Raw genomic sequence first — 57,671 nt, 5'->3', positions numbered from 1 at the left:
CACATTTTTGGTAAACTCGTAAATTGGATAGAAACTGACTTTAATATTTAGTTTAGATGACTCTGGAAGGGCTGTGGCTTCTGCGGCTCCAGAAGCATTCGTAGTAGTAGAAGAATTACTGGCATTATTATTACCGCAACCTGCGGCAATAAGTAACGCGGACAGGGACAAAATGGCTAAATGATGGATTCTAAATTTCATTGAGAGTTGTAACTCCTTTTCTGGAAATAGATTTATGAATTCGCCGACGATTTCTAAGTCGGATCAGCTTCTGTACCAAAATTGCGATTAATAAGAACGATAGCAGTATAAGAGCAATCGTCCCACCAGGCGGTGTATTGATGTAATACGAGGCACTTAGGCCACTAAAAACGCCGAGTAACCCTACGCCAATTGATATCAATATAGCTGTCGTGAAACCAGACGCTATACGCAAGGCAATCGAAGCTGGCAAAACAATAAGCGCTGAGACTAACAGCACTCCAACAACTGGCATCGCAGCAGCTACTGTCATTCCAGTTAGTACAGCAAACGAAAATGATAACCAGCCCACATGAACTCCACTGATACTAGCGGTCTCTTCATCAAAGGTCAGATTATATAAAGATCTGCGTAACACAATAAAATAGACCAGACCGATTACAGCAACCACAGCGATAATCTTTAGTTGAGTGTCGCTGACCGCAACGATGGAACCAAACAGATAGGAACTGAAGCTTTTACTTAAATTCTGCTTTAAGCTCATAAGTACAACTGCCAATGCTAATCCAGAGGTCATAATAATAGCTACCGGAAGCTCGCTATATGTACGATAAGAACGTCGAAGCTGTTCGATGACAATACCACCGAGAATCGCCACCATGAAACCACTTAGTGCCGGATTAAGCTGAAGTATTGAGCCTAGTGCTACTCCTGCAAGCGAAACATGAGAGAGGGTATCCGCCATTAGGACCTGACGGCGAAGCATGAGATATACCCCGAGCAGCGGACCAATAATGCCAATTAAACCACCGGCCCAAAATGCACGTTGCATGAATTCGTAACTAAACATTGCCAACCCTCATTCTCCTTTCGTTCCAGGCTGATCAACGTATCCAGATAGGAACTGGTCTCTTCCAGGCCATGCGTCACCATGATTACGGTCCGGCCGTGTTCACTGACATCATGGCGCATCAGCTTATAGAACCCAATGCGACTGTCCAGATCCATTCCCGTAGTAGGTTCATCGAGAACCAATATCTGCGGCTGTTGTGCCAATGCTCGAGCGATGCAAATCCGCTGCTTCTGGCCGCCTGACAGTTCTCCTATCTTCCGGTCTCGCAAATGCCACATATCCACCTGCTTTAAACTTCGCTCGACGATCTCGTCCTGCTCAGGTGTAAAGCGTCTAAATAATCCCAGCCTTGGATAACAACCCGAGCGAACCAGTTCGATCACCTTACTTGGGAATCCTGCGTTAAAAGAAGCTACCTGCTGTGGAACATAGCCGATAACCATCTTTCCGTTATCTGATAACTCTTTATTCAACTGAACCGTTCCACTCCATGGACAAAGCAGGCCGAGCATTAGCTTCAGCAGGGTGGTCTTAGCAGCTCCATTGGGTCCCGTTATACCAATAAACTGTCCGGTATGAATATCTAATGAAATGTTATCAAGGACAGCTTCATCCCCATACCCGAACACTACATTCCGCATGGATGATAGGATCATCGTGCCTCGCCTCCCTTCTGACTGATGTTATGTCCATCTCGGATTAAATCGTAAGTATTACGATTTAACAAATTTGATAATATCGTAATCATTACGATTTGTAAACCCAAAATTAAAAATTAATCGTAATAATAACTATTAGACCTCTTTTTCATACAGCAAAAATCCGGAATCCCACCTTCTGGATTCCGGATTTCCATCGCTAATTTACTAAGTATCTATTCCTCAGCAGCCGCAAGGAGTTCTTCAACAGGCCACGGAAGTGGATTGTTGAACTTTGTCCAATCCTGCTTCAGCTCCTCCACCGTCAGCAAACATCTGTCCAATCTGGCTTCGAGTTGTGCCTGATCTATATTTACACCGATAAATACGATTTCATTTATTCTATCGCCCCACTGCTCGTCCCATTTCGCCTGCAGCTCAGGTTCGCTTTCCAGTACCTCCAGCTGCTGATCCTTAGGCATTGTAGCCAACCAGTAGCCAGCAGGTCCGAACTGAATGGAAGGTCCTGCCTGACTTATAGTAGCTGCAAGATCACCTTTTGCAGCTACCCATGCCACACCTTTTGCCCGAACGACCTCTTCCGGCCAGTTGCTAAAGAAAAAACTTAATCTTTGCGGGTGGAAAGGTGTTCTCCGGCGATAAACAAAAGAAGAAATTCCGTATTCCTCCGTTTCAGGGGTATGGGTCTCTTTATTCAGCTCCGCGATCCAACCAGAGGATAAGCTTGTTTTCTCAAAATCAAACAATCCGGTATTCAGAATTTCCTTCGGATCTACTACGCCGTTAATCGTGCGGATCAGCTTGGCAGACGGTTGAAGCTTACGGAGCACAGCTTCAAGCTTGTTGAGTTCATCTTCTTTCAACAGATCACACTTATTAAGCAGCAAGACATCACAAGTTTCGATCTGATCAATAAGCAGATCCACAATATCGCGGAAATCTCCTTCGCCAGCCGTTTGGTTGCGGTCCATCAGACTATCACCAGAAGAGAAGTCATGCCAGAAACGCCCAGCATCCACAACAGTCACCATCGTGTCTAATTGAGCAAGCGAAGTCAAATCAATATCCAACTCGGGATTGGCATAGGTAAAGGTCTGTGCCACTGGTACAGGTTCGCTAATGCCTGAGGATTCAATCAGGATGTAATCAAATCGCCCTTCCGCAGCCAGCTTTTGTACTTCGACAATCAAATCATCACGAAGCGTACAACAGATGCAACCATTAGACATCTCAACTAATTTCTCTTCTGTTCTAGAAAGCGTATTTCCGGACTTCACCAGATTCGCATCCACATTGACTTCACTCATGTCATTTACAATAACAGCTACTTTAAGCCCGTCACGGTTGTGCAGAATATGATTCAGCAGCGTTGTTTTCCCAGAGCCCAAATATCCACTGAGCACGGTAACAGGGAGCTTTTTCATCTATATCACTCCTATCGTTTATAAAATCAAGATTAAAAGCCTCCGCCCTTAACGGGTTTCGCGATGTAAGGTTACTCTCTTTAGGCGTGGACAATATTTTTTCATTTCCATACGCCCTGGATGATTTCGCTTATTCTTGGTAGTGGTATAGTTGCGATCTCCTGTCTCCGTACATGCCAAAGTAATGATTACTCTCATCGTTTCCATCTCCTTTTGGTTAAATCGTAATAATTACGATTAACACATCGTACACGGTTTATTCACAATCTGTCAACTATGATCTTGTAAAAATTTCAACTCTCTTAATTTTGTGGTCTTTCTGGTGGACAAATTACGTATAGATGGAATTATAAAAAATATGATTCTTGTAATTCCTAGAGAATCAGGCAGGAGTGGAGATCATGAAGATACCAGTAATTATTTTGAGCGGGTTTCTGGGGAGCGGGAAGACAACTCTGCTGTTGTCCCTGCTGAAAGAAAGCAAGGTAAGAGGGCTGAATCCAGGAGTAGTAATGAATGAACTGGGCAAACGGGATGTGGACGGGTATATTCTGCAGGAGCATACCGGTACAGCTGTAACTAAACTGCTGGACGGATGCGTATGTTGTAGCCGTAAAGAGGATTTGGCAGATAGCCTGATGGTGCTGCTGAGAGGACGTCCAGATGCCATTTACATGGAGTTGACCGGCGTCGCCGATCCTGAAGAAATCGCCAAAACGTTACAGGAAACCCCTCTACAGGATCTGGTGGAGCTGCACTATACCATCACTCTGTTAGATGCGGAAAATGCTCTGGAATATAACAGCAGACTCTCCTCTGACAAACAGCTCGTTCGGACCCTGCGTAAGCAGCTCTCCACAGCTGATCTTATTGTCGTTAATAAAAGCGATCTTGTAGAGCCGGAAACCTTATGGAGAATTGAAAAGGGAGTTCGTAAACAAAATACGGAGGCTGAAATTGTATACACCCATTACAGTGAAATCAACCTGTCTCCGATATTGTCAGGAATAATCCCACGTAAAATTATAGCTCCGGCTCCACAGCGAGCGCCTCAAACCTTCAAAGGAGCATCACTGAAACAAATGCATTCAGAGCATGGGGGAACCGCTGTAAAAGAGCTGCATGAGGAGCAGCACGCTTCTTTCTCGCAGGTAACAGCCATCACGTTAACCATTCCGCAGGTAAGGACAACTATGCCTTCTAAAGAACGCCTAGAGGCCTTCTTCCAAGAATGGGGTGACAATCTATTACGTGCCAAGGGGCATATTCTTTTGTCCGAACAGGAGCCGGTTCAGCTTGTTCAATATGCGGGGATGCGTACTACCTGGGAAGCCTCTCGTTATCCTGGTATGCCTTATGTGGTGTTCATCGGGATGAATATAGATGAAGAACAGCTGGCAGATCGGTGGTCCGCCTTATTCGAGTTTTGACTACCTTTTCACCATTAAAAATACTGCCGTTGCTCCTCCCGATCTCGTTCCTGATTATCATTGGCTTTGTATGGCTGCCGAATCATCTGGAACTGCTGGATAATGCATACATCGACACCTTCAAAACCGCTTTTATCGGCATATTGCTGGAAGCCTTGCCGTTTGTATTAGCAGGAGCATTGTTATCTTCACTGCTTCGCGTCTTTATCCCGGATGAAATGATTTCCCGGTGGATTCCGCGGCGACCTCTTCCGGCCATTCTGTTCGCATGTCTGCTCGGAATTATTTTTCCGGTCTGCGAATGTGGAATGATCCCGCTCGTCCGCCGACTTATCCATAAAGGTATGCCTGTTTACGTGGCTATCGTGTTTATTTTGTCCGGACCGATCCTAAATCCTGTCGTCTATGGGGCGACCATGACAGCATTTCGCAGCCACTCGGAGCTGGCCTATGCCCGTATGGGTCTGGCTTTTGTTGTAGCCTGTCTAATAGGTTTGATAATCTACGCAACGGTTAAAAAATCTTCCATCCGCCTAAATGTTCAGCGTGAAACGGGGGAAGCTCATCACAATAATTCTCGTGGGGGAAAAATAGCCGCTGTCTTCGTCCATACCTCAGATGAGTTTTTTGAGATGGGAAAATATTTAATTATCGGTTGCTTATTAACCGCTGGCATTCAGACATTTATGGTTCAAGACAGTCTGGCTGCGATCGGAGCTAAGCCGCTGGGTTCATATTTTTTCATGATGGGACTGGCATTTGTGCTCTCACTTTGTTCCACCTCAGATGCCTTTGTAGCTTCCACCTTCGTACATTCTTTTCCATCTGGTGCTCTGCTCGCTTTTATGGTATTCGGACCGATGCTGGATTTCAAAAATTCATTGATGTTGCTCTCACTGTTTAAGACCAAATTCGCTCTTTATTTGTTCTTTCTGATCTTCGCAAGCGTGTTTATTGGGGCGGTATTCATGTCCTTGTGGCTGTAATTCATAGAGGTGGTAAGCTGTTGCTTACAACATGGGTAGGAGGATAGAGCATGAATGACTCTCGAAGCATCCGGTTTCACTATTTGTTAAGGGCGGTCATTCTGCTCGCTTTCGCCCTCTATATCGGGCATCTGGTACAGCAGGACGCTTTGCATTATTATGTAGCGCCCAAGCTGGCACGCTGGGTTCAATTATGTCCAATCCCGCTGACACTTATGGCGCTCAGTCTGGCCGTACAGGCTTTATTTGGCAAGGGTAGTGTTCTCTGTGACTGCGAGCATCGGCTTCCACATTCTTTTTTCAAAAGTACAGCGCTATATGGATTATTCCTTTTTCCACTGCTGCTCGGATTTCTCCTTCCGGATCGCGCTTTGGGAAGTATGGCCGCTGCTAAAAAAGGAATCTCCCTATCCTCCTTGCCCACTGAAGCTAAAAATTCCGCGAGATTCGAGTCCATTGATCCTTACCATGAGGAGCTTACCGAGCTGGCCAAGATCCTTTATGCACAACCTGTGGTCCCAGTTTATTCAGCGATTTTCTCCGAAACCTTAGGTGCCCTTGAGATGTACAAACAACAATTTGCAGGCAAAGAAATTACTATTTCCGGCTTTTTATATCGTGATCAAGGTGAACATTCAGAGAATTCTTTTGCCATAGGTAGATTTCTGGTCCAATGCTGCACTGCCGATGCTACACCCTTTGGGATATTAGTGGATTCCGGCAAACTAAAAAGCCTGCCTACCGATACCTGGATAGAGGTCCGGGGCAAACTTCAAGTTGTTTCCTATAAAGGTCAAGAAATTATGCAAATTAGTGCTGAGTCTATTACACCTATCAAACAACCCGCAACACCTTACATTTACACCAGTCCTGACTCTATCACCGCATGGAAAGAGTTAGAAGGTTCAACTAAGATTACTAAATAATCGCATCTAGCTCATCCTCATCATTCTCAGACTTATTAGGATTAAATACTTCTACCATAATACGAGCTGGAATACAGATAATTTGCTGTTTGGGTCTTGAGATGAACCCCATTTCTAAAGCGATTCTCAAGGGAGCATCAGAATAGGTCATTTGGATTCCATAATCAAACACCTTTAGTGTATTGTGGCCGAATTTCGTTTGAATATCTATAATTTGTTCTTCTTTAGTCAAAGAAACGGTTTTGTACTCTTTACCATCCACCGTAATTATAGCTTTCAAATCCCCTTGCTGATACTGCTCATTGCTGCTGTCCCACCACTTCATGCCATAAATCAAGCCCGCAGCTAACAAGGCTATCACAATAATTAAAATATCCCCGCGCTTCATTGTTAACAAGGTAAGAGTCCTTTCATGACAAATAATATACGTAATGATTACGATTAATATCAATATATTAATCATAACCCTATTTGTCAATGATGCTCACCTAAACGAATTTGGGCAGACCATTCTCTTAATACCCGGTCGAGCTCTTTTATCGAGATGGGTTTAGAAATGAAATCCTGCATTCCAGCACTAAGACACATCATCTTATCTTCATCTCTTGCAAAAGCTGTAGCCGCAATGATAATTGGAGTCAGCCCAAGCTTCTCACGTATGATTCCCGTTGCTTCAATTCCATCCATAATAGGCATCTGAATATCCATAAATACCAGATCATAATGATTGGAAAGCACAGCCCGAACCGCTTCCTCACCATTTAAAGCGATGTCAGGAACATATCCCCTCTTTTTCAGATAAGCCTGCATAAGCTGCTGATTCACAGGATGATCTTCAGCAATAAGAATGGACATCGGTCCATACTCACCGGTAGTTAACTCTTTAACAGCAGATTTATCATTTCTGACCACATCTGTTGAGGCGTTGACGGTCACTTTCTGATCCCATTCCTCTTTGGGTAGAGAGACCTCCACTGTAAAATAAAACTCCGAGCCTTCATCCTCACAGCTATTGACACCGATAGATCCGCCAAGAAGCTCGGCCAGCTTTTTACTTATGGCAAGTCCAAGCCCAGTTCCACCATATTTACGATTGATCGACGGATGCAATTGCGAGAAGGATTGAAATAATAAACCTTGGCTGGAAACTGGAATCCCCAATCCTGTATCTTTTACGATAAATTTCACGATAAGATTTCCGGATGCCTCTGAAGCTTCTAACATAACAGAGATACTGATTTCACCTGTCTCCGTAAATTTCACTGCGTTCCCAACCAGATTTACGAGAATTTGACGCAATCTCGCCCCATCAGTCATGATGACGGCTGGAAGCTCAGGAGATAACTCGCTAGTAAGTAAAAGTCCTTTCTCCTTAACCTTCGGATAAAACAGTTCACAAACGTTCTGTATCACTTCATGCAAATCCACCATTTGCAGTTCAAGCGTCATCATGCCTGCTTCAATTTTGCTGAAATCCAGCACTTCATTCAGAATGTGAAGCAATGCCTCACCGCTTTTGTTAATGATCTGTGTGTAGTAGCTTTGCTCTTCATCCAGCTCCGTCCCAGATAAAAGATCAGCCATCCCAATAATGCCGTTCATAGGCGTGCGCAGCTCATGGCTCATGATCGCTAGGAACTCCGATTTTGCCCGGTCCGCTTCCTCGGCAGACTCCTTCGCCCGCACAATCTCCTTCTCCTCCGTAATGTCTCGAAAGACGACAACCGCCCCAATCCGTTCATCACCATCAAACAGTGGGGTCATTCGATATCTGACTAAAAAGCTTGAACCATCCTGCCTCCAAAACACACCCTCCCTATCTTCAATAGTGAGATTACTGGAGCGTGAAGGAAGCAGCGTCTTCTGAATTCCTGTAAAAGACTCGTTATCCAGCCAGGTTTGGTGAATCGCATGAAATTTGCTGTTTCCCCACTCAGTAGGATCGAATCCCAACATAGTAATGGCTGCTGGATTAATGAACATCGTGTTGCCTTCAAGGTTCATCCCAAATATGCCTTCAGAGACCGAATTCAAGATCAGCGCATACTCGTTACTTAATTTCTGTATTTCTTCAAAATGACGCGTACGTTCCCCAATGTCGCGGGTTACACAGACAAGCTCCTGATTCCCGCAGGTCTCAGAGTAAATATACCGCAGTGTCGTTTCTGTCCAAATAAAGGTTCCGTCTTTGCAAAAAAACCGGAGAATAACAGGCTCAAGCTTCTTCCCTTCCATACAATTACTGAGATATGAAGTTAATTTGATTCTGTCCTCCGGATGTATGTAATCAATCCCTCTAGTTCCGCACATTTCTTCTGGTGCATAGCCAAACATAGTCTGGCAGATGGGTGAGGCATACAGATAGGTAAAGCTCCCGTCCGCTGCATTACGTGAAATGAAGTCCATAGAATTTTCTGAGATCAGACGATAGTTCTGCTCACTTTCCCGCAGTTGTTCTTCCATTCGTTGACGTTCGGTCACATTCTGGGCTATCCCGCTGATCTGCAGCAGTCTTCCTTCTTCATCTGTAATCACTTCCCAGTGCACATCCAGAAACTTCAGCTCTCCATCCGCACTATGAATACGGACCGTTGCTTCGCCATTAGTCCCATTCTCCATGGATTGATGTACTAACTGTTCAAGTCTGATGAAATCGTCAGGATCAATGCAAGCAAAAACACGTCTGTAATCAAAATAAGAATGATTGCTCTCATCTTCCAAAAAGCCAAAAATATTACGCATCTCTCTGGAAACCGTCAGCCGTGATTTTGTCATATCCCATTCCCAGGATCCCATCTTCGCAAGGTGTTGAGCTTTAGCCAGCATATCCTCGTATTTCTTGCGCTGAGTAATATCGCGACCAATGGTTAATATCTGTTTAATGTTCCCCTGCTCATCACGTACCACTTGGGAAGAACTCTCGATCCACAAATAATGTCCATCTTTATGACGGGCTCTACGAGTAAATACGTCCGTATCCGAATATAGCTTGCCTTGTTCAATCATCTCAAGAGCATCATCTACGTGATAATACTCGGGTCTTTTGGTACCTATCATTTCTTGTGCAGAATAACCTAACAGCAGCTCCACTGAGGGAGATACGTAGTGCAGTGTTCCGTCAGGATCGCCAAAAGAAATCATATCCGGTGTATTTTGCGTGATCAAATTATATAAATGCTCATCTTCCTGAATCTTCTGTTCAGCAAGTTTTCGGTCAGTGATATCCGTTAACTCAGAAATCAGGACATAGGGTTCACTGGAATTCTCCTGATAGATTAAAAATATATGTTGGGCTACCCAGATGATTTCGCCATCCTTACGCAAAAACCGCCGTTCTTTCTCCAATGCAGTCCCAGGCTCAGCTAGCAGATCGTTCAGGATAACGGAATGATCGTTATTAGTTTTATCTTCCGGATACACAAGATCCAGATAATTTATATTCAAAAGATCTTCTTCTGCATAACCAAACATTTGGCATAGCGCAGGATTCGATTGTAATAACGTCCCATCCTTCGGAGAGACTACCGCAATCCCGATAGAAGACCGTAAGTATAGCTGCTTAAAAAGAAAATCAGACACCTGTAAGCCTCCTCTTTTGAAAATGGGGGACTATATTAACAAACTTGTAATAATTTCAGTATACCTTTTTTTCGGTAAATAAGCTTGATAGTTGAGTCCTAAATGATAGACTGGTAAATTTCGCAGTAAAACTGCGCAAAAATAAACAGCAAGTCTCCCTTTGAAAAGGAAACTTGCCGTGTGTGCATGTTACAACTCTAAAGTCCTATTCTATTATCAAATTTTCCAGCTGAAGCTTCTTAATTTTCTTACGGATAGGTGCACCAATAATTAAAAAAACAAGACCTAACAAAATCAACATTCCGCCCATTATTACGTTTACCATACTGAGATTCTGTGATGAAAAAGAATAATTTATTACACCAATCATCACATTAAATAGACCTAAAATCAACTCTAGCCACATTACAGATTTCCATAACCTGTTGATTCGCTTATAGTGTTTTATTCTGGATTCCAGATCTGTGTAAATATCAAACGGACCTTCTACTGACTTCTTTCTAAGATAAACCCAGCGCATGTAAGTGCTAACACAATCTATACCGTTTTCCTCTAAAAACTTGAGATATTTGATGCTATCCGGATGATCAGGCATGTTATCTAAAAGCTCAATTCTATACGTGTACTCATTATTGGGGGTCTCTGTAAACACATATTTGCACCAAGATAATTCTGATAGAGCCATCCCCTTCGCAGACATTTCATTAAGCCACTTTTCTTCCTTCTCATAATCCCAAATCAGCTTGCGAACCACATGTTTCATTTGGACTCACCTCCAGCTATTCTCTTCCCATTCGCTATCAATTCTTCCAGACGGATAATCTCTCCCTGAATCACTGACTTTCCTAAGTCGGTAATTTCGTATTCTTTTCGACGGGAACCTTGCTCCCCTTCCACTGCTTTTATCCAGCCTTTTTCCAGTAAAGTGTTAAGTGCTCCGTATAAAGTGCCCGCGCCCAGATCAACCCGACCGTTACTTAAGTCCTTCACATTCTGCATAATTGCGTATCCGTGCATTGCTGTATATAGAGACAATAAGATATAAAATACAGCTTCAGTTAATGCGCCTCTTTCAGTGCTTTCAGGCATCATTTCATCTCCAATCTATTACTGTTGTCGATATATCGGCTTCCGTAATACCATTATTACGGAAGCCGATATAATTGTCAATACAAAAACACCCATTTTTTTCAATCGCAGCGATTATGAGCGCAACAAAAAAACCGCCCAGCACTTAGCTAAGGACGGATTTTGGGGCGATGCTATTTGACGGATGGATGGTCTCCGCATGAATGCTGCTGATTAGATGGACGCTGTTTATTTGCACGAAAACTAATTTATTTGCATGCAAGACTGATTCATCTACTTGACTGCCGCTCATCTGGATGACCGCTACTCAGCAGCTAGATACTCCCACCGTGCCAACTATTCCTTCCTCATTATGATGTATGAGACTGAGATGCCGCTATTTCTGAAAAATAGCGAGTTTCAGCTTACATTCGGACTCAGATGCAGTATTCGTCTCCAAACACTCGCTTTTCACACGATTCCTTAGCAATAAGAGCTATGCAGTCCGAAACCCCTGTAAAATGTGCCAAATATCAATAATAACGACCATACGGTCCGTTAGTTTAACACCGTTCACCTAGGTTCCGTTTATGGACCTAAAGAACACCATGCGCTCTGGCGGTGACTGTATTTAGAGATAGTTTCGTTAATTTGTTTGAGAACGCTGAGATTCATCAGTTGGATGCTATTGATCTACATGACTGCTGCTCAGCTACATAATTGCTAATTTAGCTATATGATAATTGCAAATAAAAAAGCCCCCAAATCACCATAGGAGCGAATTTAGGGGCTTTCTATTAAGCTATGATGCGGTCAAGAGGACTCGAACCTCCACGATATTGCTACCACTGGCACCTGAAGCCAGCGCGTCTGCCAATTCCGCCATGACCGCGTATTATGTAACTGGCGACCAAAACCGCCTGTACATAATACTATACTCCCTTTGCATATAAAACGCAAGGTTTTTGTATTATTGAATTGGGCTATATATAGACCTCATAGGCACAACCAATCAATATTATTCAGTTTATATATTTCTATTATAAGATCTCATATGGTACAACATAGATAAAGTATGGCGTTATGACGGAGATGTCTGAATAATCTATCAATAGAAAGGATGAATACTTATGAACCAGCAGTGGAATACCCAAACCTATGATACTGATATGGCCTTTGTGTCTCAGTTTGGAGAGTCTTTGATTGAGCTGCTTCGCCCACAGCCTGGCGAACAGATTATCGATTGGGGCTGTGGAACCGGAGATTTGGCGGCAGCCATTGCTGCTAGAGGCGCCACTGTGACAGGTATTGATGCCTCTGCCGAAATGATTCAGACAGCCCGTGACAAACATCCCCATCTAAGCTTTGTCTTAGCTGATGGGCAAACTTATGTCGCGGAACAGCCAGTCGATGCTGTGTTCAGCAACGCTGCCCTTCACTGGCTAACAGACGCAAACGGAGCGGCGGCGTCCATCGTTGCCAGCTTGCGGGTAGGCGGCCGTTTCGTGGCCGAGTTCGGTGGACTGGGCAATATTGCTTCCATCGTCGCTACACTTCCACAAGCTTTTGCAGCCATTGGCTGTAGTCATAAGCTGCATTTGCCCTGGTACTTCCCCAGCATTGGCGAGTACGCAACTCTACTAAAGAAGCACGGACTGACCGTGGACCTCGCTCTTTGTTTTGACCGACCAACACCACTGGAAGGCTTGGAGCAAGGATTTCAGCGGTGGTTGAATACTTTTGCCGATGGAATCTTAAGTGTGCTCACACCCATTGAACGCGCAGAAGTTCTCTCTTCTATGGAACAGAAACTGAAACCCACGCTATATCAGGACGGCCGCTGGGTAATGGACTATCGCAGAATCCGGGTTGTTGCTTACAAACGAAGCTAATATAGATGAGAATTACTGCCCATGTTCAATAATCAAAAAAAGAGTGCACTGGCGCTTAGTACGCGTTAGTACACTCTTTTTACACGGGATCCTATTTTCTATCTCCAACGTACCGATCACTGCCAGCACCAAGTCCGACAACCATCAACAGCACACTTGCACCCAGCAGTAAAATCAATGGCACCGTCCAGCTGTTCGTTACATCATGCAGCCAGCCGAATAATGCCGGTCCCATTGCTGCCAGTACATAACCCACAGATTGGGCCATTCCTGACAGCTCCGCCGCTTCTTGCGTACTTCTTGTTCTTAGACTGAAGAACATCATCGCAAGACCGAAGGCAAATCCTCCGGCAATACCAAAGCATATCGCCCAGACAGCCATTAAAGCGCCGCTGCCTTGCCAGATGCCACCTAATGCGATGAAATAAAGAACAGCAGTGATTATAACTAGAATACGTTGGTTCTTCATCCGGCCTGCCCACAGCGGTACGAAGAAAGTAAAGGGTAGCTGTGCCAATTGCATGAGCGAGAGAAACCAACCCGCATTACTCGACGACATTCCCCGTTCACCAAGGAGAACCGAAAACCAGGCAATAAAGACGTAATAAAGCAGTGACTGTAAGCCCATAAAGATCGTGACTTTCCAAGCAAGAGATGAACGCCACATATTTTTGCTTGAGGCTGCACTCTTAGAGCCGGTTCCTTGATTAAGCTTACGCATTTGCGGAATCCAGAACACTGTTGCTAGAGCTGCGATCATAAACCAGATGGCCAAGGTCCCTCTCCAACCGAATCCAGCATTCGTTGCCAGCGGTACACTAATTCCTGAGGCAATAGCTGCGCATAAATTCATAGAAACCGTGTAGATACCTGTCATTAGCCCGATTTTGTGAGGAAACTTCCCCTTAATAAGACCTGGAAGCAGTACATTACACACGGCAATAGATAATCCAAGTATAGCAGTACCTGTGAACAACAGACCTGCTCCAGATCCCGAGCGAATTAGAATTCCCATAGCAAGCATGACCATGGCAACTAATAACACATTAGCCAAACCAAAACGGCGGGCCAGCTTTGGAGCAAACGGGGACAAGATGGCAAAAGCTAATAATGGTAAAGTAGTAATAGCTCCTGCTAGAGTATTGGATAAGCCGAGGTCATCCTGAATCAATTGTATTAATGGACCCACAGAAGTAAATGGAGCCCGCAGCGCTGCAGCGATAAAAATAATTCCCAGCACAAGCAGCCAGCGATCATATTTGCTATCCATTAAGCTATTATTCTGAATCTGTCCTTCGCGTTGTGATGCTTTCATCGTGTATCCTCCTAAATTACAAACAAATAACCCCGCCAAGCAGAAAGCTTGTCAAGGATTTGAAATATTTTAAACACTATGAACCATCATCTACTATTCTATTAGAAGTTACAACCCTTAAGTAATTTTATACCCGAATTATTGACAAAACCGCTGGCCATCTTTAGTATCCATATCATCGGGTAGTTGAGAATCAATTTCATTTGAACTCATATTTAAACCACAGAAAAGAGTGAACAGAATGCTTCGAAGGTTTTTTTCCTACTATCGTCCGTATAGAAAACTATTTATATTGGATTTCTCCTGCGCTGTTTTTGCGGGACTGCTAGAACTGGCTTTTCCGGTAGCCGTCAATAAATTTATTGATGATTTGCTTCCTGGTCAAGATTGGCCGCTTATTCTTATCGCTTGTGTTGCGCTGCTGGCGATCTACGCCTTAAATACGGTGATGCAGTATATTGTCACCTACTGGGGTCACATGCTGGGCATAAATATCGAAACTGATATGCGCAAAAAAATGTTTGACCATATTCAGAAACTCTCGTTCCGATTCTTTGATAATAATAAAACAGGCCATCTAATCGGACGAATCACCAATGACTTAAATGATATCGGCGAAGTTGCGCATCACGGTCCTGAGGATGTATTTATTGCAATCATGACCCTTGTCGGAGCCTTTCTCCTAATGGCTGATATTAATCTGAAGCTGGCGATCATTACTTTTATTATCGTTCCAATTATGGCTTGGGTAATCATCTACTTCGGGCGCAATATGACTTCCACTTATCGTCAGCTATTTGGAAATGTAGGCAGTTTCAATGCCCGTATCGAAGACAATGTCGGTGGGATTCGGGTCGTGCAATCTTTTGCCAATGAGCAGCATGAACAAGAACTATTCGCAGTAGATAATCAAATGTTCCGCAAAACAAAACTTCTGGCTTATAAAATCATGGCTAGAAGCTTGTCCGTCAGCTATATGATGACCCGCCTCATTACCATCCTGGTGATGATCTGCGGCGCATGGTTCTTCATCAATGGCGAGCTGCAAATCGGTGAATTTGTGGCGTTTATCTTGTTGTCGAATATCTTCTTCCGCCCTATCGAGAAAATCAATGCAGTGATCGAAAGTTATCCTAAAGGAATTGCCGGTTTCAGACGTTATCTGGAGATCATTGACACGGAACCTGACATCAGTGACAAACCGGATGCCGTGGAGATCAACGCTTTGCGCGGTGACATTACATTCCAGGATGTATCTTTTGGATACGAAGAGAATCGTCCGGTTCTGCAAAATATAAGCCTTAACGTAAAGGCTGGCGAAACCATTGCCTTTGTTGGGCCGTCCGGCGCAGGCAAAACAACAATCTGCAGCCTGCTTCCGCGCTTCTATGATGTCACAGCCGGGGCCATCACGATTGATGGCATCGATATCCGTGACATGAAGCTGGAATCGCTGCGCAAACAAATCGGGATCGTGCAGCAGGATGTTTTCCTGTTCTCCGGGACAATTCGCGAGAATATCGCCTATGGGAAACTGGATGCAAAGCTGCCTGAAATCTGGGAAGCTGCGCGACGTGCTCATCTGGAGGAGCTCATTCAGAATCTGCCAGATGGAATGGAGACAGTCATCGGGGAGCGCGGTGTGAAATTGTCCGGTGGACAAAAGCAGCGCCTGGCTATCGCTCGCATGTTCCTCAAGAATCCGCCGATTCTGATTCTGGATGAAGCTACTTCCGCGCTGGACACAGAGACCGAAGCCGCGATTCAGCAATCCCTGGCTGATCTGTCCGTAGGCAGAACCACACTCGTCATCGCTCACCGTTTGACGACGATCAAAAATGCCGACCGGATTATGGTCGTGAATGAAGAAGGAATCGCTGAACAAGGCAGACATGAGGAATTAGTCCATGCTGGTGGAATTTACAGCCGTCTGCATCAGGCGCAATATAACTTTTAAAAAGTAATTTGCCACAGCTGGGCAAAAATGAAGCAAGCCTAGTCACCATGTTTTTGGCGACTAGGCTTGCTTTTTCGCGTAACTCCTCTATTTGCAGCAAACGTGATGCTTGATTAAGGAATTCCTCCCTGATTTTCTTTGGTTTATTGCTCTAATCCTTGCAATCAGGGAAAACCTCCCGCAGATTCACCCCAATTTGCTCATAATAGTGGAATTCAGGCGATATTTAGGGAGGATTTCCCTGAAAAGCTAAGTAACCAGCATAAATCAGCTATTTTCAGGGAGGTTTTGCCTAAAAATTTAAAAACAGCACAATTAAAGCTCAGTTCCCCTACTTTCGCTATTGCGGCTCTGTTCCCCATACCAGCACTCCGTTCCGATAAAGGGTCACCTTGTTCCAATCCGCATAAGCGGTCTGAAGTGAATTAAACGAATAATCATTGGCCTCGTTAAAATTGCTCCAATCTGTCTTGTGTATCCGGGTCTGAATATCCCCGGAAGCACCTCCAGCTGCAAGCATGCCCGCACCTGCGTTGAATTGTACTTCCAAGTAGTAATCTGCTCCCGTTCGAGGCGTGTCCAGCTTTACAAAACTGCCTGCTACCTTGCTGTTGCCGATCTGGGCATAATCGCAGAAAAAGGATTGCGGCTTGTCTCCATCGATCGTATACCAGTAACGGATGCTCAGCTCGCTAAGATCGACTGCAGTTGTGCCGTTATTTTTAATATTAAAATAGGGCTTCATCTGGTTGTCATTTGGGTTAGTATCCGCTGTCCGATACGCCACTGCAAGCCCGGTGACCGGTTCGACAGGCCCCGAGCCTTGCGGTGTAGCCATCGCTTGTACAGAATTGCTGCTCGTACCCGCACTATTGACAGCATTCACAACATAATAATAAGTCGTTCCGTTGCTAACGGCCGCATCGCTATAGCTCGTCCCGTTAGCCGTAGTCAGAGTGGTATAAGGGCCACCACTCGTAAGTGACCGTTTCACCGTATAGGAAGTTGCGCCCGCCGAGGTGCTCCAGCTAAGATTCACGAGCCCATTGCCTGCAGCTGCATTCAAGTTAACAGGAGCTGCTGGAACTACGGGAGCTGCCACTGTCTCCAATACAGACCAATAAGCTGGCTTGGACTGTAGGCGCTCATCGAACAATAAAGGCCAATTGTTACGGGCTACCGGATAGGTGCGCAGCCAAGTATTACTGTCATCCTTCCCCCAGAGAGTGACATTCGTGACCGTATCCGTGTGCCTCAGGAAGATCTCAAATAATGATTTGTATAAAGCCGCTTGGCGCTGCTTCAAATGATCAGGGAAGGTCTCATAGGCTTGAGAATTATCAGAATACACACTAATATCCAGCTCAGTAATATGAGTTTCCAGCCCTAAAGCCTTGAACTTGATAATCGAATTTTCGATTTCAGAGAGCGAAGGATAATACAAGCTGATGTGCGTTTGATGCCCTACTCCGTCAATAGGAACCCCTTTAGCCTGAAGTCGTACAATCAGATTGTATAGTGCTTGGCTTTTGGCTGGCTCATGCGTATTGTAGTCATTGATGAACAGTTTTGCGTTAGGATCAGCTTCATGAGCGAACTGGAACGCCTTCTCAATGTACTCTTCACCCGCGATCTGGTACCACAGGCTGCGGCGCATGCCATCAGATTGCGAAGTGTCAATCACTTCGTTGACGACATCCCAAGCATAGATTTCACCTTTATAACGTTCCATAACGGTCTTAATATGACTCTTCATCCGCTCATATAACACCGTTTTGGAGACCAAATTACCACTGGCGTCACGGAACACCCAATCCGGTGTCTGCGAATGCCAGACCAGGGTATGTCCACGTACCTGCTGCCCATTTGCGGTAGCAAAAGCTACTGCCGTGTCAGCGTCAGCGAAATTAAACACACCTTCCTGCGGCTCCGTGCTGTCCCATTTCAGAACATTTCCTGGCGTTACACTATCAAAATGCTTGGATAACAATTGCCGATCCGGAGCTGTCAGCAGCTCACTATTCGTAAAAGCCGAGCCGATCAGAAATTTGTTTGCAAACACATCCTTCAGCGAAGGAATCGCATCCTCGATGACAATTGGACCGAGATCCGGTAGCTTTTCCAATCGAAAATCATCCAAATAAAAAGAAGTTGTCGCGCTACCCGGCACTTCAAAATAAATAGAAAGTTGATCTGCCGGCTCCAATAGCTTGTACTGCGCCTGAAGCTTCACCCAACCGTTCGCTGTCACTGCACCAAAGGTCAAATTATCATAATGAATGGTAGAAGGTAATGTCCGCTGCAATGACATATAGATATTCGCGTTAGATGATCCGGCCGGCAGCTTCACCCATCCAATAAACACATAAGTTTGTCCCACTTCTAGCTGGCTAGTCACATCCAGTGAAGGTCCATGCCACGTTTTTGTTCGGCCGCTTACCTCCAGGCCATATGTGCCGCTGCGTGCCGCATCTGTTTTGGCCGTAAGCACCTCAACTTCCCCACGTCCACTCCAGCCCTGAACAGTACCATCTTCAAAATCGCTTTGCTGAATAAGCGTGTTCTCCGCATGTGCGGGTGCAGCCCAATACGCAGGTACAAGCAAACATAAAACCAAAACAAAATTAAGCGCTTTCAAAAAAGTTCCTTTTTTCATCGCTTCGATTCTCCCTTCTGAATTAGGTTCGAACCTTATTGCTTCGTTTCTTCCTGTCCCCGATACCGCTCGGGCCACACCACCTTCCTCATAAAAAAATCAGAGCCTATCCTCAGGAGGAACCAAGCTAGGCAGGTCATCCGTGAAGTATGGGCTCTATATCGCCATAATATCACATTTGTTTCCATTTATGGAACTAAAATTAATTATTTTCGATCTTATTTTACTTAAGCTGAACGGATCTGCGTTATCAGATCCGTTTAGCGTCGAAAAAACCCAAGAGACGACACCATTATGGTGTTGTATCTTGGGTTACATAATATGCTGGCTGAATGTACGGGATTTCTACCGTTCATTTCGCCACTTCCAGCTGGATCAGCTCATTATACGGGAGTTCTACCGTATATTTCGCCACTTTCAGCTGGATCAGCACTTTGTACGGGAATTCTACCGTTCATTTTGGCGTTTCCAGCTGGATCAGCTCATTGTACGGGAATTCTACCGTTCATTTTGGCGTTTCCAGCTGGATCAGCACTTTGTACGGGAGTTCTACCGTTCATTTCAGCGTTTCCAGCTGGATCAGCACTTTGTACGGGAGTTATACCGTACATTTCGGCATTTCCAGCTGGATCAGCTCATTGTACGGGAGTTATACCGTTCATTTCGCCACTTCCAGCTGGATCAGCTCATTGTACGGGAGTTATACCGTTCATTTCGCCACTTCCAGCTGGATCAGCGCATTGTACGGGAGTTTTACCGTTCATTTCGGCATTCCTAGTGCGTACAAGAAAATTATGCTAGTCAGCTATTGATTTTTCTTTCGTTACTATCATGATCAATAGTAAAAAAATCAAAACTAGTTGAATACCTAAATATATTATAGGGAAAAAATAGATAAGACTTATCTGATCAAAGTCAGGCTTCATATCAAAAAGCCTTAAATCAACAACCCCTGAACCCCTAGACTCTTTTCCTTGTAATTCTTTTAAATAAAATAGAATTCTCGTGCTAGGAACAATACTAATAACTAACCAAGAAATGTTGTACCTAAGCTTTTGCGTCTTTAAAGCTATCTTGCAAGACACATTCAGAAGAATTATTGGTGCTGCATACATTATAAACATTTGTTTTACTACTTCTACTTCCAACTTCCCCGTTTTCATTCCCAAAAGGTAGATAATTATTAAATGTAAGAAAATAACAATGGTAACTTGTAGGATTGCTTTCATCCTTGTGCTTCTAGATTCAGCTCAATCTATCACCTCTCACAAGTTACATTCTAATTTCAATAATTTCACAACGAAAACATAGAGATGCTGAGATAAAACAACAAATTAAAGAAGGAGCCGTGTAGTGAACACGGCTCCCTCTTCCTATAAACCGCATCAGTAGCGGCATATTTGCAAGGAGCTTAGCAATAAGCTGTCATCCTTGATTTATTTTTTCGCAATATGAACCTTCAGCTGCTTGCCCTTTACGGTGGTCTCTCTCATCGCTTGCAGCACCATTGCGCCTTTACCGTTCAAAATATCCACGTAGGTCACATTGTCCTGAATCGAGATAATCCCGATATCTTCGGCGGAAATACCTTCAAGCTTTGCTATTGTGCCGACAAAATCCACGGCTCTTAGCTTCTTTTTCTTGCCGCCGTTGAAGTATAGCTTCATAATCTCTTTGTTTAAGCTTTCGCTTTTGTCCTTTTTGCGGACAGGCTGCTTATTGATCTTCTGCTCGAACGCTTCCTTTGCGTAGGCAACTGCGTCGTCCGAAGGAGCTTTCATATGCGGAATGCTGAAGCCAATATAGCTTTCAATTTCAGTTACCCACTTCTGCTCATTCGGAGTGACAAAAGTGATCGCTTTACCCGTCTTGCCTGCACGCGCGGTTCTGCCTGTACGATGCACGTAGCTTTCTTTTTCCAGTGGAATATCGTAATTAATCACATGGGTGATATTCTCGATATCAATCCCTCTAGCCGCCACATCGGTAGCGATTAAATAGCGGAATTGCCCTCTTTTAAAAGCATTCATGACCTCAAAGCGCTCATCCTGCTCCATACCCCCATGGATCTTATCACAAGGATATTCCAGATCCGCCAGTCCTCTGAATACAGCATTCACCTGCTCCTGCGTACGGCAAAAAATAATACAGCTATCCGGATTCTCCACCGTTATGATATCGCTTAGCAAAGAGAATTTGGCAGCTTGTCTCACTTCAATCAACGCATGTTCAATCGTAGCCGTCGTAATTCCACTTGCCTGAATCTCGATATCCGTTGGATCGTTCATATATTTTCGGCACAAATTCTTAATGACTTCGGGTAAGGTAGCTGAGAATAACATGGTTACTCGTTCTTTGGGCAGCTGCTTGATGATCTTCTCGATCTGCTCAATAAAGCCCATGCTCAGCATTTCGTCAGCTTCATCGATGATCAAATATTTGATTCGATTTAGCGGAAGTGTGCCTCTTTCAATATGGTCAAATACGCGTCCAGGCGTACCTACGACAACATGTGTTTTTTGCGTAAGCTCTATCTTTTGGGGGGCAAAGGGCTGCTTGCCGAAAAGAGCAACTGCCTTAATCCGTTTAAAACGTCCGATGTTCGTAATATCCTCTTTCACCTGCATCGCAAGCTCTCGAGTTGGCGTAAGAATCAAAGCCTGCGGCTTATTCTCCACCCAATCCACCAGATCGCAAAGCGGAATACCATAAGCTCCCGTCTTGCCACTGCCTGTTTGCGATTTCACAATCAGATCCTTTTGCTGCAAAGCCACAGGAATTACCTTGCTCTGTACCTCCGTAGGTGTCATAAATTTCAGAACATCCAGTGCTTTAATTATCTCTTCGTCTAACTCATAATCTCTAAATTGCAATTCACTCATCGTTCAACCTCTTCTATGCCGATTGTTCTGGTTAAAGCGGAAACTCCGCGATCCTTCCATCTTGTGCATACTTATCATTATAACAGTTATTGGCGTCCTTGATTCCATTCCTTATAGAACTGGTCCAGAAAATTCAACATGAAATCATGCCGTTCTTCCGCTAACTTGCGTCCATAAGCCGTATTCATTAAGAATTTTAGTTTCAACAGCTTCTCATAAAAATGATTCACAGCCGTCCCCTTGCTATAATCCCTGTATTCCTTTTGCAGCGACTCCTCGCGTGGAGCCACTTCTGGATCATAAGCCGGACGTCCCTTTGCACCTGAGAAAATAAAGGTTCTGGCAATGCCAATCGCGCCAAGTGCATCTAGTCGATCTGCATCCTGCACCACTTGACCTTCCAGAGTCTGCATAGGTTCTCCTCCACCACCACTAAAGGACATCGTTTCAACGATCAGCATGATATGACGAATTTGCTCCTCCTCTGTAAGGTTTGCCGTGAGCCAAGTGTGGACTTTAAGCAGACCTGCTTCTTTTGACGGATTAAGCTTCTCGTCTGCAACATCATGCAGCAAGGCTGCCATCGTACAGATAAACACATCCGCACGCTCGATCTCAGCAATTTCACATGCCGTGCTGCGGACCCGATGGGTGTGCCACCAGTCATGACCCGTAGTATCTTGTCCCAGTTGTTCTTTAACAAATTCTTCCGCCCGGGCTATTATTAAAGGTTGATTCATCGTCAACAAGCTCCCTTCGCCTATGAAATATCGAAGCCCTATTATAGCTGATTGCCTGTCCATTCGCCTACTAAAAATCTTCGTTATAACAAATTCTTACTTGCACGACTCCAAATGATCCGCTATAATCGGCAGTAATCAAAATGTCGAAGGGAATTGATTCTGATGAACACCATAACAATCATGCTGAATCAACTTCATTATTATCACAAACAGCGTTAGCAACCCTGAATTTCTCAGGGAGGCTAACGCTACTCGCGTTGGCCTCCCTGCGGCATAGATCACGCGCAGGACCATGAGGTCCTGCGCGTTTTTTTATTCTCTAAACTATGCCAATTCAAAGGAGCTACTAATGATGCAAAACATTAAAGGAACTTATGATTACTTTGGAAAAGAGCAGGCGCTCAGAAAGAACATTCAAAATACGCTGCAGGATTTGTTCGAACTCTATGATTTTGAATCCATGGACACCACATTATTAAATGAACTGGATTTATTAACCTCGAAATATGCAGGTGGGGATGAAATTCTCAAGGAGATGTACCAACTAACCGATCAAGGCAACCGCAAGCTGGGCTTACGATATGATCTGACCATCCCTTTTGCCAAAGTGATCGCTTTAAATCCTGGAATAGAGTTTCCCTTCAAGCGTTATGAGATCGGAAAAGTATTCCGTGATGGTCCCGTGAAACGTGGGCGCCTGCGTGAATTTCTGCAATGCGATGTTGATGTCGTTGGTATTTCAGGACCTGAGGCGGAAGCTGAATTGATGCAGCTGGCCACAGAAGCTTTTCGCAAGCTGGATATCCCGATCATCCTAAAATGGAACAACAGACGTTTTCTCGGTGAGATTCTGGAATCGATTGGTGTACCTGCTGAGGACCAGTTGTCCGTTATGCTAACCTTGGATAAATTAGAAAAAACCACCCTCAGCGGCGTGAAAAATGAATTGATCAGCAAGGAAATCAAACCTACAACCATCGCTGCTATCCTAGAGCTTATCGAAACGGACAATCCAAGCTTTGAGCAGTTATGCGAAAAATATAGTCTTACCGGACAACCGGGAGCGATGGAGGTTCTTGTCCTGCAAAAGCTGCTCCAAGACATTCAGCTGCAACAGACTTGTCGTTTCGATCCTTTTTTATCCCGCGGGCTTTCTTTCTACACTGGAACCGTCTACGAGATCTTTGATGCATCCGGTTCCTTTACCTCAAGCTTGGGGGGTGGAGGCAGATATGACGCTATCATCGGACAGCTAGTGGGCAGAGAGGATATTCAATATCCTACGGTTGGCTTATCTTTTGGTATGGAGTCTATCATGGCGCTCCTTGCAGAACGTCCTATCCAAGAGCACAAGACAGCAGAGGTTATGGTCATTCCGATTGGCGAGACGCTCCCACAGGCTTTAATTGCAGCCGCCGAGCTCCGTGCCTGTTCTATCCGAACCACTCTGGTATCCGGTAAAAGAAAACTTAAAAAGCAACTCGCCACAGCCTCATCCAAAAAAATTCGTTACGTTATTCTGATCGGCGAGAGTGAATCCAGTGTGGATAAGGTGCGGCTGAAGGATATGAAGGAACAAACAGAGGTTATAGTTCCATTAGATGAAGCCATCTACCTTATTACTGGCTAAACTACTGCCTGATATTCTTTTAGAAAGATTCGCATAAAAAAAAGACCCCGCCGGCGACCGGCGGGGTAAAGTCTATATATAAGGGAGGTTATACATGTACTATAACCCTGCAAGCTTAATATTTTATGAAAAATAGATAAGGATTCCCTTAATTCATTTCAAACCCTTAGATCTTAAACTTATCTACTAACCCCTGAAGCTCTTTGGCACTTTGAGTATTTTCATCAGCCATAGTAACCTCTAGGAATGTTTTTTCCACGATATCCGCCGTTTTCACCGCGATATCCTGAATCCCTATAGCTCCTTCGTTTACTGTAGCAGCTACTTCATTAACGGCAACATTAATACTCGATATGGCCATACTCAAATGATCGGCTGCGCTCTCGAATTGTTTTAACAGCGTATTTACAGTAGCAGCATCACTGTTGTATTGCTGACTTACCTCAGTTAATCGTTCATAATCTGCTAGAACATTCTGGTCAATAAAAGAAAGTAATGCCTCAGAATTCTCCTTCATGGATTCAACAGAGGAATATACACCTGTTACCACACCTTGAATTCCAGCCGCAATCTTAGACGATTTCTCAGCCAACTTCCGAATCTCACCAGCTACAACCGCAAAACCTTTACCTGCCTCACCCGCTCTTGCCGCTTCTATAGCTGCATTCAGGGCCAGCAGATTGGTCTGACTGGCAATGGATAGAATCGTATCTGTCAGTACATTAATCTCTGCAATCGCGCTCGACTGCTCAATCGCTTTTTCCATATCGATTCGCACGGATTCATAAATTTGTTTAGCATTCGTCGTAGATTCTGTTGCCTCATCTTGGAGAGTCAGCGCCCGCTCACTAATTTGTCTAGAAACGGCAGCGCCTTCCTTCACATTATTGGTGATCCCGGATACATTGTTATCAATTTCAGTAATTGCTGCTGTCATTTCCTCTGTGGAGGCTGCGGTCTCTTCCATACCTGCCGATAGCTGCTGCGTAGTCGCTGAATTATCGTGGGCATTTTCCCGCACATCTATAGACAGCTTCTCCAGCGTTTCTGCATTTTCAAGCACTTTGGACGAGATCGTAATTAAGCTTCCAGCCATCTCACGAAGTGTAGCCCGGGTGCGGAACATCGCTTTGGCGATCGTCCCTGTCTCATCTTTGTTTTTAGTCAAATACTCATACTCTGAGTCATGCGTCAAATTCAATTCTGCCGTTTTATTAATCATGTCCGTTAGTTTAACAATCGGAGAAGAGATTTTTTTAGCAAAATAAAGAGCAATCAGCAAGGCAATAATTAAACTTCCCACACCAAGAAATAAGTTGAAATTTCTCATATCAGTGACAGGTTTCACGATTTCATCAAGGTCTGCGGTTAATACAAGCAACCAGTGCGTCTCAGGCAAAACTGTATAGGTAGATTTTTTTTCCACACCATTATATGTATTATTTAGCAGGCCATCCGCTACCTTCTCACCAGATTTCACACGCTCCATAACAGCTGCGATCTGCGTATTCTCAATAGGCTGACCAATTTGTGTTTTATCCGGATAATATAATTTATTGCCGTTCTCATCCAGTAAATAAGCGTAAGAGCTCGTCGTGTTTACCACTTTGGTATCGGCCAAATACTTAATCATACTATCTGCGGAAACAGCTGACGCAATAAATCCAATCATCTTTCCATTACTCTTTACGGGCTGTACAAAAGCCACTACATAAGCTCCTGTAGATTTTGATTTCAGCGTTTCGCTGATCACAGGCTCAGCCGTCTCCATTACTCTTTTCGTATAATCTCTTTCACTAAAATCTGTCCCTATAAGCTTAGTATCACTGTCAGCCACACTAATACCTTTCATATCACTGACAAGAATGTGCTCAAGGTTCCCTGCTTCCTCCACAATGCTTTGAAGACTGGCGTTCACCTCATTCTGAAGCTTATCACCTTTGCTAACTCCACCATTCCCAGCTTGCAGCAGTAGATCAACAATTTCCGAGCGGCTCGCAATAAGCTCTGTGCTTCTCTGCTCTTTTGCTATCATGGCTGATATGGTCTGAGCTTTGTTCGTATTGACCTGCTTCATAGAATTCTCAGTAAGATTCACAATCGCCTGAGTTGATTTCAAATACGTAAATATCCCCATTACAGAAATACATAAAAGGGTCACACCTATCATAACAAGTGATAACTTTAGGCGAATCTTCATATTCTTTTCATCCTTCCGACTCCTTGTTCATTTGCGAACAATGAAATTGTAAATAATACAATTACTATCGGGTGGCAAAGTTGAATAGTGAATATAAATCGCGCAAAAATAAGAAATATATCATAAAATGTCGAAAATTTTCATGTAAATGAATAAAATATCACAGCTTTTAGGTCATATATCCTTCACAAACCGGCTAACAAGACCTATCATCTGTCCTAGAAGAAGCAGAGGGTTCTATCTGAGAGGCAGTATTCACTTGCATTAATGCACCCTCACTTAACAGTCGTTTAGTTCTACTACGTAAAAATAGACCAGACATCGCAGCGAGTATTTGTTGGAACAACATCCCCGAAATTACTGGAAGCGCGACAGCAGGAGGAAAATATTTCACTGCTAATACAGCTCCCGCACTTAAATTCCGCATACCCGAATTAAACTGCACCGCCACGGAATCTTCATAACTAAAGCGGAAACGGCGTGACACCAAAGCTCCGATTACATAGCCAAGCACAACGGTTATGAAGGTCACTCCAATTATGATCGCTAATTTGCCATCCGGATGTTTCAGATAACGGGCAATGCTGGCCCCATTAATAGAAACAACTACAAACAATCCGACTTTAACAAACGGAGCAAGCGGCGGTCCACATACCGTATTGACTTTCCCTTTTGTCCATTGATTCAGCAGCATCCCAACTACAGAAGGAATGACTACCATCCATAGCAGCCCTTTCATCATATCACCTAGCTGAATTTCCACACTCGCTCCCATCAGCAAATATAAGGTACCCGGGACAACAATTGGCGACAAGAGCGTATCAATCAGAATAAGGGCTAATGTCAATGCAATATTTCCTCCGTACATCGACACCCATACCACACTTACAACACCTGTAGGAATCGCGAACAGCAATACATAACCAGTCACTGTATATGGATCTCCCGGAAAAAAAGCCATGGCTGCAAGCCAGCCGATCAGCGGCATTACAATATGTAAAATTACCATTAGAATAATCAGCTTCTGGGGTTTCAGAAGTACCCCTAGCAGGTCCTTTAGGTTGGACTTCAAGCTACCGATCAGCGTCATTACAGCGAAAATCCAGGGCACGAGACCTGTGAACGGCAGCAGTCTGCTTTCGTTAAGCACACCGACCACGATGGCTGTGGGTGTTAATAACGGCATAATCTTTTCTAGAACAACATTAGATTTGATAAGTCCATTTCTTATATTAGCAAACACTTGGCAGTACACCTTATGTATGAAGCTCATACATTCCTTATCTGTGTTTTTTATTAAGTCTACCATAAAAAAATAGGAACCAATTCTTAAATTGGTCCCTCGAAGTAATCTATATAGAGTGTTAAACTTCTATGCCTTGTGGAAACAATGCATCCAGCGCTGGGCAAGGTTGCTTATCCAAGAACTGTGCCAATGGCGCTGGCATATTATTGTATAAATCTTTTAGTGAAGTTCCTTGATAAATGTTGCCGATAATCACCGGATGGCAAAGCTCTGAAATCAAAATGTCGCCATTTCCATGCAAATGAAGCTGCTTCTTCCCCTCTATACAGTGAGGAAAATACACACCCGGCTGCTCTTCGAACCCAAGGGCGTCCATAATGCGGTCCATGCAGGTGAAATACAGAATCGTATCTTCTTTCTTCCGTGCGATCAGCTCACTCACTGCATTCTTTAATTGTTCCCGCGCAGCAATCGACTTCCACCCTGTATGATCCATGATAATACTGTTCTGAATTTCATGTGTGCGCACGCCCATTGCGTAGACATGATCGCTGATCTCCTTCATATTATCCTGGGTTTCACTGAACAGCAGCGTCTCCAGCACAGTATCTACACTTGTTGCGGCGAACAGGGTAATATTTTCTCTTATTTTCTCATAAATGCTTGGATGAATATTATAATATTTTGAGAAAGCTTCCGCAGTAGTAAAATTGAAGGAAATATGTATGGTCGTTAATCCTGCGGAAACCAATTGGCCAATTCGTTCAGCATTTAAAAGACTGCCGTTGGAATTCAGTTGTGTCTGAATCCCTCTGGATGCGCAGTAGGTTACAATCTCCACACAGTCATCGAACTTCAGCGTCACTTCTCCACCTGATAAACGTACTCTTTTAAGGCCTGGAAGTTCGTCCAGAATGCGGATGACCTCTTTGGCTTTGATGCTTTGTCCATCATTTCTATTATATGCACAGCAATAATCGCAGCGGAAATTACAGTTCGAAGTTACCCCTATTTCTAACCCTTCCAGCTCATAAGTAAGCGGTTTGTCGAGCTCTAATGCTTTATATCTCATACTCTAAAGTCCTCCTGAAAAATAATGAATTTAGTTCAAAAGTTCAACCTTAGAGATTATATAGGTTTATGGCTTAGGTTAATGTGAGTTTTATAACATTCGGATTCCCAGCTATAACAGCTAACGATCGTGACTACGGAAATATCCGTTCTTCCAACCGGAGTTGTCTCCAGTTTCCTTTTTTATTACCGTATCAATTAGTCGGATTCCGGAGACAAACTATGCTAACGAAGTGAATTTTCCTTTAGAAAGCTTTCGGGCAGTCGCTAACACGCCACAGTTTCAAAATTTCCTTTAGCACTATATATTGGTTATACAATATAATAAAGGTTATATTTTACATTGCTTTCACTCTGGATTATATAGACCATTTTAAATTGAAGGAGCTTCTATATGAAGAAATTATCCTCATACATACTCGTCATCCTAATCGTCATGCTCGCTACAGGCTGTACAGTTACAGCCAATACGGTTGTCACACCTCTATATCATGGAAAAAGTTTATCTGTAGGCGTTGTTGGCGAGGCCCCGAAAGTAAGAGAAGAGCACGTGAGCTTCACAAGTATTTCATTTGAGGAATTAGAAGAATACGCAAAGCTCTCCGCTGATTATGATGCGGTATTTATTATGAAGGAGCATTTATCTGAAGCCGCTGAGAATAAGTATGCAAAAGTATATAAAAAGGCAGGTATTCCATTTTATTTTATCGGGTCTACCAAGTCATTTATGCCATTTGTTACTGAAAAGTTATCCTACGAAGATATATCCGATACGCATTCAGGCATGTATATTACAGGTTATCTTCAAACTGGTGAAACCTATAAAACCTGGGGTTATGGGCTTTACAAGGATATAGTTAACGAACCCAATATTAAAGATGCTTATTCACGAGTATTTACTACCATTGCGTCCATCGAGAATGGAACCGTAATCGAGTAGCAGGGTTTGTTTTAAAGTCCACCGGCACTTTTTATAGGGATATAAAGATCAACTTTTGCTTTACCTTCAGGGTCTGTATATGGATCATTCATACAAAATTCGAGCGCATACCGATCATCCGGTTCATAATCACTATTAGGTAGCCATTGACCGTACACACTTTGATAGGCAATAGCCAATTTGTCGATCGTATCATAAAACGGATATAAGGCATAAAGACCACCAGATAAAGTTTTGAACTCTACGCTCGAATCACCCTCTTTAACAAACTCTTCTGGAATGGTTATGCAGGCATCATATCTACAAGAGTATTCGTCAGTCACGCTGGGATCATCTAAAGAAATACCAATGAAGTATTCTGTTGACGGTAAATCATTTTTCTCAACCCACTTGCTGAGTGTTCCCCATGCCTTATACGTTTCAAGATAGCTGCCAACATGCCTTACGTATGCCACTTGATAACTTGGAAGTTCTTTTACCTCAATGTTCATTTCCCATACTCTCCTTAAAAAATTATTTATGTTGATAATCACATCATAATTTTTAGAAGGAGACAATTCTTCCTGATTATTGCTGGACATTAACTGATAATTGCTATGTTCTTGCATTGACCTTCTCATCTCGCTTGGGGTTGTCTTAAACAGTTTCCTAAAGGATGAATTAAAACTTGAGATGGAACTAAAACCGCATAGAATTGAGATATCTAGCATGGTTTTATTGGTTGTTTCAAGATAGGTAACCGCGTGATGTAGACGTCTTTCCGTCAGATAGGTCATTGGTGTTTTATTTGTAATTGCAGAAAAAACTCTAGAAAAATGATACTTAGAAAAATTAGAAACTTCAGCTAGCATTTCTAGATTTATCTCTTGATCTAAGTTGTCCTCGATAAAATGAAGAACAGTCTGAATACGCACCCTGTAATCATTGTTCACTAGACCTACCTCAATCCCGTGATGATAAAATGATTTTTCCTTATTTATTTCCTTCGCCCTATATACAACAGATGAGAGGAAATCCCCAAAATGGATGGATCCTTTGCTGCGTTAATGAGAAATTCAAAGAGCTCCTCATGCTCACCCCGGTCTGTCCAGTATTGTTTCTGCTCATTTGTCAGTAATGCTCCGAGGCTAGAAGAACCAATTAAATCAATGGTTCGAAATCCATTCTCCTCCATGAAAGGTTTTATATCCTCAATATTGAAGTAATAAGCTCCCGTAAACCTACCTTCATCTTTATGATTAAAAATCCCGCTATCATAAAACTCTTGTATTGAATCCATGTTGTCATTAGGCTTCCAATGTTGTGGGAACTGTAAGGATGTAAGAGTCATTCTCATCCGACTTTGAAAGGCTACAAATACGATGCCATTCTTCCTTGTCACACGAAACAATTCCTTAACTGCTAAAATCCGATCCTCTTCTTCTTGCAAATGATATAAAGGGCCTAACATCAGAGAAGCATCAAAGCTTTCGTCAGATATTCCCTCTAAACTAGTTGCATTCCGCACATGAAAACCTTTAAATTGCTCAGTTAATCCTAATTCATTAACCTTCTGCTGAGCTATTTCAACTAACTTAGGGGTAAGATCCGATAACGTTACGTTATAGCCCAGCTTCGCCAGCTCCATGGCATATTTACCGGGCCCAGCACCATTATCCAGTATAGATTGTGCGGTAGTTAAATAATGTTTTATATAATGCAGATTAATGATGAACTCCAGCGGCTCCCTATCCAACCTTCCCCACTCATCAAATTGGGAGTAATAATCAATAATATTGCCCATTACCAAAACACCCACCTTCAATTGTATTTTTTCTGTAGAGAACAGAAAAAACCTATCGCCTCCAAAGAGGCGATAGGTTTAACCTTCGCGGTACCACTCTTTTTGATCGTTGCTTATTGCTTATAATAAACAACGAATCTTAGAACCCGATTACGGAGGGTTAGCCGTTAAGATCTACTGAGGTTCGATCTTACCGCTCATGGGTGAGTTGGGGAACCTACTCCGCTGTCTTGCACCAACCGGCAGCTCTCTGGGCAGTAGTTATTCCTTAATACTCCCAATCATTACGTTTATTCCGTATTGTATTTTGACCTAGTATATATTTAGAAATTATTCCCTGTCAATACAAATTCCACTTACAGCTCTACTGACTTACCCATTTCGTTCCAGACAGGCTGTCCGATCAGACCTAAACGCCAGATCGCAATTCCTTTAAGACCATAACGTTTAGCAAGTCCTACCTTCGAATTCACTGAAGATTCGTTTTCGCTATACACAGAGATCCCGAGGATCAGCTTATCCTTACTCACTTGCTGAAGCGCAAGCCGGATGCCTTCATCAACTAAACTCATCGGCTCTGGAACTTTTTTCTCTTGTAAATAATCGTACGCCATAATGACCAAATCATCTGCAAGTGTTCCTAAAGTTTTGTAATCATATCCTTTATAAGAACTATTTAATGGATGAAGAATAACGGTAAGTTTAAGTCCTGCTGCATGTGCTTTTTGTGATAGGTTTTTCACAAAAGCATTGTAATCTGCTTGCACCTTCGCCTTATCACCTGTTAGACCTAGGCCCTCCAGATCCAGGGTAATGCCTTGGAATCCTTTTTGCGTTGCAAGATCTACGATTCCAGTAATCGTCTGTTCTTGAAGCTGCTTATCTTCCAGGTTCTTAGTTAACTCTGATGCGGTATCTCCAGAGAAGACCATCAGATAAGGAGCTGTTCCACCTGCCGCTGCATTCGTGACAATCGATTCTGGCGTTACGTCACCAGCCGCTTGAGGCCATTTGAAATCAGTCCCCGTTGTGGTGAATTGCCCGCTTTTATCAATCCCACTCCAACCAAAGGCCACAGCATCAAAATTAGGAAGTAAGGAAATCTCACTATAAGAACTCAGAGCATAGAAACCGAGAGTGTACAGTTCAGTCTTCGGTGAAGTAATAGATACGGTCTTCGTGGCTTGATTCCAAGCTACACCCGCACCAAACTGCTGGCCGAAGAAGCTAAGGGGAATCATCGTTGTATCCCGGATCGTCTGCGGAGCAACTCCTAACTTCACAACCGCGCCGTTAACACCTGCATTTTTGCTGCCGAGGGTCAGGGTTACCACTTTGGTCCCTGCAGTATCTGTTTTGGTAGCCGTAATTTTCTTCTGCGCTTGATTCCACTCGACATTAATTCCCAAAGCTTCAGATATAGCTCGGAATGGCACCATCGTTGTTCCGCTCATCACAACAGGTTCTACTGGAAAGGGTAGTGGATAACCATCCAGCACAATACTAACTCCACCAGCTGTGGCTGCCTGTGTGGTATTGTGGATTAAAGCCGTGGTGCCTCCTAGCGAAATAGCCAAACATAATACTAATTTACCGATTCGCTTGTTCATGAATGATAAGTCTCCCTCTTCTATGATATGAAGTCTAATCTTGTAAACTCTTATATGTCCTCTACCATTTTACCAAAGATTATCCAATTGTAAAATTAATAGATTGTCATCTATAAGCTTCGAAATTATTTTTCATATTAGAAGAGGTCGGCAAAATTACATAAACACGCTCAAAAAGGTTCCCACTGCTCGTTCAACATCTACATCCACTGCAACTTGTATGGGTTTACCTACTTTTGGCTGAGCCCGCAAGTCCGCTACGACCATTCCCGATGTAAACTCACCTTTGTGCTCCACACGAACATTCATCTCTTTGTAGGTTACTAGATCTGGTTGCAGCGCAACCATAAGTGCGAGTGGATCATGCAGCGGTGCGCTGTTGATCAAAAAGTTCGCTTCACGATAGAAATTAAAATAATGAGTAAGCGATTGTTCCATGAACGAAATGATCGCTTTATTTTCTTCACGTCCAAAACGGTTTAATAAATCGATATGCTCTTGGGTAATCCGCGTCTTAAGCGTAACGTCTAGACCCACCATCATAACAGGAAGCCCAGATGTAAATACATGATCAGCAGCTTCCGGATCCCCAGCAATATTCGCTTCCGCAACCGGTGTTCTATTTCCGGGATTGAAGATCGTACCGCCCATCACCACTACTTTTTTCAAAGTATTCTTAATACCAGGGTCCATATCAAGCGCCATAGAAAGGTTAGTTAGATGTGCCAGTGTGACTAATACAATCTCTCCGGGATTCTCATTAGCCATCCGAACAATAAACTCAGATGCAGTTTCGCTAATGGGACGCTGGCTGGATGGAGCAATTTCCACATTACCAATACCGTTCTCACCATGCACATGAGTGGCGTAGCCTGAGTGCTCACGAACAAGTGCCTTGGAGGCTCCGATCGCTACAGGAATCTCATAACCAGGCTTAGCAAGCTCAATTAGCCGCAGTGAATTGTCCGCCGCCTTTTCGACATCAATATTCCCAAAAACGGTTGTAATTCCTTCTACAATTACGTTTGGAGCGCGTAAGGCATATAGAATCGCCAGTGCATCGTCAATACCTGTGTCTGCATCAATAATAATTCGTGTTTTGCTCATTTATGTTCTCTCCCATTATGCTTTTTTCATAAAAGTTATCATATCACGGCCAACGAGGGTCGCTCAATTCTTATTCAATTCCTGTTCTTTAAAGGCTTCAATAAACCGCTCGGGATCACACTCTATCAAATAAGCATACACACCCTTACTCGTGTGCAGATAGAACATGCCGCCCACATCCCCCATTGAACGATAAGACATATCGAAAATATCTTTTAGCGGGAATTCCCGATGACGAGTTACAATTCTATCTTGATATAAATACATTAGCCGATTGGAAGCAACACTTCGTTGTTCTCCATCCCTAATTTCTCGTTGTATCTTATAATACGGAAGCTGGGCTACCCATTTCATTTGCAGTCCTCCTGCTTGTCGTAATGGACTCCATTTTATTATTCTTTTTACCCTATTGCAAAATAAAGAAGCTTAACGACCCCATTAGCGGAATCATCAAGCTTCAGTAAATCACCGTTTATTTCTTTGTATAAGCTGCGGCTGCCTTGCAAAAGCGTTCCAATGCCTCAACTAACGTAGATCTCGGACAAGCCAGATTGATCCGCAGATGGCCTTTGCCCTCTGTTCCAAAAACAGAACCTTCATTAAACGCAACTTTAGCCTCTTTGTGCATCAGCTGCTTCAGACCGTCTATTTCCAAGTTCAGTTCGCGGCAATCTACCCATAACAGGTAGGTTCCTTGCGGCTGCATCACATGAACCTGTGGTAAATGCTCCGACAAATAGCTAATAGTATAATCCACATTATCTGATACATATTGTAACAGCTCATCCAGCCATTCTTCTCCGTCGTTGTAAGCGGCTTGTACTGCTCCTTGCGCGAAGAAACTAGCCATATGTAAGCTCAAGGCTTTCATTTTTTGATCAAATTTACGTTTCAATTCCGGATTCGAGGACACGATAAAAGAGGATTGAAGCCCCGGAAGATTGAAGGTTTTGGTCGCGGCAAGTGTGGTTAACGTAATATTGGCAATTTCCTCAGACAAAGATGCAAAAGGAATATGCTCATACCCTGGAAGCGCCAAATCACAATGGATCTCATCAGAGATAACTTTCACTCCGTGGCGCAAGCACAGTTCACCGAGCTTCAACAGTTCTTCTCTTTCCCATACTCTACCGCCTGGATTATGCGGACTGCATAACAGCAGCAGCTTAGCTCCACCCAACATCAGCCCTTCCAACTGCTCATAATCCATCTCAAAGCGCCCATTACGGACGATAAGCGGATTCTTGGCAACCTTCCGGTCATTCATCTGGATGACATCATAGAAGGGATAATAAACTGGCGATTGTAAAATAACCTCGTCCCCAGGCTCAGTAAAAAGTTCAACAGAGAGGCTTAAGGAAGTTACAATTCCGGGAGAATCTGAAATCCACTCCGGTTTGATCTGCCAATCATGCCGTCTTTTAAACCATGACGTGATGGCTTCTTTATAAGTATCACTAGGTACACTGTAACCGTAAACTCCTTGTTCTGCGCGGCGCAGAATGGCTTCCTTCACTGCGGGAGGACTTTCAAAATCCATGTCTGCCACCCAAAGCGGCATAATATCCTTCTCACCAAACAACTTCTCGGATTGGTCCCATTTGTAAGAGCTAGTATTACGGCGGTCAATTACGCGATCGAAATCATACTTCAACTAAAGTCACCTCATCCTTATAAACTTATCTTTTATTGTATCATGAGGAAAGCGATATGGCATCTTAAGATAGAATCAAAAGAATTCACATAAATAGATGATTAATTTCAAGTCGTTAGACGATAGAAAAACAATAGAATGTTAATAGTAAATACTCTGAATAAAGAGGAGGACCTTCGTTCGTCCTCCTCTTTACAATAATCATAAGTAAAATCACCAATATTAAGGTGACCAACTTATCTATACGAAGTACACCTTATTACGCTAATTGTGTAATAACGAGATGTGCTGAAACAGATCTTGTTCCTCCAGCGAGAGGAGTAATAGTAAGTGCAGTAGAGTTACCAGCAGGATTCCGAACGGTCAGGATGGTGTTAATAACCGTTGTTTGCACTATAGCCATTTCTACGATTTGTGATGTACCTGTTGCGCGTCCAACTACAGTATAGGCGAGATCCGCGCCATTAAGAGTCAAGATGAGTTGTCCTGCTTCGGTTACACTAACCTGAAACAACACCTGATAAGTCCCTATTGCTGCTAAATTAAAAGAACTAGGACCCGTTCGTGCAATTGTCGTCCCGCTGGTAGGTCCGTTTTGAGGAAAACTTACGTCTGTGCCCGGTGCTACAGTTGCTGCATTATCAGGAGGCATTAGGGCAAAAAAATCAGCAAAACCTAATACGCCTCCTGGTGCTCCGGTTGCCCCCGTTGCTCCTGCTGCCCCCGGTGCTCCGGTTGCTCCAGCGGCTCCTGCTGCCCCCGGTGCTCCAGCTGCTCCCGGCGCTCCGGTTGCTCCCGTTGCTCCTGCTGCTCCCGGTGCTCCTGCTGCTCCCGGTGCTCCGGCCGCTCCCGGTGCTCCGGTTGCTCCAGCTACTCCTGGTGCTCCTGGCGCTCCTGGTGCTCCTGTTGCTCCGGTTGCTCCCGGTGCTCCCGGTGCTCCCGGTGCTCCCGGTGCTCCCGGTGCTCCTACAAAACCTTGTGGTCCTATAGCTCCTGCAGGACCAGGTAAACCTTGCGATCCCTGAGGACCTACAACTCCTTGGGCACCCGGCACGCCTTGGGCACCCTGAGGACCAACGGGTCCCGCTACACCCTGTGGACCAATCGCTCCCGCTGGCCCTGGTTCACCTTGAGGTCCTTGGGGTCCTGGAGGTCCGCCGGCGGGTCCTGGAGGTCCTTCAGCTCCTTCAGCTCCTTGGAGTCCTCGTGCTCCTTGAGCTCCGGGAACGCCTTGGGCCCCTTGTATTCCTTGGAGTCCTTGTGCTCCTTGCGGCCCTTGCGGTCCTGTAGCACCAACGACTGTCGGTGTAGTAACATTCACTTCTGGTGGAGGACAAGTGACTTTTACAATCTTCTTAATAACTTTTCGACGATGTTCTTTTCTTTTTCTTTTCGAAGGAAATACAGTGGCGACTTTTTTTTTATGACACTTTTTATCGTCTGGACAACTCAATACGTACACCTCCCTATAAAGATAGTTCAGTGTACGCATCTTATTAATTTTAGACATGGACCAATAACTAGTTTCTATTAGACAGGAACCTATTTCCTAAAAAAAGGGCTAATAAAATAGGAGGTGGCCCTTAAGTACATTACAATGTCCACACCATTTTAATTCACTTTTCGTATTTTATGATTAGGACAACTGACACTTCCCTATTAGGCCCAAATCATAGATTTGGGTCTTTTTTATGAGCTCATAAAAAAACAACCCCCAAACCACGGGAGCTGCTAATCCTCAACTATTATATTTTATCAACAGGCTTACGAATGGTGTTGCCTACCTTCGTGAGAATATCCGCCATTGATGCCGAGTCATTTACGTCATAATCATCAATGTTCAGACGGAGCACTGGGCAAGCTGTAAACTCATTGATCCATTTCGAATATCTGCCATGCATATGCTCCCAGTAGGACACGTCCGTTTGAATTTCCATTTCACGGCCGCGTTCATTAATTCGCGCTAAAATAGAAGGAAGACTGCCTTCAATATAAATCAGCACATCAGGGTGCGGGAAATAGGGTGTCATGACCATGGCTTCATACAAGCTTGTATAGGTTTCATAGTCTGTCTTGGACATCGTGCCTTGATCCGCATGCATTTTAGCAAAAATACCAGTGTCCTCATAAATCGAGCGATCTTGAACAAAACCACCGCCCATTTCGAACATTTTCTTCTGTTCTTTAAAACGTTCGGCTAGGAAATAAATCTGTAGATGAAAACTCCATCTCTCAAAATCATGATAGAACTTTTCAAGATAAGGATTATGATCAACTTGCTCCAGCGAGGTTTGAAAATCTAACCTTTTAGCCAAAGCACCTGTTAAAGTGGATTTCCCCACCCCCACGGTTCCTGCCACGGTAATTATGGCGTTAGCTGGGATGTTATATGGATTCATTTCATTAGCTCCTTTATGTGAGAGGCAATTTCGACGAAGTGTTCTGGGTTCTCCACGAAATCGACTGCATTTCCATCTATGGTAATAATAACGGTAGACGGCTCTTGAATCGCTAGAGAGCCCATCGCATCATCATAATCTTCTATCAATTGCTGCAAATACGCAGTATCCATATCCCCTTCAAAAGGGCGTCCGCGTTTGGCGATTCTTTTTAACAAGGTATCGAGATCTGCTTTTATATAGAGAATAATATTTGGCTTCGGCAGGTCATCCGTCAGCACATGATAGATTTGTCGATACTTTTCTCGTTTCGTTCCCTTCAGCGTTCGTTCCCCAAAGATAAGGTTCTTATAAATATGATAATCCGAGATCACCGGTTTACCTTTATCTATGTACTGAGTTACTGTATCTTCAAGCTGCTTGTACCGATTACAGAGAAAAAACATCTCCAGTTGAAAGCTCCAGTCATCCATGTTCTGATAAAATTTAGCCAAAAACGGATTCTCATCCACAATCTCCTTAATAATCGGTAAGTTTAATTCCTCTGCAAGCATCGAAGCTAATGTTGTTTTTCCAGCCCCGATCGGGCCTTCCACTGCAATAAACGGTGCATGTTTCATTGATGCTGACTTCCTCCTCAGATACGGACCCTTCAATAACTAATTTTAAAAACAGACTAAATTATTGTATCACATGAGACCTTACTTGTGAGCGGCTAATTATGAAGAAACTTTTCCAGTAATACAAGTGTCCAACTGTAAGATAAACGCATATATAAGAGAGTTATTCCTCTGAAAAATCGGTTCGATATCTATCTTCTCCCCACGAGGATGAATCGGACCGATGAGACTCTATTTCCGAAAAATCGGCTGTTTCAGCATACAATCGGACTCAGTTGCAGCTATTCTACCAAATGCGCCCTAATAATAGTCACTATCCGACCAATAAGAGCTATACAGTCCATAACCTTAGCCAAATGAGCTAATAAACACCAATAGTTGCCATACGGTCCTTTAGCATCACTCCTCTTTTCCTAGATGTCATCGCGCATTCAAAGGACTGGAACCATAGCAAAAAAGGTGTCCCTGAAGGGACACCTTTTTAGATCATTCTATTAAGATAAACGTCCGCTGAAATCTTCGAAAGCGAACTGTTTAATTACTTTAATTCCCTCTTCGTCATTGTAGCTGACGATAGCTGGCAGATTCACGCCGTTAAACATATGGTTCTTCACCATAGAATAATGCGCCATATCTAGAAATACGAGTCTATCGCCGTATTTCAAAGGCTCCTTGAAGGAATAATCTCCAATTACATCTCCGGCTAGGCAAGTCATTCCACCTAATCTGTACGTATAAGGATATTCCCCGGGTTGTCCAGCATCGATAATGTTCGGACGGTATGGCATAGCCAGTACATCTGGCATGTGGCATTCAGCCGAAGTATCGAGAATCGCAATGTCCATTCCGTTATGCATAACATCGAGAACGGTAGCTACCAAATATCCAGTATTAAGCGCAACGGCCTCACCTGGCTCCAGATAGATTTCCACACCGTAAGTCTCTTTCATATGCAGAATGCAGCGGACAAGGGTCTCCAGATCATAATCGGGACGTGTAATATGATGACCGCCACCAAAATTAAGCCATTTCATCCCTTTGAGATAAGGTCCGAACTTCTCTTCGACTACCTTGAGCGTACGCTCCAGTGTGTCTGAATTTTGTTCGCACATGGTATGGAAATGTAATCCATCAATTCCCTCAAGCTCTTCAGGTCTAAAGTTAGGGAGAGTTACTCCCATTCTGGAATAATTGTAGCATGGATCATACAGCGGAACTTCGATCTCGGAATACTCCGGATTCACCCGAATGCCGCAGCTGATATGCTTCGGTGCATTTTTCACACGATCCTTGAATCGATTCCACTGGTCAAAAGAATTGAACACAATGTGATCCGAGTATTCAAGAAGCTCATCGAATTCACTTTCCACATAAGCTGGTGCGTAGACATGAACCTCTTTGCCCATTTTTTCATAGCCAAGTCTGGCTTCGAATAAGGAGCTGGAAGTTACGCCATGCAAGTACTTGCCAACTAGCGGATACAAGGAGTGCATTGAGAAGCCTTTTTGCGCGAGCAAAATCTTAGCTCCTGTACGTTCTTGTACAGAATTCATAATCTCAAGATTGCGGGTAAGCAATCTTTCATCTACAAGGTAACATGGTGACGGGACAACGCTGATATCAATATCCATCAATCGCGCCTTAATCTAGCAGCGTTGGCGAGAAATCTTCTTGCCAAGGCAGACCATGTTTATTCAAAGCTTCCATGAATGGATCTGGATCGAACTCTTCTACGTTGTACACGCCTGGTTTCTTCCAGATTCCTTTTATAATTAACATTGCTCCGATCATTGCAGGAACGCCTGTAGTATAGGAAATGGCTTGGGAGCCAACCTCTGCATAACATTCTTCATGATCGCAAACGTTGTATACATAATAAGTTTTTGGCTTACCGTCTTTAGTACCTTGGATGATACATCCAATGTTAGTTTTACCTTTTGTTCTTGGTCCCAGGGAAGCCGGGTCAGGCAGCATTGCCTTCAAGAATTGCAAAGGAACGATCTCTTTGCCTTCGTACATGATAGGCTCGATAGAAGTCATACCCACATTCTCAAGCACTTTCAAGTGAGTCAGGTAGTTCTGCGAGAAAGTCATCCAGAAACGGATCTTCTTCACGCCCTTGATATTAACAGCCAAGGATTCCAACTCTTCATGGTACAAAAGATAAATATCTTTAGGTCCGATTTCCGGAAGATCGTAAACCTTCTTCTCAGAAAGTGGTGCGGTTTCAATCCACTCGCCATTCTCGAAATAACGGCCATTAGCTGTAATTTCACGAATATTGATTTCAGGATTAAAGTTTGTAGCGAATGGATATCCATGATCGCCAGCGTTGGCGTCTACAATATCAATGGTATGGATCTCGTCAAAATAGTGTTTTTGCGCATAAGCCGTGAACACGCCAGTTACACCTGGGTCAAATCCACTGCCGAGCAAAGCGGTAAGGCGAGCTTTCTCAAATCTTTCTTTGTAAGCCCACTGCCAGGAATATTCGAATTTCGCTGTATCTTGTGGTTCATAATTGGCAGTATCCACATAGTGCACTCCTGTTGCCAGGCACGCATCCATGATCGTCAGGTCCTGATATGGGAGAGCGACATTAATAACGACATCCGGCTCAAAGCTCTTGATCAGTTCAATGACTTCGTCCGTGTTATCTGCATCGAGCTGAGCAGTAGAAATCTTCGTGCGGCCTCCGGCTAATTTATCTTTCAGAGCGTCACATTTCGCGACAGTTCTGCTGGCAATGCAGATCTCTTCAAATACATCCGGGTTCTGGCAGCATTTATGAACAACAACACTTGCTACGCCGCCAGCGCCAATAATTAACGCTTTTCCCAAAATAAAAACCTCCTAAAATTCCATTTGCAAAATCAACAAGGCTGATTATACATAATATTTTTGAATAAATCAATAAAAACCGACAAAAAATGATGTGTTTTGTGTAAAATCTCTAAGAAATCTTGTTAATACTCTTAAATGCTCATATTTCCTCGATTATCCACGTGTATAGATCAGGTGTTTTGCTGGAACAGAGTGGATTTTCAGAAACTAGAGCAACTAGATTATTCTATCACAAGAGGGTTATACTTCATACGATTTATTTTAAAATCAATGAAAAACCTCACCATCCTTTCAACTCCGCGTAAAGACGTACAGTTCCCACCCATTCCGATCAACAGCAATGCAACAAATACAAAGAGGCCGTAATATATACTCTTACCCGTTTTTGTCGCAATATTAATCGTTGTTGCTATGCCCATCCGTTTCGTGACCAGAATTGAACGACCATTGGGATAATTATAAGTTGTCCCATTTTTCCAATATTCATCATCATCCGTATAAAGAATCCTCGAAAAGATTACCGCACACATTCTTCAAAATCGCATACGCTTTGTTTACGGTTATTGCATTTCCCTCTAAATCTTCTGCCTTCCACGCAAAAAGCTGAACTCTCCAGAAGGAGAATTCAGCCTAAAGCTTCTAATAAATAGTCAACTTATTTATTGGAATTTATTCGAACGGCATAAGCATCTGCATCCCATTCTACCTGCGCCCCCAACATTTCGCTTATCAATCTGAGGGGTACATAAACGCTATCATTAATGAAGACCGGTTTTTGATCTGTCTCTATTACCTTTCCATTAACAGTCGTTTGTCCAGTTACCGAATTCAAGATCAGAGTTGTAGATCCTTTCACAGCAACCACAGCTCTCGATGGAACATCCCAACGAACATTAACTCCCATCTGCTCGAAGACTCCTCTTAAAGGAACATATGTCGAATTATTAATTAGTAACGGCGGCATCGTCAGTTCCATTTCATTCCCATTCAACAATACTTGAATAGATTTCTTCACGAGCTGAGGCGTACTCACCTCGATCTCTCTGACCCCCAGACCCGTCTGTCCAAATTCATTTGCTCCCCAGGCAAGGACATGACCATCTTTTAAGAGTACATAATGATTTCTACTCCCTTTAGAAATGGAAACTGCATTCTGAATACCCTTAGACTGTGTAACATTAATCTTGTTCTTATCGCCAACCGTCCACTGCCACACGGTCCCATCCGCCTTCACTGCGGAATCTGTTGTCAGCGAAATGACGTCTGTAAGTCCTGGAACCTGAACAGGCTTTAGAGCTTCTCCCAGATATGGATCTATGTAATTATTCCAAATCCATACTGTACCATCCCATCTCAATGCCGCCCCATAAAGTCCATAGGCTCCATCCATATCAACCGCTCTATATTCTCCGCTTCCTTTAATAAGCGTAGGCTTTAAGATTACGCCTTTTTGCGTTCCCAGCGGTTGCTGCGATCCCCACACCCATACCTCTCCACCATTACCAAGCGCCACTGAATTATTCGATCCCGCTGCTATAGACAGGACGGAGGGTAGTCCCTTCACCTGCACCGGGGTTAGCTTGTTTTTCCGCGAATCGTCACCGAGTTCTCCTTGTTCATTGCCTCCCCACGCCCAGACCGTTCCATCTTTAAGAAGAGCTAAGCTAAAGGTGCCCCCCGCAGAAACAGCTTTCACATCTGCTAGCCCTTGCACTTGAACAGGCTCTACAAGAATCTTAGAGGACTGTGTTCCAATGCCAAGTTGTCCATGCTCGTTCCCCCCTACCGCCCACACTGTTCCATCGTCCTTCAACATCAAGTTATGGCGATAACCACCTGAGATTTGCTTTACATGATCGATATGCATTTTGACAGGAGTATACGCTGGTGTGGTCGCCCCATTACCAATAGAGCCATACCCACCACCCCACGCCCAGGCTGTTCCATCCGCAGTGACGGCATACGCACTTCTGTCACCAGCGTCCAGTTGTGTGATGCCAGACAATAATTTCTTTTCTTCAAGTGAATTCACATTATCTGCTGCTGCCACTAAAGGTGAGACCATAGTCAGGCAAAGAACAGTCCCAACAACAACTCTACAAATCCGACTTACCTGCACTTTTGACATCAAGCTTTGTTTAAACACTTGAGATCACTCCTTTTTATTAAAAAATAGATAACGCAACAACTCACGGTCCCGTCCCAAAACCTCCAATCTTCCAGCCGTTAGCGTGTTTGGTCAACACTGCAAAGCGAGTTTCCCGGCCATCTGGGGTATTGAAGACGGGATTTAGTGATTTCATATACAGATCGACCACAATATTTAACGTTGTGCGATCACCGATGTCTTTGATTTCAGAGCCAGTATCATAATCCATCACTTTATAAGAGGTAGGCTTAGCCTCAACAATACTTTCACTGAGAGCATTTTCACCACCAAAACCCGGGTTATAGAGTTGATGCTCTTGACGGTTAACCGTCAATGCAGTGAGTAAGGCATTAGGATTCAAACATGCGCGGGCGCGGGTATGATTACCAACCTGTATAGCCTGAAAAAAAGCATCCAGCAGCTCGAAATGGCCTAATGAGGCTAAGTCACCATTCTCACCTTCCTTAGCAAACAAACCTTCTCTCTCCGTCCACTCCTCAAATGTAAATCCTGTAATGTCGGTCAAGCTACGCTTCTTAATAGAAGGGCCGATACTTTGAATATTAAATTCCAGCCAAGCCCCAACGGTATTTCCTGATTGCACAAGCAAAGCGAGATTGGAGGGATAAGAAAATTCTTTTTGTTCGCCAGAACCAGGTAAACCATCGACTAAGGAATACCGCTGTACCTCTACCGTGGCACCCTTCAGGAGGGTCAAATCCAATCCGGCATCTTTAGAGAACTCATTCGCTAATCGCCAGTAAAGTCCCACTGGATACTCCCCCAGCTTAACCTCCCAGTTCTGTGGTACCTCAACTGCAAATGTATCCGGATGGTTCTGAACTTTATAATCCAGTGTTAGCAAAAAGTCTTCGGGAATCATGGTTACTTGAGTAGAAGTCGGCGTTACCTGTGGTACAGACGTTGAAGCTATAGAGCCAGAAGGCTCCACACCAATGGAGTTCTCCCCTTGATTACAACCTGAATTTAAGAGCACAAGAAAACAAATCGTTACCATCGTTATGAACTGCCGCTGGGTCATCTAATTCCCGCCTCTCTAATCACTCCTCTATATTTAGACTGAGGAATATTATACAAAGTTGCGGGAAACTGGAAATTATTAAAATCATTTTATACGCATAGGACCCTGTAGTTTGGGATTGGCGTTGATTTTACCTGCTTATGCGGCATAAATCGCTTGTTGCTTCACTCTAGGACTCTCGTCCACCTTTTGACACTTGATAACTTCGGGAGCATAATAAGCTTCGGCATATTGCAACGGATTTCCATGAAATACAGGTATATGCAGGACCTTGGTGTAATTGCATCAGAGAGGATGATAACGAGTGAAAAAAGATTTTGATATAAAAAACAAACCCTTCCTAGTCTTTAGCTTCGTCCTGCTGCTAAAATGCGCAGTGGCCTGGTTCGTAGTTTTTAGCGACGGTCCTAACTGGAGCATGCTGCTGACAGAGATCCCATTTTTCTTTATCGTATTTGGACTTATTGAATGGATGGCTTCCAAACGAAAATTTCTGTATTACATGATAGCCAACCTATTGATTTCAGTCATATATTTCGCCGTCCTAATGTATTACAAATATTACGGTGTAATTGCTACTTATCATGCCTTGGAACAAGCAGATAAAGTAACTAAGGTGGGAGAAAGCACATACTCGTTGCTGGACCCTTACTATTTGTTCATTTTTGTGGATATTGTAGTGTTCATGTTTTTTATGTTCCGTCCGAAATATATTGCGATCTGGAAAGAAAGAGGTATGAACCGCCGCATGAACCGGACCGCTTTGTTTGGGATCATCAGTGTTTCCTTAGCAGTTTGTGTCTTTAATGTTTGGCCGAATCATGCCAGTATGAACGAGAACAAAAAAGCGGAGAGTATGGGGATTCTTAATTACGAGGTCTATACTATTTTTGCCGATACAAGGGAAACAGAAGAAATAATCGACAGCAAAGAAATCACGCAACCATCCATTAACGAGACCAAAGGAATTACAGAGCCTGGCTCACCGAAGTACTGGGCGGCAGCTCAAGGTAAAAATCTAATCGTGGTACAAATGGAATCTTTTCAGAACTTTTTGCTGGACCTGAGCATTGACGGACAGGAAGTAACACCCAATCTAAATAAGCTTTTGAAAAGCGAACATTATTTCAATAACTTCTATACTAATGCCGGGCAAGGAACAACTTCGGATGCTGAATTTGTGGTGAATACTTCGTTGTACGTTCCTCATCACGAGGTAGCCACTTCATCCAATTATATGGATAAGGCGCTTCCGAGCCTGCCTAAGCTGATGAAAGCTAATGGATATAATACAGCAACCTTTCACACCAATAGCGTAGAATTCTGGAACCGCAAAACTCTATACAAAGTCCTAGACTTTGATAAGTATTACGATCAAGCGTTCTATGGGGATGGTGATCATATCGCATTCGGTGCTTCTGATGAGGTACTCTATGCCAAGACTGTGCCTGAATTAGTCAAAATGGATGCTAAAGATGATCCTTTTTATGCAATGGTCATTTCTATGAGTGCTCATCACCCTTATAAAATGCCAGAGTCAAAAAATAAAATGACGCTGCCTAAACGGTATGAAGGTACCCTAGTTGGCAACTATATTCTAGCTCAAAATTACGCAGATTATGCAATGGGACAATTTCTGGATCAATTAAAGTCCAGTGGTCTATGGGATGATAGCGTCATTGTCTTTTACGGGGACCATCAGGGTGTATCGCTATATTCCCTTGATGGCAACGAGAAATCGTTAATGGAAGAAATGGTCGGTCACGAATATGGTTATACCGATATGTTCAACATTCCTTTCATCGTACATGCGCCAGGGGTAGGTCAACCTACGGTATACAGCCAAACTGGCGGCCAGATCGACATTATGCCAACTGTAGCTAACCTGTTAGGGATTTCAATGAAAGATCAGCTCTACTTCGGAGAAGATCTGATGAACCAACAGACCAACATGCTCCCTGTCAGACACTTTTTGCCTACCGGCTCTTTCATTAATGACACAAGCATGTATTTGACTGGTGTCGATTACGATGATGGAGACAACTTTAATCTAATCGATGGCTCTGAAACAGAGGGCGGTTCGACAAAAGAACAATTTGACGCCGTTCAGCGGCTTCTAAATATGTCTAACAGCTACATTCAACAACTGCCGGATTTACCATCTACGGATAATGCAGAGTAACTATAAAAAGAATGCCCCTCAGCCAAATAGCTGAGGGGCATTCTTGTATTATTTTATAAGTATCTAAAACTTAATTAAGCTTCAACATCCTATCAATAATCACTGCTGCTTGAGCACGGTTGGCAATGTTTTTAGGACCGAAGGTATCCGCAGTCAGACCTTGCACAATACCTTCCTGAGTTAGTAATGCCACCGCTTCTTTACCGTAAGCAGCGATTGTTGCCTGGTCTTTAAAGTTAGCCAAAGCGGCATTTGTATCATTTACCGACTTGCCTTTAAATTTCTTAAGTGCATTGGATACAATGATTGCCATTTCCTCGCGTGTAATCGCACGGTTAGGATCAAACCTTCCATTGCCTACACCGTTAATCAATCCGTTCTTGACCCCGGATGCAATGTATCCGTAAGACCAGTCAGAAGCTTTCACGTCGCTGAAGGCAGCGGGTGAATTCACATCAAGCAGATCAAAAGCTCGCACGATCATGGTAATAAACTCGGCACGCGTCACCTCTTTAAGCGGAGCAAAGGAATTATCGCTCACTCCTTGCAGGATCCCTTTTGCCGCCAGCTCTTGAATTGCCGATACTGCCCACGCCACCTTACCTAGATCCGTGAAGTTAGAACCTATTGGGTTTGGTGTTGCAGACGGCTGCACAGTTGGAGTTGGAGCTGGCGTTGGTGTTGCAGACGGCTGCACGGTCGGTGCAGGTGTTGATGTTACAGATGGCTGCCACGGTGTCGAAGGTGTTGTTGGCTCTGGTTCATTCACCCCGTTATCCATACCATCCTCTTTAGTCGCCGCTGGAGCAGCAGCATAGATTGAATTGGCAAGCAATCTGAATTGATTTTGCGGATGATATTTATTCATCAGATCATTCGCAAATAACGTCACATGGATGTTGTCTGTATTGTAAGTAAGCGCCAATACTTGGTCTTGTGCAGCCTCGTTATTCGGCCACCAGCCTGCTTTGAAAAAGTCAGCTCCTGATCCGTATTTCGCCAAGATCTCTGCGCCTTCAGGCACTTTTGTAATATAAGCCGCCGAAACTGTGTAGAGATATTCGCTATCGGCATAAGGCGCTGTAATTACATTGTCCTGAGAGACCTCAGCCTTAAACAATCCCTCATGAGCATCTTCTTTACCATCCTTATTGACCGGAGTTGAATAGTCCAGTCCAGGGAGGACCTTAAGCCCTTTAACAGTTTTTAGCATCGTTCTTCCATAACCGATAAACGGTTTACCTGTAGCAATCAGATTCGTTCCCGAATTGATTAGAACATCTGCTGCCACTGTATCCGTAGTTACGTTAAAACCAAGATCCTTCAGCATAAATGCAGTCGCTCCTGCAATAGCTACCTTAGGAGCCTTAAGCAATTTACCCGTTCTGTTCTCTGCAGCACTAAACGGCACAATATCCAGCAGATATTTAGACGATACCGTTCTAAGATTGGATCTGGAAACAAGGAAACTTCCCTTCTCGTAACCTGTACCCCCATTCTCCAGCAGTGTCACTGCCTTATGGTTGGCTAGCAGCTCATTCACAGCTTTTATCGCATCATTGTTGCTGTTTTTAATCACATAATTTTGCTCGAACGGAGATTGATCCAGATTCGTACTAGGGATCGTTACACCGCTAACCTCTTCTGTCTTCCCAGTGAATGCTCCTACAGAACGGCTAATATATCGGTCAAAACCACGCATAGCCGAGAAATTCTGTACCGTATCGGAATACATCTCATTAAAATCCGAGACATCTAGTCCATCATACAAGACAAGATTCGCATAACCTCTTTTGGCTTGATGCATATTCACCACATAGGTTCCAGCCGGATAGACTACGGAATCTACAGTTACACTGGCTGTTGTCCGTTCTACTTTCACATTGTTACGCAGTAGGTACTGAACCATTTTGTAGGTTTCCAGATCATTTTTTTGCAAATCTTTTGCAACCGGAAGAATGTAATACTCAGGGAAGAAATTCGTATTCTCATCTACCCCTGGACGTCCAATAGACTCATTCTGTGCATTGATTAGATAATCTTTAACAGCAGCATTAGTATTCTCATTTTGGATACCCCGTTTGAAGATTTCCAATTGATTCAGGAACAGTTCCTGCTTGTTGTTGATCACATAATCGGTGGCCCCCAAAGCCGCATAATAAAAGGCATCCAGTGAATCTTCATTCAATTCAGGCACTTCAATGGTATGCCCAAGTGCTCCTTGATGCATGGCATATACAGCTGTGTAGGCTGGCGAAGCATCATCCCAACCTGTTGCATTCGTTCCTTTATAGTTCGGATCCTGTTGTGTTTTTTCGTATTCTTCATAAGGGATATGGTAGGAATCATATTTTGTATTAGCAATCCCCGCCTTACCCATGGCATTTGCTTGCTCAAGCATACTTGGCATTACAAGATCATATTCAATGTTAGGATCATGAGGTGGTGTGCAAGGCTCAATCAAGAAGCCACTTACAAATCCATGCATGTCCAAAAAGGTAAGCGGCGTCCACTTAGCAATTTGTGCAGTTACCGCTTGTGTCTCAGGTTGGGTCTGGTAAGAGTTGTCCCGATTTGGATCAAGCAGCGTTGAAGTTTGACGCGTGTTTAACGCGCGACCGTCAGGATTCTCTACATAATCAAGCAGGAAAATCACATGGTCAAGCGCTTCGTCGATGTTCAGAACTACCTTTTTCGGATTTCCATTCTCATCAGTGGTATCATAGGTGACAATTTGCTGTGTCATCAGCGTATCCAAAAACTTAATGATTACATCGACACCATTGGCTTCATCGGCATGAATGTTATTCAACCAAATAGGTACCTTATAATTCTGCAGATCCCCGTCGTTAATTTTCTTTTGCAGGGCTTCAGGATCATTCATCATAAGCGGTAAGGTCTCGTTCAAATATTGATCTACTGAGGACTTATCCTTAGCAACAATAGAGAAATGAATGGCACGACCTTGAGTTGAGGTCCCAATTTGCTGATACTCTACATATCGATCATATTTATTATTGCTTTCAGCAGTAATCCTATCGATCGCGGGTTTAATCTCATCATATGTATGATAGGTTTCATATGGATTTAGTTTGACTTGCTGCTCTACCAGCACATCTCCAGCAGGTAATGTCCCGATTAGATTATAAATTCCCACTCGTTTGACGTACTCTGCACGTATACCCGTTAGTGAGAGATTCTCTCCGTACAGCAAATCAAAATGAATTAAAGCCTTTACTTTTGAACCTGAGATCGGCTCATATGTCACTGTTACGAAAGGATTACCTGAATAATCTTTCGCATCTTTATTCCATTTTTTCCACTCTGCCAGCGGCTTCATCTCTTCCGCCGTTCTGCCAAAATTCCAGATGATATCTTGAGGCGATGCCCCATCAGGAAGATCTAAAGTCAATTCTAATGTTCTAGCTTCCGTCATAGAAGCTTTGTATACTTCTGTGGAAACTGTCGCCGCTATTTGTTCATAGACAGCAGTCGCTACCGTAGTTTGTTCTGAAGAAAGCACCGCTAGGTCAGCTGTGTTCTCCGTAGAAACCGGAGCAACAACCGCCTGCGGGTTAATTTCGGTTGCAACTTCACCTGCATATGCAGCTGGAAGCAGACCCGACATCATAAGTGTAAAAGCTAGTAATAAAGATAGTATTCTCTTGGACATTTTTTACCTCCTATAATTTTGTCTACTTTCACCCCAAATTGAATGAATATACACTTATATGAATCTGTATTCATAACATAATATAGTATTCTATTAATTTTGGGAACAAAAATAATAGAAAAAATAATATTTTTATACGACTTGCCTAGGTAAGCGTATTCATTTTGTGCAAGAGTCCTACACTACCGCAACAAAAAAAGCGCCCGGATAACCGGGCGCTTTGAATTACAATAATATATTAAACTGTTTCTGGAAAAGAAGCTTCACTTAACTCTTGTGCAGGTACAAGTTCACTGCTCCCCTCTTGCTCTACAGGTGCGTTAACCAGCATATACACACGGGACTCGTAAGGCCGTAATGCGACAGTCTCAATCGGCTCCGCAGGATCAACCTCATAGTTATGCAAGAGCAACTCACTAGTATCAAACTCCAATTCAAATGGAAGGTCAAACAGCGCTTCCTCTGCTGTCAGGTTAGACATGACTAGCAGTTTTTCATTTCCAAGCGTCCTAGTATAAGCATAAATACGTTCATCTTCAGGCAAAATGAGATCATAAGTCCCGTAAACAGTAACGGGATTAGCAGCCCGAAGAGCGATAAGCTTTTTGTAATGATGATAGATGGAATAAGGGTCCTGCTTCGCCCGCTCCACATTGATTTCCGTATAATTCGGATTCACCTTCATCCATGGCTTGCCGCTGCTGAAACCAGCGTTTTCAGAGTCGCTCCATTGCATTGGTGTTCTAGAGTTGTCCCGACCGTTCTTCCAGATTACCTCCATGACTTCCTCATGTGATTTACCGGCTTCAGTCTCCAAACGATACAAGTTCTTCATCGCCACATCATCGTAATCATCCATTGATTCAAATCTTACATTGGTCATCCCAATTTCTTGACCTTGATAAATAAATGGTGTTCCCTGCATCAGGAAATACATCGTAGCCAACGATTTAGCTGACTCTTTCCAATACTGGCCATCATTTCCCCAAGTAGAAACTGAACGCGGCTGGTCGTGATTTTCGATGAACAATGCGTTCCAGCCTCTGCCCTCAAGACCTTTTTGCCAACGGGAGAGAGCTGATTTTAGCTGCAGAACATCCAATCCACCTGTCACACTCTTATTCCAAAGAGCTAAATGCTCGAATTGAAAAATCATATTAAATTTGCCTTGCTCTTCACCCACCCACGACTCCGCCTGATCAACATTTACACCACTCGCTTCGCCAACCGTCATGATGTCATATCGGTCAAACGTCTCCTGCTTGAGCTCCTGCAAGAAATCGTGAATCCCTTCACGGTTCATGTGACCATCGCCAGACGGAACATACGGAAGATTCTGTGGATTCGGCAGATCGGGATGTCCGGTGATTTTTTTAATATGTGAAATGGCATCCACCCGGAAGCCGTCGATTCCTTTGTCCAGCCACCAGTTGACCATGCTATACAATTCACGGCGCACCTCAGGATTCTCCCAGTTGAGGTCTGGCTGTCTTTTGGAAAATACATGCATAAAATATTGCTCTGTGGCGGGATCAAGCTCCCAAATCGAACCGCTGAAAATACTCTCCCAGTTATTCGGCTCCTCCCCGTCCTTAGGATCACTCCAAATATAATAATCCCGCTTCGGATTATCCTTGCTTGAACGTGCTTCAACAAACCATGGATGTTCGTCCGAAGTATGATTAATCACTAGATCCAGAATCAGCTTCATGCCTCGTGCATGAACCTCGTGCAGCAGCTGATCAAAGTCGGCCATGCTGCCGAACTCCGCCATAATATCCTGATAATCCGAAATATCATAACCATTATCATCATTTGGGGATTTATAAATAGGACAGATCCAAATGACATTGATGCCAAGCTCCTGCAAATAATCAAGTTTAGAAATGACTCCTTGCAGATCCCCTACACCATCACCATTGCTGTCCATAAAGCTCCGTGGGTAAATTTGATACGCCGTGGCTTCTTTCCACCATGTTCTGTTCAATGCATGCAGCTCCTTCGTATTCATATACCCTTAACAGGAAAATATTTTCCCGAAATTCATTAAAATTAATAATTTAGTTATTGTTTTTAGCAAAAATCCAACTTTATCGTTGAAAACAAGCTTTTTTCAAGGAAATAATTTTCCTACAGCGATCATTATAGGACCTTTTATTTCCTAGGTCAACAACAATCTTTTGGATTCTTGAAGCTATCCGTGATATGCTTGCGAGAGTTGAAACACCAAGTGAATCATATGGAAAGTTATGGTGATCTTCTTGAAGGTAAAGATAAAAGATATAGCCCAAATGGCGAACGTTTCGATCTCTACGGTGTCCAGGGTAATCAATAACAGCAAACCAGTAAACGAAGATGTCCGTAAACGAGTACTGGAAGCTATTAAACAAACCAACTACCGTCCGAATGTCATCGGCCTTGAAACGGACAAAGCTAATACACAGCTTATCGGTGTGATCATTCCGCAGAATAGCAACACTGTACTGGATGACTTCAATGTTGGTATTCGCGATCTTGCGGATTTGTATGGATACGACATTATGGTCGGATTAACGGACGGCAGTGCAGAAAGTGAACAACACTATTTGAAGATGTTCCAGCGTATTGGGACGGAAGGAAATATATTTGTGGGTTCAATTCCAAACCATGAACATCTGGAGATCATCCGCAGCTCAAATACACCTTGCGTGCTTGTCGGGCAACAATCGCAGGTGGATATGATTCCTTCCGTTCATCTGGACAATATAACTGCCTCCTATGAAGCTGTTACTTATCTGATTCAAAAAAATCATCGCAAAATCGCTATGATTCGCGGCTCGGGAGATAATGCGGTGGGTGGCGATCGGTATAAAGGCTATCTACAAGCCCTTATGGATGCAGGCATAACCTTAAGGAAAGAATGGGTAGTAGAAAGTGCGATGGCCGTCGAAGATGGGAGCGACGCCATGCGCCGAATTATGGATAGCGGGGAGTTACCTACTGCGGTGTTTTGCTCTACAGATTGGATGGCAGTTGGAGCCATGAATCATTTAACCGATAACGGTCTACGGGTGCCAGCTGATGTCGCCGTGTTCGGTTTTGATAACAGCTTCATTGCCTCTATCGTTCGACCTAAGCTTTCCTCGGTTGAATACTCTGGAACGGAGATTGGGATGACCGCCACCCGAACCTTAATCAAGCTGATTAAAGGGGAGACCGTTGTGCCGCATCATGCAAATGTGGCTCATTATTTGGCTATTCGGGAAAGTACGGGTTAGGAGCTGTGGAGCTCCTAACCCTTTTTTATACAGATGATGTTGTTGATGTTATTGTGTGAACCCTACTTTGGCTCGTTCACGCGTTTTGGTATCTAGAGAGATAGAACAGATCGAGCTGATTGGAATATAAAACTCTTCAAAATCCGTCCGATATTTGACGAAATTTTCACTTACCGTTTCCAGCACTCCTTTTGTAGCGTTGGAGCCATCCACAAAATAGATTGTTACCTCTTTTCCCTGCAAAACCTTCAGCATAGCCTTCTTCACTCCTTCGTCTTAGAGATTTGTGATGACCTTATCGATAATTCCGTATTCAACCGCCTCCTCGGCTGACATGAAATAATCTCGATCCATATCTTGCAGTACCTTCTCTACCGTCTGCCCAGTTCGGTCCGCTGTAATTTGCACAAGCACTTCCCTTGCCTTCAAAATACGTTTGGCACTGATCGCAATGTCACTAGCTTGCCCCTGCGCCCCACCATGCGGCTGATGAATCATAATCTCGCTATTCGGCAAGGCATAACGTTTCCCTTTGGCCCCAGCCAATAACAACAAAGAACCAAAAGAAGCCGCCATTCCTGTACAAATGGTATTTACCGGAGGCTTAATAAGCTGCATCGTGTCATAAATACTGAAGCCTGCGGTGATAGAGCCACCTGGACAATTGATATACATGTGTATATCTTTATCCGGATCTTCTGCTGATAAAAACAATAACTGGGCAACAATACTGTTAGCCAGCTGATCCTCAATTTCCGCACCTACGAACACTATCCGGTCCTTCAACAGCCGCGAATAAATATCGTAAGATCTTTCACCTTGATTCGTTTGTTCGACTACATAAGGAACGTACGCCATCCGTATTCGACCTCCATCTGTTTTAGAGTTTTGAAATCTACCCTGTAAACGGATTAATATGGGGATAGGATACGTTAGGCGTGAGAATTTTTATTTTTTAAAATTGCGTATCTTAATTTCCTGCTCATTCGTTTATTATTAGAAGTAATCGAAATCATCTTACTGGAAAAGGAGTTATGCAGAGTGATCATCCTTGAGAAGCTTAGCACCGGAGATGAGCCGGATGAAAGTAACAGCAGGTCTTTGCAGATAGCTCTGAAGCGATATTGTCTTGCATTGACACAATCCCCGTGGGATGCCGATGATTTAGCTCAGGATACATGGGTCAAGGCCCTTGGTTATATGAAGACTTCGGACTCAACGAGCGCAAATAATGGGAACAGTCCAATGAATGAAGTTAAACAAAATAAAGAAACCATTGAAAATGATAAGGCTAATGGAGCAAATGGAGCTAATGAAAAACTTGAAACTAATCAAACTAATCAAATGAACTATACGTTTTCTAAGGCTGCAACGTCTGCTAATCCTGCAACGTCTGCTAAGGCTGTAACGCCATCTAAGACTGCACCATCTACAAAATCTGCAATGCATTCTACGATTCCTACAAATTCTACTCATCATACAAGTTCTACAAATCACCCAAATCCTGAGGCATTGCTTTTTCGGATTGCCCGAAACACATGGATTGATATCATGCGGCGAAAAGCCACCTTGTCACGAGTGTTGGAGCTGGATCAGTCCCCCACTGAGGCCTCTGCGGAGTATGGTTCATTTGAGATTGAAGCTGCTTTTCAAGCACTACAGGAGCATTTGTCTCCGCTGCAGCAGGCGGTGTTCCTGCTTCGAGATGTGTTGGGGCACTCTGCAATGGAAGCTGCCGAGATTCTCGTTACCACAGAAGGGGCAATAAAAGCCGCTCTGCACCGAGCCCGGCAAGCCCTTCCTCTCGTAAGACAAGAGCTGCTTCAGGCCGATGGTCCTTCCTTACCACAGGACACAGCCATGCAGATCGTCTTGAGCCGCCTTGCAGCCGCGTATGAACATGGGGAAATTGCCGAGCTGATCGAGCTTGTATTTGCGGACGAAAGCCAGGAACCTGTAATGGCGGTATCGAGCCAAAGCTTGCAAGGCTTCCAGACTTTCCAAGCTGGTGGATTCAGTTCAAACAGCTGGAATTATACCACGCCAGGAATGTGTATGGTGGCGTAGTTTTTCGTTAACTCGATTTCGGGCAGCTAAGTGTCTCGTTACGTTAAAAACGAACAGATATATTTGCGATTAGTTCGCTTAATGTGTAATTAACATTTGGGCTGTTTGTGGTAACTAGCTACAAACGTTGCATATTGTGCAACAGACTCCGCCGTCCTGGCAGCAAAAATTGAATCTGCTGTACTTTCTGCAATAGATTCTGGTGAAAAGTTAGTTTAATGCCACTTACTCATCCATTGATTGCATAGAGTGCAATAGATTCAAATTTTCTCCACTCTAATACGAATTCTATTGCACGAAGTACACTCAAAACTAACTCTTTCCCTTTAGTCCAATTTGTATCACTCAAAACTCAATACATTGCTGCTGATCTGGCTGATCCCGCCGCTTCTCTACAATGAATCAGAAGCTTCACATAAACCAATATTTAGTCGTTTTAATAACCATTAATAGCAATCAAGGAGTGAGGTTGATGAGGAAGATTCTTATTTTAGGCGGCACACGCTTTTTTGGGAAACGTTTGGTCGAGCGTCTGCTTGAGGATTCTAAGAACGAAGTAACCATATTAACGCGTGGGGAAACAAGCGATCCTTTTGGCGATCTCGTTCACCGGATACAGGTGGATCGGTCTCAACCGGAGGCCTTCGCTCAAGCATTAGGTGATACGAGTTGGGATGTAGTTTACGATAATATTTGTTTTTCACCTGATGAAGCGGATCAGGCGCGCCGTATTTTTGACGGCAAAACCACACGTTACATACTGACTTCAAGTTTATCTGTTTATGATTTCAGTGAGCAAGCGCTGACGGAAGAGGTGTTCGATCCTGAAACGTACCCTATTCGTTATGGAGGACGAAATGACTTCACCTATCAGGAGGGGAAAAGACTGGCGGAAGCCGTCCTTATCCAACAAGCTAACTTCCCTGTAGCCGCTGTCCGCTTTCCGATTGTTCTGGGAACTGACGATTATACACGAAGACTCCATTTTCATATTGAACATGTACGTAATAAACTGCCCATCGGGATTCCGAATCCAGATGCAAATATTTGTTTTATCCGTTCGGACGAAGCCGCTAATTTTCTGTATTGGCTCGGCAACTCGACGGTGACGGGTCCTCTCAACGCTTGCTCAAACGGTACGGTTAGTATTAAGGAGCTTATCTCGCTGATTGAAAAAGAGACCAGAAAACAAGCCGTCATTCAAAGCGAAACAGCGGATGCGCATAATTCTCCATTCGGGATCACACAATCCTGGTTTATGGATACAGCTAAAGCTCAATCGGAGGGATACAAGTTTCTCACTCTAAGCGACTGGCTCCCAGAGTTAGTTAGCACCCTAAATCAAACTTACGAGGACTAATTATATTTCTACATAAAAAAGCTGGCTCCTTCGTGGATACTCCCACGAAGGAGCCAGCTTCTTTATGCAACAAAACACAATTATGCGTTGAGTTAATTGCACTCTATACAACTATTTTCAGGTATGTGCACTCCCACCTGGTTTTAGTTGTATTTCATGCAATTATATCCCCACCAAACCACCGTTATCGTCATTTCGCCTCGAAATAACTGCACTAAATACAACTAAACCCTAATCAAGCTAAATACAAACCTTTTTAGTTGTAT

46 protein-coding genes, 1 tRNA gene and 1 other annotated feature (1 of these 48 running past the window's edge) are annotated in these 57,671 nt (G+C 43.6%); of the genes, 12 read left to right on the top strand and 35 right to left on the bottom strand.

The window, feature by feature from the left end; translation table 11 throughout:
* From NYE35_RS10460 to rpmG, 5 genes are all read right to left on the bottom strand, one after another.
* Positions 1-201: the 5' end (the start) of a metal ABC transporter substrate-binding protein gene (locus NYE35_RS10460; protein WP_076140913.1), read on the bottom strand. It extends 924 nt beyond the left edge of the window; the window shows 201 of its 1,125 coding nt (coding positions 1-201); its start codon is at positions 199-201; its stop codon lies off the left edge, out of view.
* Positions 191-1,057 (bottom strand): metal ABC transporter permease, encoded by an 867-nt coding sequence (locus NYE35_RS10455; RefSeq protein WP_076098466.1) that lies wholly within the window; start codon positions 1,055-1,057, stop codon positions 191-193. Before NYE35_RS10455 ends, NYE35_RS10460 begins: the two co-directional genes overlap by 11 nt.
* The gene (locus NYE35_RS10450; RefSeq protein ID WP_341120909.1) at positions 1,003-1,710 is read right to left on the bottom strand and encodes a metal ABC transporter ATP-binding protein; all 708 of its coding nucleotides are present in this window, start codon (positions 1,708-1,710) and stop codon (positions 1,003-1,005) included. The genes NYE35_RS10455 and NYE35_RS10450 overlap by 55 nt, the downstream gene beginning before the upstream one ends.
* Positions 1,711-1,928: 218 nt before the next feature.
* Positions 1,929-3,137, bottom strand: a complete 1,209-nt coding sequence (locus NYE35_RS10445) for a GTP-binding protein (protein ID WP_036679375.1) — start codon at positions 3,135-3,137, stop codon at positions 1,929-1,931.
* A 48-nt stretch (positions 3,138-3,185) separates the two neighbouring features.
* Positions 3,186-3,335, bottom strand: a complete 150-nt coding sequence (gene rpmG, locus NYE35_RS10440) for a 50S ribosomal protein L33 (protein ID WP_076098468.1) — start codon at positions 3,333-3,335, stop codon at positions 3,186-3,188.
* 203 nt (positions 3,336-3,538) lie between these two features.
* Between rpmG and NYE35_RS10435 the strand changes: the two genes are divergently transcribed.
* The 3 genes from NYE35_RS10435 to NYE35_RS10425 are packed head-to-tail and all read left to right on the top strand — an operon-like array spanning position 3,539 to position 6,479.
* On the top strand, positions 3,539-4,567 hold the full coding sequence (locus NYE35_RS10435) for a CobW family GTP-binding protein (RefSeq protein WP_036679372.1): 1,029 nt from the start codon (positions 3,539-3,541) through the stop codon (positions 4,565-4,567).
* Positions 4,543-5,553 carry a permease gene (locus tag NYE35_RS10430; RefSeq protein WP_370510616.1) on the top strand — a complete coding sequence of 337 codons (1,011 nt, stop codon included), beginning with the start codon at positions 4,543-4,545 and terminating at the stop codon, positions 5,551-5,553. Before NYE35_RS10435 ends, NYE35_RS10430 begins: the two co-directional genes overlap by 25 nt.
* 50 nt (positions 5,554-5,603) lie before the next feature.
* Positions 5,604-6,479, top strand: coding sequence for a TIGR03943 family putative permease subunit (locus tag NYE35_RS10425; RefSeq protein ID WP_339211747.1), 876 nt, complete (start codon positions 5,604-5,606; stop codon positions 6,477-6,479).
* On the opposite strand, the gene NYE35_RS10420 is transcribed toward NYE35_RS10425, so the two are convergent.
* The 5 genes from NYE35_RS10420 to NYE35_RS10400 all read right to left on the bottom strand — a co-directional run bounded on the left by NYE35_RS10420 (position 6,472) and on the right by NYE35_RS10400 (position 12,018).
* Positions 6,472-6,867 carry a NusG domain II-containing protein gene (locus NYE35_RS10420; protein WP_036679457.1) on the bottom strand — a complete coding sequence of 132 codons (396 nt, stop codon included), beginning with the start codon at positions 6,865-6,867 and terminating at the stop codon, positions 6,472-6,474. The genes NYE35_RS10425 and NYE35_RS10420 overlap by 8 nt on opposite strands.
* Positions 6,868-6,953: 86 nt before the next feature.
* Entirely contained in the window at positions 6,954-10,058 is a 3,105-nt protein-coding gene (locus tag NYE35_RS10415) for a PAS domain S-box protein (RefSeq protein WP_341120906.1), read from the bottom strand.
* Positions 10,059-10,263: 205 nt separating this feature from the next.
* On the bottom strand, positions 10,264-10,821 hold the full coding sequence (locus tag NYE35_RS10410) for a DUF2812 domain-containing protein (RefSeq protein WP_076098471.1): 558 nt from the start codon (positions 10,819-10,821) through the stop codon (positions 10,264-10,266).
* Positions 10,818-11,147: a PadR family transcriptional regulator gene (locus NYE35_RS10405; protein WP_036679357.1), complete on the bottom strand. Its 330-nt coding sequence runs from the start codon at positions 11,145-11,147 to the stop codon at positions 10,818-10,820. The genes NYE35_RS10410 and NYE35_RS10405 overlap by 4 nt, the downstream gene beginning before the upstream one ends.
* Positions 11,148-11,934: 787 nt before the next feature.
* A tRNA-Leu gene (locus tag NYE35_RS10400) sits at positions 11,935-12,018 on the bottom strand.
* Positions 12,019-12,256: 238 nt separating this feature from the next.
* Between NYE35_RS10400 and NYE35_RS10395 the strand changes: the two genes are divergently transcribed.
* Positions 12,257-13,018, top strand: a complete 762-nt coding sequence (locus NYE35_RS10395; protein ID WP_076098472.1) for a methyltransferase domain-containing protein — start codon at positions 12,257-12,259, stop codon at positions 13,016-13,018.
* Between the two features lie 91 nt (positions 13,019-13,109).
* On the opposite strand, the gene NYE35_RS10390 is transcribed toward NYE35_RS10395, so the two are convergent.
* Positions 13,110-14,288 (bottom strand): CynX/NimT family MFS transporter, encoded by a 1,179-nt coding sequence (locus NYE35_RS10390; RefSeq protein ID WP_244886503.1) that lies wholly within the window; start codon positions 14,286-14,288, stop codon positions 13,110-13,112.
* Between the two features lie 286 nt (positions 14,289-14,574).
* On the opposite strand from NYE35_RS10390, the gene NYE35_RS10385 reads away from it, so the two are divergent.
* On the top strand, positions 14,575-16,290 hold the full coding sequence (locus NYE35_RS10385; RefSeq protein ID WP_036679350.1) for an ABC transporter ATP-binding protein: 1,716 nt from the start codon (positions 14,575-14,577) through the stop codon (positions 16,288-16,290).
* A gap of 340 nt (positions 16,291-16,630) precedes the next feature.
* Here NYE35_RS10385 and NYE35_RS10380 read toward each other — a convergent pair whose 3' ends face one another.
* Positions 16,631-18,946, bottom strand: a complete 2,316-nt coding sequence (locus tag NYE35_RS10380) for an endo-1,4-beta-xylanase (protein ID WP_341120900.1) — start codon at positions 18,944-18,946, stop codon at positions 16,631-16,633.
* A gap of 142 nt (positions 18,947-19,088) precedes the next feature.
* Between NYE35_RS10380 and NYE35_RS10375 the strand changes: the two genes are divergently transcribed.
* Entirely contained in the window at positions 19,089-19,724 is a 636-nt protein-coding gene (locus NYE35_RS10375; RefSeq protein WP_341120897.1) for a hypothetical protein, read from the top strand.
* A gap of 19 nt (positions 19,725-19,743) precedes the next feature.
* Here NYE35_RS10375 and NYE35_RS10370 read toward each other — a convergent pair whose 3' ends face one another.
* From NYE35_RS10370 to NYE35_RS10360, 3 genes are all read right to left on the bottom strand, one after another.
* Positions 19,744-20,175 carry a hypothetical protein gene (locus tag NYE35_RS10370; RefSeq protein ID WP_341120896.1) on the bottom strand — a complete coding sequence of 144 codons (432 nt, stop codon included), beginning with the start codon at positions 20,173-20,175 and terminating at the stop codon, positions 19,744-19,746.
* A 207-nt stretch (positions 20,176-20,382) separates the two neighbouring features.
* A complete protein-coding gene (locus tag NYE35_RS10365) occupies positions 20,383-21,828 on the bottom strand; it encodes a DEAD/DEAH box helicase (RefSeq protein ID WP_036679344.1) in 1,446 nt (481 codons plus the stop codon).
* An 86-nt stretch (positions 21,829-21,914) separates the two neighbouring features.
* Positions 21,915-22,568 (bottom strand): HD domain-containing protein, encoded by a 654-nt coding sequence (locus tag NYE35_RS10360; RefSeq protein ID WP_036679342.1) that lies wholly within the window; start codon positions 22,566-22,568, stop codon positions 21,915-21,917.
* A gap of 352 nt (positions 22,569-22,920) precedes the next feature.
* Here NYE35_RS10360 and NYE35_RS10355 point away from each other — a divergent pair, with 352 nt between their 5' ends.
* The gene (locus NYE35_RS10355) at positions 22,921-24,201 is read left to right on the top strand and encodes a histidine--tRNA ligase (protein WP_305953602.1); all 1,281 of its coding nucleotides are present in this window, start codon (positions 22,921-22,923) and stop codon (positions 24,199-24,201) included.
* Between the two features lie 166 nt (positions 24,202-24,367).
* Here NYE35_RS10355 and NYE35_RS10350 read toward each other — a convergent pair whose 3' ends face one another.
* The 3 genes from NYE35_RS10350 to NYE35_RS10340 all read right to left on the bottom strand — a co-directional run bounded on the left by NYE35_RS10350 (position 24,368) and on the right by NYE35_RS10340 (position 28,719).
* Positions 24,368-26,401 (bottom strand): methyl-accepting chemotaxis protein, encoded by a 2,034-nt coding sequence (locus tag NYE35_RS10350; protein WP_038569767.1) that lies wholly within the window; start codon positions 26,399-26,401, stop codon positions 24,368-24,370.
* Between the two features lie 196 nt (positions 26,402-26,597).
* Positions 26,598-27,644 carry a bile acid:sodium symporter family protein gene (locus NYE35_RS10345; RefSeq protein WP_254924524.1) on the bottom strand — a complete coding sequence of 349 codons (1,047 nt, stop codon included), beginning with the start codon at positions 27,642-27,644 and terminating at the stop codon, positions 26,598-26,600.
* A gap of 121 nt (positions 27,645-27,765) precedes the next feature.
* Positions 27,766-28,719 (bottom strand): radical SAM protein, encoded by a 954-nt coding sequence (locus tag NYE35_RS10340; RefSeq protein WP_341120892.1) that lies wholly within the window; start codon positions 28,717-28,719, stop codon positions 27,766-27,768.
* A gap of 393 nt (positions 28,720-29,112) precedes the next feature.
* Here NYE35_RS10340 and NYE35_RS10335 point away from each other — a divergent pair, with 393 nt between their 5' ends.
* Positions 29,113-29,658 (top strand): hypothetical protein, encoded by a 546-nt coding sequence (locus tag NYE35_RS10335; protein WP_341120890.1) that lies wholly within the window; start codon positions 29,113-29,115, stop codon positions 29,656-29,658.
* An 11-nt stretch (positions 29,659-29,669) separates the two neighbouring features.
* Here the strand turns inward: NYE35_RS10335 and NYE35_RS10330 are convergent, their stop codons facing one another.
* The 13 genes from NYE35_RS10330 to NYE35_RS10270 all read right to left on the bottom strand — a co-directional run bounded on the left by NYE35_RS10330 (position 29,670) and on the right by NYE35_RS10270 (position 44,866).
* Positions 29,670-30,590, bottom strand: a complete 921-nt coding sequence (locus tag NYE35_RS10330) for an AraC family transcriptional regulator (RefSeq protein WP_341120888.1) — start codon at positions 30,588-30,590, stop codon at positions 29,670-29,672.
* Between the two features lie 44 nt (positions 30,591-30,634).
* Entirely contained in the window at positions 30,635-31,441 is an 807-nt protein-coding gene (locus NYE35_RS10325; RefSeq protein ID WP_341120885.1) for a class I SAM-dependent methyltransferase, read from the bottom strand.
* A gap of 62 nt (positions 31,442-31,503) precedes the next feature.
* Positions 31,504-31,735, bottom strand: a binding site (T-box leader).
* 62 nt (positions 31,736-31,797) lie between these two features.
* Entirely contained in the window at positions 31,798-33,051 is a 1,254-nt protein-coding gene (locus NYE35_RS10320) for a stalk domain-containing protein (protein ID WP_076272902.1), read from the bottom strand.
* A gap of 156 nt (positions 33,052-33,207) precedes the next feature.
* The gene (locus NYE35_RS10315) at positions 33,208-34,158 is read right to left on the bottom strand and encodes a nucleoside hydrolase (RefSeq protein ID WP_076140902.1); all 951 of its coding nucleotides are present in this window, start codon (positions 34,156-34,158) and stop codon (positions 33,208-33,210) included.
* 63 nt (positions 34,159-34,221) lie between these two features.
* Positions 34,222-34,512, bottom strand: coding sequence for a hypothetical protein (locus NYE35_RS10310; RefSeq protein ID WP_341120883.1), 291 nt, complete (start codon positions 34,510-34,512; stop codon positions 34,222-34,224).
* 118 nt (positions 34,513-34,630) lie between these two features.
* Positions 34,631-35,812 (bottom strand): MalY/PatB family protein, encoded by a 1,182-nt coding sequence (locus tag NYE35_RS10305; RefSeq protein WP_076107486.1) that lies wholly within the window; start codon positions 35,810-35,812, stop codon positions 34,631-34,633.
* A gap of 259 nt (positions 35,813-36,071) precedes the next feature.
* Entirely contained in the window at positions 36,072-37,265 is a 1,194-nt protein-coding gene (locus NYE35_RS10300; RefSeq protein WP_445321952.1) for a collagen-like protein, read from the bottom strand.
* A gap of 292 nt (positions 37,266-37,557) precedes the next feature.
* Entirely contained in the window at positions 37,558-38,211 is a 654-nt protein-coding gene (locus tag NYE35_RS10295; protein WP_036679320.1) for a deoxynucleoside kinase, read from the bottom strand.
* Entirely contained in the window at positions 38,208-38,831 is a 624-nt protein-coding gene (locus NYE35_RS10290; protein ID WP_341070446.1) for a deoxynucleoside kinase, read from the bottom strand. The genes NYE35_RS10295 and NYE35_RS10290 overlap by 4 nt, the downstream gene beginning before the upstream one ends.
* Positions 38,832-39,325: 494 nt before the next feature.
* Positions 39,326-40,462, bottom strand: a complete 1,137-nt coding sequence (gene nspC / locus NYE35_RS10285) for a carboxynorspermidine decarboxylase (RefSeq protein WP_036679316.1) — start codon at positions 40,460-40,462, stop codon at positions 39,326-39,328.
* 10 nt (positions 40,463-40,472) lie between these two features.
* Entirely contained in the window at positions 40,473-41,672 is a 1,200-nt protein-coding gene (locus NYE35_RS10280; RefSeq protein WP_341120880.1) for a saccharopine dehydrogenase family protein, read from the bottom strand.
* A gap of 658 nt (positions 41,673-42,330) precedes the next feature.
* Complete coding sequence (locus NYE35_RS10275; RefSeq protein WP_341120878.1) at positions 42,331-43,821, bottom strand: stalk domain-containing protein; 1,491 nt, start codon at positions 43,819-43,821, stop codon at positions 42,331-42,333.
* Between the two features lie 43 nt (positions 43,822-43,864).
* A complete protein-coding gene (locus tag NYE35_RS10270) occupies positions 43,865-44,866 on the bottom strand; it encodes a DUF4830 domain-containing protein (RefSeq protein WP_341120876.1) in 1,002 nt (333 codons plus the stop codon).
* Between the two features lie 304 nt (positions 44,867-45,170).
* Between NYE35_RS10270 and NYE35_RS10265 the strand changes: the two genes are divergently transcribed.
* Positions 45,171-47,048 (top strand): LTA synthase family protein, encoded by a 1,878-nt coding sequence (locus NYE35_RS10265; protein WP_076107493.1) that lies wholly within the window; start codon positions 45,171-45,173, stop codon positions 47,046-47,048.
* 70 nt (positions 47,049-47,118) lie between these two features.
* Here NYE35_RS10265 and NYE35_RS10260 read toward each other — a convergent pair whose 3' ends face one another.
* Positions 47,119-50,721 carry a M14 family metallopeptidase gene (locus NYE35_RS10260; RefSeq protein WP_341120874.1) on the bottom strand — a complete coding sequence of 1,201 codons (3,603 nt, stop codon included), beginning with the start codon at positions 50,719-50,721 and terminating at the stop codon, positions 47,119-47,121.
* Positions 50,722-50,959: 238 nt separating this feature from the next.
* The gene (locus tag NYE35_RS10255; RefSeq protein ID WP_081382356.1) at positions 50,960-52,708 is read right to left on the bottom strand and encodes a glycoside hydrolase family 13 protein; all 1,749 of its coding nucleotides are present in this window, start codon (positions 52,706-52,708) and stop codon (positions 50,960-50,962) included.
* A 274-nt stretch (positions 52,709-52,982) separates the two neighbouring features.
* On the opposite strand from NYE35_RS10255, the gene NYE35_RS10250 reads away from it, so the two are divergent.
* Positions 52,983-53,978, top strand: a complete 996-nt coding sequence (locus tag NYE35_RS10250) for a LacI family DNA-binding transcriptional regulator (RefSeq protein ID WP_341120873.1) — start codon at positions 52,983-52,985, stop codon at positions 53,976-53,978.
* Positions 53,979-54,026: 48 nt separating this feature from the next.
* On the opposite strand, the gene NYE35_RS10245 is transcribed toward NYE35_RS10250, so the two are convergent.
* Positions 54,027-54,233: a hypothetical protein gene (locus NYE35_RS10245; protein WP_341120871.1), complete on the bottom strand. Its 207-nt coding sequence runs from the start codon at positions 54,231-54,233 to the stop codon at positions 54,027-54,029.
* A gap of 21 nt (positions 54,234-54,254) precedes the next feature.
* Positions 54,255-54,836: an ATP-dependent Clp endopeptidase proteolytic subunit ClpP gene (gene clpP / locus NYE35_RS10240; RefSeq protein WP_076098479.1), complete on the bottom strand. Its 582-nt coding sequence runs from the start codon at positions 54,834-54,836 to the stop codon at positions 54,255-54,257.
* Positions 54,837-55,019: 183 nt separating this feature from the next.
* Between clpP and NYE35_RS10230 the strand changes: the two genes are divergently transcribed.
* Entirely contained in the window at positions 55,020-56,045 is a 1,026-nt protein-coding gene (locus NYE35_RS10230; RefSeq protein WP_445321951.1) for a sigma factor-like helix-turn-helix DNA-binding protein, read from the top strand.
* A gap of 472 nt (positions 56,046-56,517) precedes the next feature.
* The gene (locus NYE35_RS10225; protein WP_341120869.1) at positions 56,518-57,405 is read left to right on the top strand and encodes an NAD-dependent epimerase/dehydratase family protein; all 888 of its coding nucleotides are present in this window, start codon (positions 56,518-56,520) and stop codon (positions 57,403-57,405) included.
* The last annotated feature ends 266 nt before the right edge of the window (positions 57,406-57,671 follow it).

The organism is Paenibacillus sp. FSL L8-0494, assembly GCF_038003695.1.
Taxonomy (GTDB): Bacteria; Bacillota; Bacilli; order Paenibacillales; family Paenibacillaceae; genus Paenibacillus_AQ; species Paenibacillus_AQ odorifer.
The sequence above is the reverse complement of the archived record's forward strand: the minus strand, read 5'-3'. Positions and strand labels throughout refer to the sequence as shown.

What these genes read in the sequence shown, in the direction of transcription:
- NYE35_RS10290 (WP_341070446.1), bottom strand. Translation starts at nt 38,831, where the DNA reads ATGAAACATGCACCGTTTATTGCAGTGGAAGGCCCGATCGGGGCTGGA.
- clpP (WP_076098479.1), bottom strand. Translation starts at nt 54,836, where the DNA reads ATGGCGTACGTTCCTTATGTAGTCGAACAAACGAATCAAGGTGAAAGA.
- NYE35_RS10360 (WP_036679342.1), bottom strand. Translation starts at nt 22,568, where the DNA reads ATGAATCAACCTTTAATAATAGCCCGGGCGGAAGAATTTGTTAAAGAA.
- NYE35_RS10420 (WP_036679457.1), bottom strand. Translation starts at nt 6,867, where the DNA reads ATGAAGCGCGGGGATATTTTAATTATTGTGATAGCCTTGTTAGCTGCG.
- nspC (WP_036679316.1), bottom strand. Translation starts at nt 40,462, where the DNA reads ATGGATATTGATATCAGCGTTGTCCCGTCACCATGTTACCTTGTAGAT.
- NYE35_RS10245 (WP_341120871.1), bottom strand. Translation starts at nt 54,233, where the DNA reads ATGCTGAAGGTTTTGCAGGGAAAAGAGGTAACAATCTATTTTGTGGAT.
- NYE35_RS10350 (WP_038569767.1), bottom strand. Translation starts at nt 26,401, where the DNA reads ATGAAGATTCGCCTAAAGTTATCACTTGTTATGATAGGTGTGACCCTT.
- NYE35_RS10260 (WP_341120874.1), bottom strand. Translation starts at nt 50,721, where the DNA reads ATGTCCAAGAGAATACTATCTTTATTACTAGCTTTTACACTTATGATG.
- NYE35_RS10405 (WP_036679357.1), bottom strand. Translation starts at nt 11,147, where the DNA reads ATGCCTGAAAGCACTGAAAGAGGCGCATTAACTGAAGCTGTATTTTAT.
- NYE35_RS10365 (WP_036679344.1), bottom strand. Translation starts at nt 21,828, where the DNA reads ATGAGTGAATTGCAATTTAGAGATTATGAGTTAGACGAAGAGATAATT.
- rpmG (WP_076098468.1), bottom strand. Translation starts at nt 3,335, where the DNA reads ATGAGAGTAATCATTACTTTGGCATGTACGGAGACAGGAGATCGCAAC.
- NYE35_RS10310 (WP_341120883.1), bottom strand. Translation starts at nt 34,512, where the DNA reads ATGAAATGGGTAGCCCAGCTTCCGTATTATAAGATACAACGAGAAATT.
- NYE35_RS10435 (WP_036679372.1), top strand. Translation starts at nt 3,539, where the DNA reads ATGAAGATACCAGTAATTATTTTGAGCGGGTTTCTGGGGAGCGGGAAG.
- NYE35_RS10295 (WP_036679320.1), bottom strand. Translation starts at nt 38,211, where the DNA reads ATGAATCCATATAACATCCCAGCTAACGCCATAATTACCGTGGCAGGA.
- NYE35_RS10445 (WP_036679375.1), bottom strand. Translation starts at nt 3,137, where the DNA reads ATGAAAAAGCTCCCTGTTACCGTGCTCAGTGGATATTTGGGCTCTGGG.
- NYE35_RS10335 (WP_341120890.1), top strand. Translation starts at nt 29,113, where the DNA reads ATGAAGAAATTATCCTCATACATACTCGTCATCCTAATCGTCATGCTC.
- NYE35_RS10270 (WP_341120876.1), bottom strand. Translation starts at nt 44,866, where the DNA reads ATGACCCAGCGGCAGTTCATAACGATGGTAACGATTTGTTTTCTTGTG.
- NYE35_RS10425 (WP_339211747.1), top strand. Translation starts at nt 5,604, where the DNA reads ATGAATGACTCTCGAAGCATCCGGTTTCACTATTTGTTAAGGGCGGTC.
- NYE35_RS10340 (WP_341120892.1), bottom strand. Translation starts at nt 28,719, where the DNA reads ATGAGATATAAAGCATTAGAGCTCGACAAACCGCTTACTTATGAGCTG.
- NYE35_RS10390 (WP_244886503.1), bottom strand. Translation starts at nt 14,288, where the DNA reads ATGGATAGCAAATATGATCGCTGGCTGCTTGTGCTGGGAATTATTTTT.
- NYE35_RS10370 (WP_341120896.1), bottom strand. Translation starts at nt 20,175, where the DNA reads ATGAAAGCAATCCTACAAGTTACCATTGTTATTTTCTTACATTTAATA.
- NYE35_RS10355 (WP_305953602.1), top strand. Translation starts at nt 22,921, where the DNA reads ATGATGCAAAACATTAAAGGAACTTATGATTACTTTGGAAAAGAGCAG.
- NYE35_RS10320 (WP_076272902.1), bottom strand. Translation starts at nt 33,051, where the DNA reads ATGAACAAGCGAATCGGTAAATTAGTATTATGTTTGGCTATTTCGCTA.
- NYE35_RS10380 (WP_341120900.1), bottom strand. Translation starts at nt 18,946, where the DNA reads ATGAAAAAAGGAACTTTTTTGAAAGCGCTTAATTTTGTTTTGGTTTTA.
- NYE35_RS10385 (WP_036679350.1), top strand. Translation starts at nt 14,575, where the DNA reads ATGCTTCGAAGGTTTTTTTCCTACTATCGTCCGTATAGAAAACTATTT.
- NYE35_RS10410 (WP_076098471.1), bottom strand. Translation starts at nt 10,821, where the DNA reads ATGAAACATGTGGTTCGCAAGCTGATTTGGGATTATGAGAAGGAAGAA.
- NYE35_RS10225 (WP_341120869.1), top strand. Translation starts at nt 56,518, where the DNA reads ATGAGGAAGATTCTTATTTTAGGCGGCACACGCTTTTTTGGGAAACGT.
- NYE35_RS10395 (WP_076098472.1), top strand. Translation starts at nt 12,257, where the DNA reads ATGAACCAGCAGTGGAATACCCAAACCTATGATACTGATATGGCCTTT.
- NYE35_RS10325 (WP_341120885.1), bottom strand. Translation starts at nt 31,441, where the DNA reads ATGGGCAATATTATTGATTATTACTCCCAATTTGATGAGTGGGGAAGG.
- NYE35_RS10315 (WP_076140902.1), bottom strand. Translation starts at nt 34,158, where the DNA reads ATGAGCAAAACACGAATTATTATTGATGCAGACACAGGTATTGACGAT.
- NYE35_RS10450 (WP_341120909.1), bottom strand. Translation starts at nt 1,710, where the DNA reads ATGATCCTATCATCCATGCGGAATGTAGTGTTCGGGTATGGGGATGAA.